This window comes from Nocardia panacis, from assembly GCF_003598715.1.
In the GTDB taxonomy this organism is placed as follows: domain Bacteria; phylum Actinomycetota; class Actinomycetes; order Mycobacteriales; family Mycobacteriaceae; genus Nocardia; species Nocardia panacis.
The window spans coordinates 452,290-509,960 of record NZ_QZFU01000019.1 but is presented as its reverse complement, the minus strand read 5'-3'; the positions used below and the strand labels follow the sequence as shown (position 1 = coordinate 509,960).

General features: G+C 66.3%; 54 protein-coding genes, 1 tRNA gene and 1 pseudogene (1 of these 56 running past the window's edge). 34 read left to right on the top strand and 22 right to left on the bottom strand.

Translation table 11 applies throughout. The annotated features are described in order from the left end of the window. A protein-coding gene (locus D5S18_RS17135) for an ESX secretion-associated protein EspG (RefSeq protein WP_120041974.1) crosses the window boundary here: on the top strand, positions 1 to 330 show its end. The gene continues 450 nt to the left of window position 1, outside the view; 330 of the gene's 780 nt are visible here — the last part of the coding sequence; the start codon falls outside the window, past its left edge; the stop codon is at positions 328 to 330. Positions 331 to 425: 95 nt separating this feature from the next. Here the strand turns inward: D5S18_RS17135 and D5S18_RS17130 are convergent, their stop codons facing one another. Beyond that, complete coding sequence (locus D5S18_RS17130) at positions 426 to 1,568, bottom strand: epoxide hydrolase family protein (protein ID WP_120042216.1); 1,143 nt, start codon at positions 1,566 to 1,568, stop codon at positions 426 to 428. Positions 1,569 to 1,696: 128 nt separating this feature from the next. Between D5S18_RS17130 and D5S18_RS17125 the strand changes: the two genes are divergently transcribed. After that, positions 1,697 to 3,547: a sensor histidine kinase gene (locus D5S18_RS17125; protein WP_158607890.1), complete on the top strand. Its 1,851-nt coding sequence runs from the start codon at positions 1,697 to 1,699 to the stop codon at positions 3,545 to 3,547. On the opposite strand, the gene D5S18_RS17120 is transcribed toward D5S18_RS17125, so the two are convergent. From D5S18_RS17120 to D5S18_RS34460, 4 genes are all read right to left on the bottom strand, one after another. After that, positions 3,517 to 4,122, bottom strand: coding sequence for a response regulator transcription factor (locus tag D5S18_RS17120; protein ID WP_120041972.1), 606 nt, complete (start codon positions 4,120 to 4,122; stop codon positions 3,517 to 3,519). The two genes, D5S18_RS17125 and D5S18_RS17120, sit on opposite strands and share 31 nt — an antisense overlap. Before the next feature lie 549 nt (positions 4,123 to 4,671). Further along, positions 4,672 to 6,015, bottom strand: coding sequence for an AAA family ATPase (locus D5S18_RS17115; RefSeq protein WP_120041971.1), 1,344 nt, complete (start codon positions 6,013 to 6,015; stop codon positions 4,672 to 4,674). A 1,073-nt stretch (positions 6,016 to 7,088) separates the two neighbouring features. Further along, positions 7,089 to 9,551 carry an ATP-binding protein gene (locus D5S18_RS17110; RefSeq protein WP_120041970.1) on the bottom strand — a complete coding sequence of 821 codons (2,463 nt, stop codon included), beginning with the start codon at positions 9,549 to 9,551 and terminating at the stop codon, positions 7,089 to 7,091. Between the two features lie 11 nt (positions 9,552 to 9,562). Further along, entirely contained in the window at positions 9,563 to 9,970 is a 408-nt protein-coding gene (locus D5S18_RS34460; RefSeq protein ID WP_147403977.1) for a Het-E N-terminal domain-containing protein, read from the bottom strand. Between the two features lie 347 nt (positions 9,971 to 10,317). Between D5S18_RS34460 and D5S18_RS34455 the strand changes: the two genes are divergently transcribed. Continuing rightward, on the top strand, positions 10,318 to 10,791 hold the full coding sequence (locus D5S18_RS34455) for a hypothetical protein (protein ID WP_147403976.1): 474 nt from the start codon (positions 10,318 to 10,320) through the stop codon (positions 10,789 to 10,791). 35 nt (positions 10,792 to 10,826) lie between these two features. On the opposite strand, the gene D5S18_RS17100 is transcribed toward D5S18_RS34455, so the two are convergent. Both D5S18_RS17100 and D5S18_RS17095 read right to left on the bottom strand, forming a co-directional pair. Further along, the gene (locus tag D5S18_RS17100; protein WP_203236772.1) at positions 10,827 to 12,347 is read right to left on the bottom strand and encodes a bifunctional ADP-dependent NAD(P)H-hydrate dehydratase/NAD(P)H-hydrate epimerase; all 1,521 of its coding nucleotides are present in this window, start codon (positions 12,345 to 12,347) and stop codon (positions 10,827 to 10,829) included. After that, positions 12,344 to 13,567 carry a helix-turn-helix domain-containing protein gene (locus D5S18_RS17095; RefSeq protein WP_158607889.1) on the bottom strand — a complete coding sequence of 408 codons (1,224 nt, stop codon included), beginning with the start codon at positions 13,565 to 13,567 and terminating at the stop codon, positions 12,344 to 12,346. Before D5S18_RS17095 ends, D5S18_RS17100 begins: the two co-directional genes overlap by 4 nt. Before the next feature lie 222 nt (positions 13,568 to 13,789). Between D5S18_RS17095 and D5S18_RS36130 the strand changes: the two genes are divergently transcribed. From D5S18_RS36130 to D5S18_RS35365, 9 genes and pseudogenes are all read left to right on the top strand, one after another. Next, positions 13,790 to 13,915 (top strand): hypothetical protein, encoded by a 126-nt coding sequence (locus D5S18_RS36130; protein ID WP_282434855.1) that lies wholly within the window; start codon positions 13,790 to 13,792, stop codon positions 13,913 to 13,915. A gap of 373 nt (positions 13,916 to 14,288) precedes the next feature. Continuing rightward, on the top strand, positions 14,289 to 15,158 hold the full coding sequence (locus D5S18_RS17090; RefSeq protein WP_120041967.1) for a nucleoside hydrolase: 870 nt from the start codon (positions 14,289 to 14,291) through the stop codon (positions 15,156 to 15,158). Then, positions 15,155 to 15,625, top strand: coding sequence for a hypothetical protein (locus D5S18_RS17085; RefSeq protein ID WP_120041966.1), 471 nt, complete (start codon positions 15,155 to 15,157; stop codon positions 15,623 to 15,625). Before D5S18_RS17090 ends, D5S18_RS17085 begins: the two co-directional genes overlap by 4 nt. 14 nt (positions 15,626 to 15,639) lie before the next feature. Continuing rightward, positions 15,640 to 16,626: a helix-turn-helix domain-containing protein gene (locus tag D5S18_RS17080; protein WP_120041965.1), complete on the top strand. Its 987-nt coding sequence runs from the start codon at positions 15,640 to 15,642 to the stop codon at positions 16,624 to 16,626. Positions 16,627 to 16,956: 330 nt separating this feature from the next. Beyond that, on the top strand, positions 16,957 to 17,499 hold the full coding sequence (locus tag D5S18_RS17075; RefSeq protein WP_120041964.1) for a hypothetical protein: 543 nt from the start codon (positions 16,957 to 16,959) through the stop codon (positions 17,497 to 17,499). A gap of 429 nt (positions 17,500 to 17,928) precedes the next feature. Continuing rightward, positions 17,929 to 18,654: a hypothetical protein gene (locus D5S18_RS17070; RefSeq protein ID WP_147403975.1), complete on the top strand. Its 726-nt coding sequence runs from the start codon at positions 17,929 to 17,931 to the stop codon at positions 18,652 to 18,654. Between the two features lie 882 nt (positions 18,655 to 19,536). Then, complete coding sequence (locus D5S18_RS17065; RefSeq protein ID WP_120041962.1) at positions 19,537 to 19,737, top strand: hypothetical protein; 201 nt, start codon at positions 19,537 to 19,539, stop codon at positions 19,735 to 19,737. 128 nt (positions 19,738 to 19,865) lie between these two features. Then, positions 19,866 to 20,551: pseudogene (locus D5S18_RS36385) on the top strand (recombinase family protein). Next, positions 20,494 to 21,144, top strand: coding sequence for a recombinase family protein (locus D5S18_RS35365; protein ID WP_203236770.1), 651 nt, complete (start codon positions 20,494 to 20,496; stop codon positions 21,142 to 21,144). Before D5S18_RS36385 ends, D5S18_RS35365 begins: the two are co-directional and overlap by 58 nt. 342 nt (positions 21,145 to 21,486) lie before the next feature. Here the strand turns inward: D5S18_RS35365 and D5S18_RS17055 are convergent. From D5S18_RS17055 to D5S18_RS17045, 3 genes are all read right to left on the bottom strand, one after another. Continuing rightward, a tRNA-Ala gene (locus tag D5S18_RS17055) sits at positions 21,487 to 21,562 on the bottom strand. 94 nt (positions 21,563 to 21,656) lie between these two features. Beyond that, complete coding sequence (locus tag D5S18_RS17050; protein ID WP_120041961.1) at positions 21,657 to 22,046, bottom strand: VOC family protein; 390 nt, start codon at positions 22,044 to 22,046, stop codon at positions 21,657 to 21,659. A gap of 17 nt (positions 22,047 to 22,063) precedes the next feature. Beyond that, entirely contained in the window at positions 22,064 to 22,798 is a 735-nt protein-coding gene (locus D5S18_RS17045) for a DsbA family protein (RefSeq protein WP_239003816.1), read from the bottom strand. A gap of 104 nt (positions 22,799 to 22,902) precedes the next feature. Here D5S18_RS17045 and D5S18_RS17040 point away from each other — a divergent pair, with 104 nt between their 5' ends. After that, on the top strand, positions 22,903 to 23,670 hold the full coding sequence (locus tag D5S18_RS17040) for a DsbA family protein (RefSeq protein WP_120041959.1): 768 nt from the start codon (positions 22,903 to 22,905) through the stop codon (positions 23,668 to 23,670). 1 nt (position 23,671) lies between these two features. On the opposite strand, the gene D5S18_RS17035 is transcribed toward D5S18_RS17040, so the two are convergent. Together D5S18_RS17035 and D5S18_RS17030 are read right to left on the bottom strand one after the other, a co-directional pair. Then, positions 23,672 to 23,887, bottom strand: coding sequence for a hypothetical protein (locus tag D5S18_RS17035; RefSeq protein ID WP_120041958.1), 216 nt, complete (start codon positions 23,885 to 23,887; stop codon positions 23,672 to 23,674). Between the two features lie 165 nt (positions 23,888 to 24,052). Beyond that, positions 24,053 to 25,348 (bottom strand): MFS transporter, encoded by a 1,296-nt coding sequence (locus tag D5S18_RS17030; RefSeq protein ID WP_120042214.1) that lies wholly within the window; start codon positions 25,346 to 25,348, stop codon positions 24,053 to 24,055. 123 nt (positions 25,349 to 25,471) lie between these two features. Between D5S18_RS17030 and D5S18_RS17025 the strand changes: the two genes are divergently transcribed. Further along, a complete protein-coding gene (locus D5S18_RS17025; RefSeq protein WP_120041957.1) occupies positions 25,472 to 26,476 on the top strand; it encodes a permease in 1,005 nt (334 codons plus the stop codon). Then, on the top strand, positions 26,473 to 27,219 hold the full coding sequence (locus D5S18_RS17020) for a TIGR03943 family putative permease subunit (protein ID WP_120041956.1): 747 nt from the start codon (positions 26,473 to 26,475) through the stop codon (positions 27,217 to 27,219). The genes D5S18_RS17025 and D5S18_RS17020 overlap by 4 nt, the downstream gene beginning before the upstream one ends. A gap of 51 nt (positions 27,220 to 27,270) precedes the next feature. On the opposite strand, the gene D5S18_RS17015 is transcribed toward D5S18_RS17020, so the two are convergent. Then, positions 27,271 to 28,479, bottom strand: coding sequence for a L,D-transpeptidase (locus tag D5S18_RS17015; RefSeq protein WP_120041955.1), 1,209 nt, complete (start codon positions 28,477 to 28,479; stop codon positions 27,271 to 27,273). A gap of 120 nt (positions 28,480 to 28,599) precedes the next feature. Beyond that, on the bottom strand, positions 28,600 to 29,361 hold the full coding sequence (locus D5S18_RS17010; RefSeq protein WP_439651148.1) for a dioxygenase family protein: 762 nt from the start codon (positions 29,359 to 29,361) through the stop codon (positions 28,600 to 28,602). Positions 29,362 to 29,458: 97 nt separating this feature from the next. On the opposite strand from D5S18_RS17010, the gene D5S18_RS17005 reads away from it, so the two are divergent. From D5S18_RS17005 to D5S18_RS16935, 15 genes are all read left to right on the top strand, one after another. Continuing rightward, positions 29,459 to 29,905, top strand: a complete 447-nt coding sequence (locus D5S18_RS17005) for a MarR family winged helix-turn-helix transcriptional regulator (protein WP_239003815.1) — start codon at positions 29,459 to 29,461, stop codon at positions 29,903 to 29,905. A gap of 85 nt (positions 29,906 to 29,990) precedes the next feature. Next, positions 29,991 to 31,247 carry an eCIS core domain-containing protein gene (locus D5S18_RS17000; RefSeq protein WP_120041953.1) on the top strand — a complete coding sequence of 419 codons (1,257 nt, stop codon included), beginning with the start codon at positions 29,991 to 29,993 and terminating at the stop codon, positions 31,245 to 31,247. Positions 31,248 to 31,303: 56 nt separating this feature from the next. Continuing rightward, positions 31,304 to 32,191 (top strand): DMT family transporter, encoded by an 888-nt coding sequence (locus tag D5S18_RS16995; RefSeq protein ID WP_203236769.1) that lies wholly within the window; start codon positions 31,304 to 31,306, stop codon positions 32,189 to 32,191. Positions 32,192 to 32,649: 458 nt separating this feature from the next. After that, positions 32,650 to 32,988 carry a transglycosylase family protein gene (locus tag D5S18_RS16990; protein ID WP_120041952.1) on the top strand — a complete coding sequence of 113 codons (339 nt, stop codon included), beginning with the start codon at positions 32,650 to 32,652 and terminating at the stop codon, positions 32,986 to 32,988. Between the two features lie 105 nt (positions 32,989 to 33,093). Then, positions 33,094 to 33,303: a hypothetical protein gene (locus D5S18_RS16985; RefSeq protein WP_147403974.1), complete on the top strand. Its 210-nt coding sequence runs from the start codon at positions 33,094 to 33,096 to the stop codon at positions 33,301 to 33,303. A gap of 231 nt (positions 33,304 to 33,534) precedes the next feature. Continuing rightward, positions 33,535 to 37,020: a carboxylic acid reductase gene (gene car, locus D5S18_RS16980; protein WP_203236768.1), complete on the top strand. Its 3,486-nt coding sequence runs from the start codon at positions 33,535 to 33,537 to the stop codon at positions 37,018 to 37,020. Between the two features lie 76 nt (positions 37,021 to 37,096). Further along, entirely contained in the window at positions 37,097 to 37,525 is a 429-nt protein-coding gene (locus tag D5S18_RS16975; protein WP_120041950.1) for a hypothetical protein, read from the top strand. A gap of 473 nt (positions 37,526 to 37,998) precedes the next feature. Then, entirely contained in the window at positions 37,999 to 39,363 is a 1,365-nt protein-coding gene (locus D5S18_RS16970; protein ID WP_120041949.1) for a glutamine synthetase family protein, read from the top strand. Next, complete coding sequence (locus D5S18_RS16965) at positions 39,344 to 40,063, top strand: gamma-glutamyl-gamma-aminobutyrate hydrolase family protein (RefSeq protein WP_239003814.1); 720 nt, start codon at positions 39,344 to 39,346, stop codon at positions 40,061 to 40,063. Before D5S18_RS16970 ends, D5S18_RS16965 begins: the two co-directional genes overlap by 20 nt. Positions 40,064 to 40,108: 45 nt before the next feature. Then, positions 40,109 to 41,467, top strand: a complete 1,359-nt coding sequence (locus tag D5S18_RS16960) for an aldehyde dehydrogenase family protein (protein ID WP_120041947.1) — start codon at positions 40,109 to 40,111, stop codon at positions 41,465 to 41,467. Between the two features lie 18 nt (positions 41,468 to 41,485). Beyond that, complete coding sequence (locus tag D5S18_RS16955) at positions 41,486 to 42,250, top strand: 3-oxoacyl-ACP reductase (protein ID WP_120041946.1); 765 nt, start codon at positions 41,486 to 41,488, stop codon at positions 42,248 to 42,250. 61 nt (positions 42,251 to 42,311) lie between these two features. After that, complete coding sequence (locus tag D5S18_RS16950) at positions 42,312 to 43,439, top strand: sensor histidine kinase (RefSeq protein WP_203236767.1); 1,128 nt, start codon at positions 42,312 to 42,314, stop codon at positions 43,437 to 43,439. Next, a complete protein-coding gene (locus D5S18_RS16945; protein WP_120041945.1) occupies positions 43,436 to 44,098 on the top strand; it encodes a response regulator in 663 nt (220 codons plus the stop codon). Before D5S18_RS16950 ends, D5S18_RS16945 begins: the two co-directional genes overlap by 4 nt. 83 nt (positions 44,099 to 44,181) lie before the next feature. Next, on the top strand, positions 44,182 to 45,594 hold the full coding sequence (locus D5S18_RS16940) for a nitrilase-related carbon-nitrogen hydrolase (protein ID WP_158607887.1): 1,413 nt from the start codon (positions 44,182 to 44,184) through the stop codon (positions 45,592 to 45,594). 71 nt (positions 45,595 to 45,665) lie between these two features. Continuing rightward, positions 45,666 to 46,103 carry a DoxX-related protein gene (locus tag D5S18_RS16935; RefSeq protein ID WP_120041943.1) on the top strand — a complete coding sequence of 146 codons (438 nt, stop codon included), beginning with the start codon at positions 45,666 to 45,668 and terminating at the stop codon, positions 46,101 to 46,103. Between the two features lie 146 nt (positions 46,104 to 46,249). On the opposite strand, the gene D5S18_RS16930 is transcribed toward D5S18_RS16935, so the two are convergent. Next, positions 46,250 to 47,395 (bottom strand): transcription termination factor Rho, short form, encoded by a 1,146-nt coding sequence (locus D5S18_RS16930; RefSeq protein ID WP_120041942.1) that lies wholly within the window; start codon positions 47,393 to 47,395, stop codon positions 46,250 to 46,252. Between the two features lie 420 nt (positions 47,396 to 47,815). Between D5S18_RS16930 and D5S18_RS16925 the strand changes: the two genes are divergently transcribed. Continuing rightward, the gene (locus tag D5S18_RS16925; protein WP_120041941.1) at positions 47,816 to 48,673 is read left to right on the top strand and encodes a cyclopropane mycolic acid synthase family methyltransferase; all 858 of its coding nucleotides are present in this window, start codon (positions 47,816 to 47,818) and stop codon (positions 48,671 to 48,673) included. A 21-nt stretch (positions 48,674 to 48,694) separates the two neighbouring features. Here the strand turns inward: D5S18_RS16925 and D5S18_RS16920 are convergent, their stop codons facing one another. The 3 genes from D5S18_RS16920 to D5S18_RS16910 all read right to left on the bottom strand — a co-directional run bounded on the left by D5S18_RS16920 (position 48,695) and on the right by D5S18_RS16910 (position 50,908). After that, a complete protein-coding gene (locus tag D5S18_RS16920) occupies positions 48,695 to 49,096 on the bottom strand; it encodes a PaaI family thioesterase (RefSeq protein ID WP_120041940.1) in 402 nt (133 codons plus the stop codon). An 81-nt stretch (positions 49,097 to 49,177) separates the two neighbouring features. Next, positions 49,178 to 49,870, bottom strand: coding sequence for a DUF8020 domain-containing protein (locus tag D5S18_RS16915; protein WP_120041939.1), 693 nt, complete (start codon positions 49,868 to 49,870; stop codon positions 49,178 to 49,180). Positions 49,871 to 50,134: 264 nt separating this feature from the next. After that, positions 50,135 to 50,908 (bottom strand): SDR family oxidoreductase, encoded by a 774-nt coding sequence (locus D5S18_RS16910; protein WP_439651134.1) that lies wholly within the window; start codon positions 50,906 to 50,908, stop codon positions 50,135 to 50,137. A 223-nt stretch (positions 50,909 to 51,131) separates the two neighbouring features. Here D5S18_RS16910 and D5S18_RS16905 point away from each other — a divergent pair, with 223 nt between their 5' ends. The 3 genes from D5S18_RS16905 (at position 51,132) to D5S18_RS16895 (ending at position 53,942) form a co-directional block, all read left to right on the top strand. Next, entirely contained in the window at positions 51,132 to 52,376 is a 1,245-nt protein-coding gene (locus tag D5S18_RS16905) for an N-acetylmuramoyl-L-alanine amidase (RefSeq protein ID WP_120041937.1), read from the top strand. Between the two features lie 144 nt (positions 52,377 to 52,520). Beyond that, positions 52,521 to 53,552, top strand: a complete 1,032-nt coding sequence (locus D5S18_RS16900) for a CobW family GTP-binding protein (protein WP_120042209.1) — start codon at positions 52,521 to 52,523, stop codon at positions 53,550 to 53,552. 198 nt (positions 53,553 to 53,750) lie between these two features. After that, a complete protein-coding gene (locus tag D5S18_RS16895) occupies positions 53,751 to 53,942 on the top strand; it encodes a hypothetical protein (protein ID WP_120041936.1) in 192 nt (63 codons plus the stop codon). On the opposite strand, the gene D5S18_RS16890 is transcribed toward D5S18_RS16895, so the two are convergent. From D5S18_RS16890 to D5S18_RS16875, 4 genes are read right to left on the bottom strand one after another with little or no spacing between them, the layout of a single operon-like run. Further along, on the bottom strand, positions 53,927 to 54,937 hold the full coding sequence (locus tag D5S18_RS16890) for an AraC family transcriptional regulator ligand-binding domain-containing protein (RefSeq protein WP_120041935.1): 1,011 nt from the start codon (positions 54,935 to 54,937) through the stop codon (positions 53,927 to 53,929). The genes D5S18_RS16895 and D5S18_RS16890 overlap by 16 nt on opposite strands. 40 nt (positions 54,938 to 54,977) lie before the next feature. Further along, positions 54,978 to 55,424, bottom strand: coding sequence for a molybdenum cofactor biosynthesis protein MoaE (locus D5S18_RS16885; RefSeq protein WP_120041934.1), 447 nt, complete (start codon positions 55,422 to 55,424; stop codon positions 54,978 to 54,980). Beyond that, entirely contained in the window at positions 55,411 to 56,397 is a 987-nt protein-coding gene (moaCB, locus tag D5S18_RS16880) for a bifunctional molybdenum cofactor biosynthesis protein MoaC/MoaB (protein ID WP_120041933.1), read from the bottom strand. Before moaCB ends, D5S18_RS16885 begins: the two co-directional genes overlap by 14 nt. Next, a complete protein-coding gene (locus D5S18_RS16875; protein ID WP_120041932.1) occupies positions 56,394 to 57,632 on the bottom strand; it encodes a molybdopterin molybdotransferase MoeA in 1,239 nt (412 codons plus the stop codon). The genes moaCB and D5S18_RS16875 overlap by 4 nt, the downstream gene beginning before the upstream one ends. Positions 57,633 to 57,671: the final 39 nt, after the last annotated feature.

The window sequence follows — 57,671 nt, the reverse complement described above, 5'->3', positions numbered from 1 at the left end:
CCGCGCGACTCGGGACTCGACTACGAGTACAGCCAATCCATGGTGTACGACAACTTCGAGGACGGAATCTCGGCCAGGGCAACGTGGTTCGACAATGCCACCGTGGAGACCGTCGGCACGATCGAACTGGCGCAGGCGTACTCCCGCTTCGGCCCGCGCGGCATCACCCGCCACACCCTGCACTGGCGTGATCTGGCCGACGACGGACGCTACGCCATCGTCGGTGACCACCCGACCGTCGCTGTCGGTGCGAATGCCAAACGAATGGTCTCCCTGATCAATTCAGGCCTGATCACGCTCGTGCGAGCTATCCGCGACGACCGCAGCTGAGCCCCGGCTGCACGCGGCACTCCTCATGTCCGCACCGCGACAGATCAGTTTCTCCCGGCCGATCTCGGCCCGGCGCGGTGATCCATGTCGAAGGCTCAGCGGCTTTCGAGTTCGGCGAAGAAGACGCGGAGATCGCCCGCCAGGAGATCCGGGCGTTCCAGGGCCGCGAAGTGGCCACCCTTTTCGAAACGGCTCCAGTGCACGATGTTCGTGTTGTCGCGTTCGGCGAAGACCCTGATCGTCTGGAAGTCGTCCTTGAACACCGCGACGCCGGTCCGGGCGGTGCTCACCTGCGGTTCGGCCTCCGCCCGCGCGTTCTCCAGATAGCTGCGGCTCATCCCGGACGCCGCGTTGGCGAACCAGTTCACGGTCACCTCGAGCAGAATCGTCTCCAGCGGCACGAGGGAGGTGCCATTGCCGAAGGAGTTGAACAGCTCGCTGTAGGCGAGCAGCCCGATCGGCGAGTCGCTGAGACCGGCGGCCACGGTCTGCGGGCGTGACGCGTTCATCGTGTTGTAGCCGCCGACCGACTGGAACCACTGCATGTGTGCGAGGCCGGCGTGGTCCGCGGGCTCCAGACGCTCGAACTCGGCCGGGTCACCGGACGGGAACGAGAACAGCTGTAGCACGTGCAGTCCGAGGAATCCGTCAGGGTTCAGCAGTCCCAGCTCCCTGGCGACCATCGCGCCGTTGTCCGAGCCGTGGATTCCGTAGCTCTCGTAGCCCAGGCCACGCATCAGGCGGTCGTACGCCGCAGCCACTCGGGTGGTCGTCCAGCCTGCCTCGGCGACCGGTTGGGAGAAGCCGTAGCCCGGCGCATCCGGGATGACGACATCGAACGCGTCCTGCGCGCGGCCGCCATGCGCGACCGGGTCGACGAGGCGGTCGATCAGATCGAGATAGTCGACCGACGAGCCGGGGTAGGTGTGCGCGAGCAGCAGGGGGGTGGCGCCGGAGTGGGCGGAGCGGACGTGGATGAAGTGGAACGTCTGGCCGTCGATCTCGGTGGTGAAGTGCGGTACGGCATTGATCCGCGCCTCGGCGGCACGCCAGTCGAAGGTGCGCCACGCTTCGAGCGCCGTGCGCAGGTAGGAGTTCGGGGTGCCCGCATCCCAGTCGTCCTCCGGGGCCGGTTGCGGCAGACGGGTGCGAGCGAGCCGGTCGTGCAGGTCAGCGAGCTCGGCGTCGGTGACGGCGAGGGCGAAAGGGGTGATGGTGAATGGCTTGATTTCGCTCATGATCACGAGCATCGTCGGCGGGAAGCGAGGCCGGTAGTACCGGTGTGCACCGGTCGGTATGTGCATTGCGTGGTGACACCTGCAAAATGCATAATCCGCAGCAGAAGATGCGTGCGGCGGAGGTTCGGGTGAGACGGTGGCCGCGCCCCCAGTGGGTGCTTGTCGGCGCGCTGCTGTTGCTGGGTGTGCTCGGTCGGGTCGCCAATCTGATGGACGCCGTCGCGAATCCCGGTCGGCCACCGTGGGTTCCGGTGCTGGGGGTGAGCGCCATCGTCTCGGCGTTCGCGGTGCTGGCGCTGATCCAGCTGCGCTGGTGGCGGCCACAGGTGCTGTTGGTTCTGCTCGCGGTCCTCGTCTACGGTCCGTACGCGATTATCGGGGAGGTCTGGGGTCCGCTGTCCGGCCTCATGGGGGCCGCCTTGCTGCTGACGCTGTCCGCGCCGGTTTCCTGGGTCCTTGCCGCCGTGGCCGTGGTGGCGGAACTCGCGTTGTACCACTGGCCAGGAACCCCGATGTTCCGGCTGCTCGGCATTGTGGCGTTCCTCGGAATCAACGTGACGATCACCCATTTCGCACCCGTGTACATGGCGCGACAACTGGATGAGATGGACCGGGAGAAGGAGTGGCTGGCGGCACATTCCGTCGCCGTCGAACGCCAGGACATGACGGCGCGGCTGAGTCGAACGCTGGGTGCCGACCTGATGTCGATCCTGCACGCGCTGCGAGAAACCCAGCAGGCCCCGACTCGAGCCGGGCTCGAGTGGATAGCGGAGCTCAGTCGCGCCGCGCTCGACCGTGCCCGATCCATCGCCGATGTGCGGCACGTCGATCCCCCACCGTTGCCCGTGAACGAGCGCACCGCGCTTTCGTCACGCCTGGCCTGGTGGTTCTTCGTCAGTGTGCTGGTTGACAATTCGATAATCGTGCTGTTCGACACGGCGACCTACAACACCGAACACTCGCCGATCTGGCTGCTGAGCATCCTGGTCGGCCTGTCCGGAGCCCTCCAGCTGTATCACGGTGCGCCCCGGCCCGACGGGTCCACGCCCCTGGCCTGGCGGTGGACATTGCCGATCCATCTGGCGCTCGGGGCGTCGCTGGCCTTCCTGCCGGTGCACCCCTCGCCGGATGTGCTCACCCCGCCCGTCGTCCTGGTACTGGGTGCGTGTGTGGTCCGGATGCGACGTGGCTGGGCCTGGGGACTTCCCGCACTGGCGACGGCATTGTTCCCCTTCTTGCTGCCCGCGGGTACTTCCCTCGCATCGATTCTGAACTGGTGTTGTCTGCCATATGCCTCGACCATCCTCGTCTACTCACTGTGCCGAATACCGCCGGTGACACGCCAACTCGCGCAGACTCGGGCTCAGGCGGCCAGGACAGCGGTGGTCACCGAGCGGTTGCGCGTGGCGCGGGATGTGCACGATCTGCTCGGGCGTGCCCTGGCAGGCATCACGCTCAAGGCCGAGCTGGCCGCCCGACTGCTCGAGCGCGACACCGCCGCCGCCCGTGCCGAAATCGCCGAGCTGGCTCCGATGGCAGACAGCGCGCTGGCCGAACTTCGCGCCATCCCCGACGGCGCCACCCGAGCGTCCTTCGCCGAGGAGCTCACCAGCGCGCGCGGCGTCCTCGAGGCCGCCGGATCCCAAGTCGCGGTGGAACATTCGCCCACCCCCGCAGGCCACGATCAGCTCCTCGCGGTGGTGTTGCGCGAGGCCGTCACCAATGTCGTGCGGCATTCGCGTGCCGAGCGAACCTCGATCCTGCTCACCACCGACGAGGACGGGACTCGACTGCACATCACCAACGACCATCCATCCCCGGTGTGCGAGGACGGTCGGACGGGAACCGGCCTGACCAACCTCACCCTGCGGCTCACCGCCGTCGGCGGCCGCCTCACCGCGGATCGTGGACCGCACACCTTCACCCTGATGGTCGCCCTGCCGGTCGATCAGAGCCAACCCGCTTCGTGCGCGATATGAATCGCGTCCATCCGGCTTCGGGCGCCCAACCTGTCCACGGCGGATGCGAGATAGTTGCGGACCGTTCCATAGGTCAGGTGTAGCGTCGCGGCGACCTCGCGGGGTGTCGCGCCGGTCGCGGTCAACCGCAGTACGTCGACCTCCCGTGTGGTCAAGGGGCAATCCGCCACGTCCAGTGCGGCGTAGGCCAGGTGAGGGTCGAGCACTCGGCCCCCCTGTGCCACCGAGCGAATCGCGCTCACCAGTTCGTCCGGCCGTGAGTCCTTGAGCATGAAACCCGCGACGCCCGCCGCGATCCCGCGTCGCAAATTCCCCGGCCGACCCATACCGGTCAGGATCAGCACCCTGCATGACGGGAGCGATTCCGCCAGCCGCGCGGCCGCTTCCAGCCCATCCCCGCCGGGCAGTTCGATATCGAGCACGGCCACATCGGGTCGATGCGCCATGGCCGCCGCCACCACCGCATCGCCGCGCTCGACCTCCGCCACGACCTCGATATCGGCTTCCAGTTCCAGCAATCGGACCAGCGCCGCCCGCAACATCCGGACGTCCTCCGCCACCAACACGCGCACCACGCGTTCACCGTACCGACGTTGCGCCGCGCTGCCGCGATCACTTCCCGAGCCGCCTATTGCCCTGTCCTGCGGGGGGTGCAGCCGGAGACAACAGTTTCCGGTAGGAAAGGTGCCCTACGCGAACAAGGGCCAGAATCGGCCGGGTGACCCCACACAAACGGGGGCGGGCTGCGGTACTGGCAAGTCTGGGCGGCATTGGAACACGGGCAAAGCTCGGAAACGCGCCAACTAACGCGCAGGAGATTTGGGCAGCATGAGCTCTACCAGCTTCCACACGCCCGTCGACGGGTTGGTGCGATGCTCCTCGCCATCGTCCACGTTCCGCGACCTCGCTCGACGGAGGGCTTGCTCGACGCCATCGACGTAATCGGCAAAACGGACGGCAGACTTGTGGTAGCCGGGAAGGTAGTTTTTGAGCCGCTTCTCGACGTCTCGAAAACCTGTCAGCGCAGCACCGCAAAGTACATGGGCTCGGTCACTTCGCCGCCGCATACGATCAGAATCAGCGTCACCGGCTCACGGAACGGTGGCCGTCGACGGCGCGAGTTCTCACGTCGAGTCGGCATGCCGCAAGACCTCTGCGAGTCGATGGAAGTCGACCTTGGGAATCGCGCCGAAACTTCCTCCGAGATAACGACGTTCGAGATTGTGTTCGTTGCGCGGCTTGTAGTCGGTCAACGGATACAGTGAACTGGCCCCGTGAGCGTCTTTCTCGATAAACCACACCTGATCGCGGTGCAGCAACCCATCGGGACGAACGACAGTACCAAGGAGGGAGGAGTCATGCGTAGTCAGAATCAGTTGCGCACCATGAGGATTCGTCTCATCTGACTGAAACAGTTCGATAAGCGACGCGGTGAGCAGCGGATGAAGACTCGTATCGATCTCATCGATGGCCAACACTCGCCCGTGATCGAGCGCGTCGAGAACTCCTGGCAGGATATCGAGCCATGCGATGGTGCCCGCCGACTCTTGCTCCAGTGCCAGCGCGGTCCCCTCACTCCCGTAATGAACGAATACGAGCGGCGGCAATCCATGACCGGCTCTATCTCCTGGCATCACGGGACTCTGCTCCTTCGAGTCATCGGCAAGCACTTCATTTCCCAGCGCCAACTCCTCGAGCATCCTCATACCTGTAGCGTCGAGCCGTTGCCCACGCGGGATAGAACCAAGCAGAACGTCGGGCACTGCGGGTGTATCGATGGCAGCGATTCCGAAATCGGCCTCTTGCACCAACTCCACCAGACGTGCGCCCGCCGCGGCCGATCCACGAAGAAGGAATCTACGCAGGCGCCGCGCAATCGCACCGGTCGAAGCACGTCGCCCGTCGGACAGAATCAGCGTTTCACGGAACCAAAGATGAACCGGCTGGAACATGTCCGGCCTCGCCTGGGCAATAGCACTCAGGAACAGGGCATTCGGTCGGGTGAGATCCTGGATCATTTTTAGCTGAGCCCGATGCTCAGCCATCGCCGACCCGGAACTGTACTGGTCGCCGGTCCGCTGGAACAGGACCCGTTTACGCTTCGCCGGATAGCTGAAAAGCCACTCCTCGAGAACCCGCTCATTGTCGACTGTGAAGCCATACGTCCACGGGATCCCGTCGGCCACGATCTCGACCACATAGGTCGATGCGACCGTGAGCATGTGACTCGTCCGAAAGCTGTAAGGATCACGCGGCACCCCCGCGAAGGGCTCCCACTGGGAAAACGACTGGGTCACCGCCCGCTGCATGAACCGCAGCCCATCCAACAGATTCGACTTTCCCGAGGCGTTCGCTCCATACACCGCGGCGACCGGAACAGCAGGCCGATCGTCGTCGACAGGGATCAGCAGCAACTCGTGTTCGTCCGCGAAAGAACGATGGTTGCCAACCCTGAAGCTGCGAAGCATCTACCACCTCCAGAAGGCGAGTTGAAGTGCCCTTCTGACAGCATACCTGCAGGATCCGCCTTGAAAAGCCTCAGAAGCCACAGCCTCAGAGGCTTGGGCACCGCCCGGCATAGAACGAGGAACCGGCCATGCGGCCGGGCTCTTCGGACCGCCGCGTCGGCCATGTTCGGCAAGGCGCAGGACGCCGTGTGAGGCGATTCGAGAATTGATGCTTTCCAGCCCGCCGGCAAGATGGCCGGAAACGGAAAAGGCCCGAACCGAATTGATATCGGCCCTGACCTGTGTCCAATCGAGTGGGCCTGATGTACAAGCATACGAACCGGGCAGTGCTGGTCGACGGGCCGGACATCACGATCCGAGCGGTGGGTTCCCGGCAGCCGGTCGGCGATGATGCCCAAGGAACGGCCACTACAACAAGTGCTGCGGGGTAACCGTGGCATGGCCGCGAGAGCCCGAGTCGGACTCCTCCACCGCCGAGCGAGGCAATACAGCAGCGAACACCCCGGGTCGACAGCGTCGCTGCTTTCGACATCGAGGCAACCCACCGGCGAACCTGCATCCCCTGGGATGATCTGCGAAACCAGTTGAAGGACGGCTCATTTCCGCCCGTTGCCGGTGCGGGAGCGCAGGACTAGCACACCAGGCGGCAGCGAGAAGATTCGGAATCCCCGCGTGGAGATATGCACGCCTAGTCCGGCGAGCAGACCCGCAGAAATGGGGGGTGGCGGCACCGACAACCACGCTGCGGGGTGAGCACGAAACACGGGGCGATTCATGATGGCGCACCGGTCGAGGATCTCTGCCTCCCCACCGTTGCTGTCCAGATCCACAATCCGCGACCTGATTCGAATTGTGCAAGAAATATGGGGTGCCACAAGAAGTTCGAGGTCCCTGAGTCCTTCGGGCAATCCGGGCGACGTCCGGATACTATTGCGACGACGACGAATCGTGCCGTCAAGGATCATGCGATGACCAGATGACAAGGTCCGGCACAGCGATCCGATCAGACCGCCTGTGGTTGTGGGGCATCGGATACGGGAATTGTGCCTTCGGCTTCGGCCGTGACGCGCGCGTCAGCTGGATTCGAGCATGGCGAGGTAGGCTGCGGCAGAATCCGTTTCGACCACCCCGATGCGACGATAGATCCCGAGGGCGGCCCGCAGGTGGGCAAGGGCAGCGTCGCTATCGCCAAGCGCGATGTGGCAGTGGGCGGCACCTTCCAGAGCATGCGCCTGTTCGTGTTGACTGTCGATGTCGTTGGCAAGCTCGAGTGCGCTTGTGAAGGTTCTCAACGCGTCATGGGGCGCACCGATCGCCAACGACAACTTTCCGATTTCGTTGAGCTGTTCAACTTCCCCACGACGGTTACCGATCTGCCGGTACATCACCAACGCCTGCTGAATCAGGTCGCCTGCCTCACCGAACTCCCCGAGGTGACGCAATACAACACCAAGATTGCCGAGGGAGCTCGCTTCCCCCCGGCGACTACCGATCTCGCGGTGGATCGCCAAACCCTGCCGATGAAGGTCAGCGGCCTTGCCGAACTCGCCCACATGCCGTAGTACAACACCGAGGTTGTCGAGGTCATGAGCTTCTCCGCGACGATTACCGATCTCGCGGTCGATCGCAAGCGCTTGCTGAATCAGGCCAGCAGCCTCACTGAAGTCCCCGATGTGCCGACGTGCAAGCCCGAGGTTATAGAGGGCGCTCGCTTCCCCGCGGCGGTTGCCGATCTCGCGGTGGATCACCAAACCCTGCCGATGAAGGTCAGCGGCCTCACCGAACTCGCCAAATTCCTGGCGGGCGAGGCCGAGATTGTTGAGGGCGCTCGCTTCCCCGCGGCGGTTGCCGATCTCGCGGTGGATCGCCAAACCCCGCTGATGCAGGTCAGCGGCCTCGCTGCCGTCACCTGTGTGCTGGCGTACGACACCGAGGTTGTTGAGGGCATTGGCCTCCCCGAGACGGTTGCCGATCTCGCGGTAGATGGTCAGCGCCCGCTCATGTAGGTCGGCGGCCTCACTGAACTCCGCAGTGTGCCGGCATACAAGGCCAAGATTGCTGAGGGTGTTGGCATAGCCAAGGCGGTCTCCGAGGAGTTCGGCAGCCTCGGCCGCGCGGCAGTACAACTTGCGCGCCTGTGGCCACGGCCCATCCCGCTCCAGCAACCCGGTCAGCAACCCGGTCAGCGTAACCATCCGTGGCAGCCGGTGCGCTGCCGTGTATTCAAGGCAGGCCAGCAGGTTCTCTCTCTCCCGGCGCATCCACTCCAACGCCCGCATGTAGTCATCGAGGTTCTGGACTGACATGCCCGGCATCGGAGCAGCGGCGTCAGAGTACGTAGGGTTGGTTCGAGTTGCCAGCCATCGATCTGCTGCGGTGGCGATGTTTTGGTAGTAGTCAAGCAACCGGTCGTGCGCCTGCTCGTTCTCGTGGTCAGGGTCTTTGGCGGTGAGCGCGCGAGCGTAAGTGCGTAGTAGGTCGTGCAGTCGGAAACGACCTGAGTCTGTCTCGTCGACCAGATGAGCAGTGTAGAGCACCTCCAACTCCCGCCGCACCGCATCTATCGGCCAGCCGACCAGCGCGGCGGTGGCATACGTATCGGTGTCGAGACCTGGGTGAAGGCCTAGTCGACGGAACACGAGTTGCTGGCGCGCAGTCAGGTCCTGATAGGACAAAGTGAAAGCAGCCTGCACCGCACGATCACCGGCATCTAGCTCGGCCAGCCAGTCAGCTGCGGCCGCGAACTCGGCTACCGAACCAGTCAAGCTCCAAGTGGGATGATGCGCGAGGCGCCCGGCCAGCAGGACGATCGCCAACGGCAAGAACCCGCACAACCGCACAATCTGCGCGACCGCAGCTCGGTCAGTATCACTAGCGGGCGTGCGGTAAGCCAAGGTGGCGAACAGTTCGGCGGCGGGACTGGGGGCCAGAACCTCCAGCGTCAGCGGTTGCGCGTCGTCCAATGCGACCAAGCGACGGTGACTGGTCACCAGTGTCACGCAACCGCCTCCACCGGGAAGGAGCGGTTCGATTTGGACATGGTCGCGGGCATCGTCCAATACCAGCAATACTCGCTTGTCAGCGATCCGATCGCGCCACATGTCCTGACGCTCGGCCAGCGAATCAGGCAAGTGGCGGGGATCGACACCGAGCCCGGTCAGCAACCCTGCCAGCACCTGCAATGGATCCGCAGGGGCCTGGCCGGGGGTGTGGGCGTGTAGTTGCACGAAGTACTGCCCGTCGGGGAACCGGTCCTTCAATGCGTGGGCGGCACGGACCGCGAGAGCGGTTTTGCCGACTCCAGGCATACCGTCGATCGTGTGGAGCGAAACTGCCTGCCCCGGTTGGGCCGCCGCTACTATCCGCTCCAATTCCTGGTTGCGGCCAAGGAATGTACGCACGTCACGACGCAGCGTGTGAGTCACCACCGGCCGCGGCGGGGAAACTTGGTACACAGGCACCACATTGACAATGCCAGTGTTGTCGCCAGCAACGTTTATCTGCTGGGCACCGTCATGGGCGTAGTAGTCAGGCATCAAACCACCGGTCAAGCAAGGTTGATGGTTCCGGTGTTGTTTCCGTTTATATTGACCTGCTGAGCCCCATCGAACGCGACCTGTACGCGCCGAGCATGATGTAGATCGATGCTGCTGCGAGCGTGATCGACTTGGTCCGATGGCAACAAAGATAACAACGTTTTCGCAGCGGCACGTAACTCCCCCTCATCGACCCCACGATGATGTTCTACGGCGGCCTCTAGTTCACCGACGTTGCTGCCCGGTACCGCCTCGTTCGTCTCGATGACTGCCACAGCATCGTAGTTACTGGCACGATCAGCACCAAGACGATCACGCAACGTCGAATACGCATCACGAACAGCCGCCGATGCGGCGTCTCGACCACCAGCCGCAGCGCCAGCAATCAACGCCGTGACGATGATGCTCAACGGATCCACACACGCTCCCTCCCACAGACGCTGTTGGCAAGGTACCACAAAAATACGTACACAGACTACCAACGCGAGCTAATTATGTTGCCGAACAACGCAATTCAGATTCATCTAAACTACGGCAGCCGAGGTCACTACCGGGACCGAGGGCTTCTCAGTTGTGCCGCGCTGTGATCAGCAAACCTTTGGCGGACAGACATCTAGGTAGGTGACCGTGACCTGCAGCGCCGCCGACTCGATCGCCTAGATGATCTTCCGATGCCTATGCCAGCTAAACCTGATTGTCGGCTCACGATGCCGTCCTAGCCGTTTTCCAGTGCGCGGAGGCAGCCGTCGAGCCCCGGTAGGACCTCATGGTGGAGGGTCTCCTGCTCGCGTCCCTCTCCGGTCACGGCAATCAGCGCGGCCAGCGATTGCAACTCGACCGGACCACGATCGGCCATTTTCGCCGCCAACGCACGGCCGAGGGCCATCGCTTCGGTAGTTTGCTCACGATACGGGCCAGCGGCCCAGAATTCGACGTTCATGCCGACGGGATGAACGTAACGGCCAACGCGTTCGACCAAGTTCGCGATGATGCCGATGCCATCGGCATCGAGGTCGCACCAGGCGGTGAGCGGGACACCATCGAGCCTGGCCAGCAACGCGATCAATCCATTGCTGGGATATCCGAGAGATTCATCGACGCCGCACGTGACGAACTCGAATTGAAACCTATCCCGGTGAAATATCTCGTCCCTGCCCGTCAGGTTCCCGCGCTGGCTCCGGAACAGATCCCGAGGAGACCGATCGCGCACCCGGATCCTTCTGTCCCGGATGGCGGCTGACGAGAGCACACTCTGTGCGAGTGCCTGAGCACGGTTCATGTGCTGACGGATCGCCGAAAGCGGGCAGCCCCCAATACCTTTCCGATGGTGGCCGGAACTGCGGCTGCTACTTCGCTGGCGGTGATCGGACCGTTGTCGTTGTCGATGTGGGCGCGCATCGCTGCTCGGCCATGGACGAATGCCGCGACCTCGCCCGCGTCCAGGGCTTCGAGCCCGGATGCCATCAATGCCCCGGCGATTCCGGCGAGAACGTCTCCCGCACCGGCTGTGGCCAGCCAGGGAGGTGCTTCGGCTTGGCTGGCGATCACTCCCTCGGGGCCGACGATGATGGTGGTCGGTCCTTTGACGAGTACCGTCGCATCGAGTTCTCGCGCGACGATCCTTCCGTAGTACATCGGGCGTGATTCGATATCGGACCTGTCGACCCGTTGACCCATCCAGCCCAATATCCGTGCGAGTTCCCCAGCGTGTGGGGTCAACAGGATCTTCCCTGCGTCCGCGGCTCGTTCTCCATCGAGGCGCCTTCGTACACAAGCCTTCAACGCGCCGGCGTCGACCGCACAAGGCAATCCCGACCGGAGAGCGGTATCGATCGCCTTGTCCTGGTCCTCGTCGTTGTCGACGCCGGACCCCAGGAGCCAGGCCTGCACCTGCCCGATTCCCGGCACCGCTTCGGGCACGGCGGAAAGCACCTGCGCGGTAACGGCTTCGGGTCCGATGTATCGCGTGATGCCCGCGGCACCGGATTTGACCGCGCCCAGCATCGCCAGGACGGCGGCACCGGGGTATCGATCGGCCCCGGCCACCACACCGAGCACTCCGCGAAGATACTTGTGGGCGGTCCGCTCGGGAATCGGCCAGAGCGCGGCGACATCCCGGTCACCGAGCCGCCGAACTCTCGGTGTCCCTGAAACTGTCGGCAGTCCTTCGTCGACCAACCTCAGGTCCCCGGCGGCGTGACAACCGGGCGGCAGGAGCAGACAGGGCTTCGGCGCGGCGAAAGTCACTGTCAGGGACGCGCGAACGTGGATCCCGCGAATCTCGCCGCTGTCGGGTTCGACACCGCTGGGCAGGTCGACCGCGACGACCGGAACCTCGGGAGGTATCGCCGAAACCAGCTCCGCCGTACGACCGCGTAGGCCGCCTCGACCGTTCTCGCCGACGATTCCGTCGACCACGAGATCCGCACGCGACAATGATTCGAGGGCTTCGGCCGTATCTGCCGAGATGATCTGTCCGCCAGCCGCTTCGAGTCGGGAAACACCTGGCTCATAGGCAGTGCTGGCGGTAAGTACGGCATCGACCTTGATCCCTCTGCGGCGCAGTTGGATCCCCGCGAGCAAGGCGTCCGCGCCGTTGTGTCCGGAGCCGACCAGCAGGGTGACGTGTCGACCGTAGGCGGAGCCGCAGTGGTCCACCAAGTAGTCGGCCAGGATGAAAGCCAGTCCCCCGGCTGCTTTGCGCAGCAGTCGATCTCGTCTTCCGCCGCGATCGAGTTCTTCGGCGACAGCGGCGAGCACGTCGGCACTCGAGTGTGCGTGCAGTGTTCGGGTCACGAGGCGAATATCCCGCAGCGCTGGGCGAGGCCCCGGACGTGTGATCGCGACCGTGCCCTGTCTCGATGCACCATCGTGCGAAGCATTTCGTGGACGAGGCCGGAGTGGTGGACCTCATCGGCGCTGATCTTCTCGGCGTCGATCAGAACGAGCGCCGCCGCTTCATCGTCACCGCGGCTGGCAAACCCACGGGCGGTATCGATCAGCGCGCGTGTGCGCCGTTCCACCGAGGGCACGGCGTCGATGTTCAGCCGCCGTGAGTACTCGATGACCGCGTCGGATCGGCCGAGTTCCGCCTGGAGAGCGAGACCGTGAATGTCGACATTGCCGCGACCGAACGCGGTCCAAGCTTGATACCGCGCACCCAGGGCTCGGGCGGTGTCCTCGGCCACACGATGCAGTGCCCAGGCTCGACCGTCTTCGTCGGATTGTGCCGCACTGATCGAAGCGGCCAAATGCAGCATTCCGTAGTCGGCCAACAGGTCATGGTCAGGGTTGGCCCCGTCGATGCGTCCCTTGAGTTCGTCGGCTGCGGACAGGCACAACCGTGTCGCTTCATCCTGTTGTCCGGCTCGACGGTAGCTTGCCGACAGCGCCCAGGCTCCCAGCGCGATGAGATGCGGGTCTTCTGCCTCGCGGGCGGCCGACATGGCGCGTTCGGCTGCGACCCATGCCAATTCGCCTTCCGGAATGTGGTGCAGCCATTGTCGTGTGACCTGCCAGGCACCTGCCAAGGTTCGCGCAGCTTGGCGGCGATCATCAGCACCTCGGTAGGCTGCCATGACATCGGTGATCAGTGCGGGCAGGATCCCACCGAGAACACGATGGGCCGTCGGCGAGCTATGCCAAACCGTCCATGCCTCGGCGACGCGTGAGCCGACTTCGGCCAGTTCGGGCGCGGTTCCGCTCGCGGTCACCACCGGAGTACGCTTGATTGCCTCGCGCACCGCACCGACCGCTTCGACTTTCGGCTTCACTCCAGGCGCGAGCGCGTCGATGGGGCGGCCGAGCAAGTCGTCCAGACGGCAGTCGAGAACATTCGCGATATTGATGAGATCGGTGAGCCTGTCGGCGTATAGCCGTCCCTGCTCGACACCTCGCAGCCACTGCACGCTCTTGTTGATCCGCGCGGCTAGGTCGGGTTGGGAGAGGTTCGCGGCGTTCCGGAACGCCGCAATGTTGTTGCCTATGCCCTGCACGAGGGGCGAGTCGGGCGTCATAGCGATCAGGGTACACGCGCAAAGTGCTAATATTTTAGCACTTTGCGGGTTGGCTAGCGCGTACGTTCCTCGCATGGGGAAACTACCCGCCAAACCGCAGGTTGCCGCCCAATTCGCCAGCTACGCAACAAATCCCGCCCGGCTGGGTCCAAGAGCCGAGGCGAGTAACCCTTGCCACCGCTCGGCACCGAGTCAATCCGCCCAGGGCCTGGAGAGCCTCGGATGTCCACAGATCTGAGCTGCGTGTGGATCGTGCTCGCCTGCGCGGGATTCGACGGTCTCACCGGTCTCGTCATGCCGTGGCTTCTCAGCCCCGGCGGTGGTCGTCACGGTGAGGTTCGGCGATGAACACATTGCCAACCGCGGCCGAGCATCACGCCTGGACTGCTCAGCGGTGCGGCGACACACGGATCAGCGGCCTCGACCATGCCCGCCTGGTGTTGACAGTGCACAGCGGCCACCGCGGCTGCGCCGCCTACCTGGCTGCTCTTGGGCGCGCATCGTCGGTTTGCCGATGAACTGAATTGACGACCACTGCACCGAACCGCTTCCCGTGGGTCCGCTCTCGGCGCGGGTTGCCAGGGTTCTCCGTATCCACCGCGCCTGTGATCCGCCACGCCCCGCGTCGGGTCTCGGCCGCCCTACACACCTCGCCGGCATAGCCCAAAAGCACGTATCCCGTTCGCGTCCGCCCCAAATCTACTGTGAGTAAAGGGGTTTCATGAATTACCCGTTTGTCGATCCGGCCGCGCCCGTGATCATGGACACCGATATCGGTTATGACCCGGATGACGCGGTCGCTCTGGTGGTCGCGGCGCGGCTGGTGGAGGAGCTGATCGTCGTGACCTCCGACGAGGTGCACGGTCGCCGCGCCCGCTACGCCAGGGCCTTGCTCGATGCTCTCGACCGCCCCGAGGTGCCGGTGTTCGCGGGGATCGATCTGGCGTCTGATCGTTTCGTCGTGTCCGATGACGAGATCCGTTCCGTTCCTGATCAATCTACCGAGTTCGTCGATGCTGTCGGACGCGCGTGCGAGTCCGCGTCGAGTCTGGTGAAGTGGGTCGGGCAGGGGCCGTGGAGCAACCTCGTCCAGGTGCTCGCGGAACGACCGCATGTGGCCGATCTGCTCGAGGTGACCTGGCAGGGCGGATGGCTTGACTCCTATCACGGCGGCAAGCACAAGACCAGCCACAACCTCCGCACCGATGTCCGTGCCGCCGGGATCGGACTGCGAGTCCTGCACCGCCCCAAGCTGGTTCTGTCCGAGCACACCACGCACCCCGACATCCGCGTCGCCCACGGGTGCGGGCTCGCCGAGCGCCTGGCCGCTCGTGACGAGCGGTGGCTGCGTTTGCTCGCCGCCAATTTCGATGGTTGGTTCGATCGGGGCAGGTCCGGGACGTGGATGCACGACCCGCTCACCCTGTCCGCCGCACTGGGCGAGGGCTTCGTCCGGTTCGGCATCGAGGACATCGAACTCGACGCCGAGGCGTTCCTGCACCGGCGGCCCGGTGGGCGTCGGATGTTGGTGTCGGTCGGCGTCGATTATGCCGGGTTCAACGACTGGCTGGACAAGGCGATCAACCAGTGACCATCGCCAACACGCCAACGCTGCCCCGGCACACGCCTGGGACGACTCCCGTCCCGGCGGCGCTTCGACCGATCGCACCGGCCGGCGACCTCGATCTCATCGGCCGGGTATTGATCGGCCTCATGGCGACGCCGACCGATCCTCCGCACGCTGAAAACCACTGGCCCGATAACCAATCGGAAGAAGAGGAAAGATTCGTGCACGATGCCGCGAGCCTGGGGGAAGAAGTAATGCGCCTGCTCGCGCCCGCCGAGCCCGGCAATGCCGAGGCCGACGCGTGGAACGTCGTGACCTTGACTCGGCCGCGTGGCAGCACTGTGCCGGTGTGGAAGCCCTTCGCCGCGTATGGTCCGATGCCCTTGGAGAAGGCGCACGAATTCCTTGCCGCGCTCGGAGATCCCATCGGCGTCGCGGGTCGCGCGGACTTCCCGATCCTCGACCGCCTTCCACGCGCCGCGATGTCCTGAACCCTGCTCCGGGTATGGGTCGATCGTCTTCGGTGATCGGCCGAGGCGCGACAACTGACCCGCCCGGGTATATCCGAATCCACCAGGGAGGTTGTATGCACGAACACTGTCAACTCGCTCGCCGACTCGGTGACATCCTGCGCGATCACCGCGAGAACACACGCTGGACTCTTCAACGCGCGGCACGGAAGTCGCACATATCGGCCTCCGCGATCCAACGAATCGAAGCAGGCAAGGTGACCCCCAGGTGGGAGAGAGTGCGGGCGATCTGCGACGCCTACGGGGTCGACCCCACCGAGACCGAACGACTCGTCGACCTCGCCATCAAAATCCGTGAACAACCCGACGTGCGGTTCGGGGGCGTGCACGGCACCGACTTCGACATCTACCCCTACATGGAAGCAGCCGCCGAACAGGTCACCGCCTACCAGCACCTCGTGCCCGATCTCTTGCAGACCCCCACCTACGCGCAAGCACTCCACGGCCCCCGACCCGGTATCGAAGTCCGACTGGCGCGGCAATCGCTTCTCGCGTCGCGACCGGACCCGCTGAGACTCGCCGTCCTTCTCGACGAGTCGATGCTCCACCGGGTCGTGGGAAGCGACAGGACAATGGCCGAACAGCTACACAAGCTGGCCACCGACAGCGAGCGCCCGAACATCACCCTGCGGATCCTCCCGTTCACCGCCACCCCGGCCGAACCGCCTCCCAGCCCCTTCGCAGTCATCGACATCCCGTTCGAGCCGCCTGCGGCCTACCTCCACGGAGGCGCCTGCGGAGACCTCGTCCTCGACACCACAGAACACGTCACCCGATTCCGTACGGCGATCGAAACATTGGAACAGACCGCGCTCGACGAAGAATCGACCCGAGACATACTGCGACGCACGGCAACCGACTACGAACACGGCGACCGACCCCGACCGGGACACCTCCACCTCGTCGAACCACCACCGTCCACCGATTCCCAACACCCGCCGATAGAACAGATATCGCGTTGATCGGCGGACGCGTGGCCGATCCTCCGAGAATCGACCACACCGCCGCCACCACCGCAACTTTGGCCGAGAGGAACCCGAATGCTGGTCAACCCGGAACTCCTGCGCCCCTGGGAGAGCGCGGCCGGATTCCGGTTTTGAATCGGGCGGCGGCGGGCTCGGTGCTACCGCCCTTCGGCGGAGACAAGGTCGACTCGGATAGGTTCCGATCCGAATTCGCCCCGGCCGCTTCCGAACGCGACGGACCCCTCAAGCGCGGAGCAATCCGGGTGCCCGAACCTCATGGGCGATACTGACCTGTCCGATACCCCGACACGAATACGGAGGCAGCGGGTGAGCGACGAGCAAATCGGTTTCGATATCGATGTTGAGCAGACCGTTTGGGGCAAGTGGGTCGATCCGGCCCGGCGGGCCGCGCAGGTGCGGCGATTCCTGGATCGGATCGGGCTGTCGGCGCTGCCGCCGAAGGTGTGGGAGTTCGAGTCGCCGGAAGCCTCGCGGATCGGTGGAGTCATCGCGGACCTGTTCCCGGACACCGAAACGGCTGTGGCACCGGAGAACTCGGATGTCGCTGATCAGTTCGTGTGTTTCGTCGGTGAGTGTTTCATCCGCTACGCGGGCGCGCGATGGTACGACCACGCGCGGTACGGCCGGACGAGCGAGGACAGCGATATCGAGCCGGTCGAGTTGTATCAGGGGATCGAGCCCGGCGTCGTGTTCGATCCCGACAGTGGCAGCCGCAGCTACACAGCCGGATATCTCGTGGGATACACGGTGCGATACGGATTCGGCGGTTTCAACGGGACTGCGGGATTGATCCTGGCGGGCGCGATGCTGCACGAAGGGCGATCGAGCCACGCCGAAGACAGCGAATAGCTTCCAGCCCGCGAGGCGGGCGTTGTGGGGGTGGTCATGTCCGAGGAAGACAGGCGGCGCGCGGAAGCACGGGAGAGGATGCGTCGCGCCGACGAGGCCGCGAAACAGAGAGGACGCGAGAACAACGCGCGCGGCGAGTACTTTCATCGAGGTATGGCGCGGATCCGGGGTGAGACCCGTGAGAACGGGTGGGAACGCGAGTATGTCGAGCCCTCCAACGGACAACGCATCGACCAGGCCCGCGTCTACGTCAACAAGGACCAACGCGCGATGCGCGAGTACAAGTCCGGCCGGATCGATGAACGCTCCCTAAATCAACTCCGCGGACACAAGGAGTTGCTGGAGAAGGGCATCTTCCGTTCCGGCGAATGGGTGACGACCACTCCGCTCGCGCAAGCACCTCCCGAGTTCCGCGAGCTGGCTCGACAGATGGAACGCGACCCGAATCTGAATTTCCGGTACGTCGTCGTCTCCCGCGAACTCGCCGACCGCGCGATCGAACTCGGGCAGCAACTGGCACCCGGCGTACGACAACTCGAACTGGTTTCCAGCTACGCCCTCGACCGCGCCGACCGCGCCCGCAGACGACTCGAACACATCCGGGAGATCGCGAAGGCACGAGAACGCGCCGCGCTCTTCCGGAAGACCGGACAGCTCCGGGACGGTGTCGAACGCGGACGCGCCGAAGCACCCCGAGTGATCGAACAGGAACGACAAGCCAGGGTCGAGGCCGAGCGAGCACGAGAGGCGGAGCGGGCGCGGGACATGCAGAACCCCGTGAGAAGGGTCCAGATCGAGACCGCCGACCGCGTCGCACGAGAGTTCCTGGCCGCACGCGGGCTCCTCCGCGACGACAAGCGCGGGAAAGACTCCGCGCGACAGGCCGATTCGATCGCGGCCCTCGAACGCGAAACAGCGGAGAAGGAACGGGCCGACCGCGCGGCGCGAGAGAAAGCCGAGCGGGAAGCACGGGAAGCGTACGCCAGACACCTTGAAAGGCAAGGAATTCGGAAGGACATCGTGGAACTGATCAGACACCAGGAGGCCCCTGTCACAGCCCATGAACGAGACCGCGGGCTCGGCGACGACGCGCCTCGGGTTCAAGGACGTAGCCGAGACACAGGCGGCCGAGGGATCGAACGCACACGGGATTGACGCCGCTCCGGATCGGTGCGGCACCGAAGCATTCGCGCACCGGAATCTGCGGTGCCCAACGCGCACCGCGACAACCTCGGCCAGCTGAGCGAGCTGCCGTTCCGGGCAAGAAGGTGAGCTCGAACGGCGATAATCGGCGGCGGACTTTTCGACCCCTTTTCTCTCCGAGACCGAGTTCCGCAGCGACTCTACTCAATTCGACCACATCCCCATGTCGGCTAACATGATTTTCACTCTATTTCCGCATGTCAACAACACAATTCGACAAATCAAACACGAACAACCCAGCCGACTGGACGCGACACCTCGAAATTATCACGACAACAAAGACTCCGGCCGCACGAAGATACATAGACCACCGACACACGACACATCGAATATCCAAAAAGCGCCGAAGACTCGGCCGGATCCACCCGACCACCGCCACCCCATGTCCATCACCCCCTACCAAGGTAGGACCCTGGGCAACGAAATGCGCGAGAAAGTGCCCCGGAACAGGCAGTACAGTCGCCCAGCATGTGGCGGCTTGATCGCCACACCGAACCACACACCGACAACGACACCGAGAAACACACGCAACACCACACCGCCACGACCGTACGTCGACACGCCACGGCGGGACCACTCCAGTTCGGAATTATTTCCACTGAAGAGACTCCGAAGCGAATGGAAAATGCTATATCCCAAATTCGTCCGACAGAGACAAGTCTCCGCAGCATGTATCCCCTACGGCGGCGAGGCAAACTGTCGAGGCCCAACCTCTAGCGGGAAATGCATTCCCGCAGCAGATTCATGATGCGAGAGTGTCGAAATCAGTGAGTGTCTCCAGCAGTACAGAGGTATTCGAAAGTTCGCACCTCGAACGCTCCGGGAGACCCGACCGTGAACACACCCGAACCGCAAGACCCGCCCGCTCCGAATATTGACCGTGCCGGTCGACGCTGGCACATCGACCGGATCGACACCGAACCACTCTCCGAGGTCCAGCACCAGCACGCCGTCGCCATCCTCGCCGACCTCATCACAACATGGGTTCTGAACCGGTTCGATAGTCCCGGCTACCACACCCGAAATGCCGCATGAATCAATCGGACGGAAAATTTCAGTGTGCCGCCAATCGCAATCGATGCCAAATCGAGAAATAATGGATAATGGATAAATCCGTCGACCCACTACCGACTCCGGGCGCGTGCGCGTAGTCGATTTGCGAAATGACGTTCCGGGAGCATCGAAGGGAATCCGATACGACACGTTCCAAAGCCTCTGCCGGTCGAACCCCCGCCGAAGTCGTTGTCGGTTTCGGGGCGGAGCTGCGGGTGGGGACCTACACTCGTCGTTCCACCGACGACGAGCATCAGCCGTATTCCATCGGCGCTCAGGAGACACGCTTGAGCGCCTACATCGATTCCCAGCCCGGCTGGCGCCACAGCATGTCCTTCACCGACGACGCCTCCGGCGCGACCACCGAACGCGACGGGCTCGGCCGCGCCCTGGCCGCGGCTCGCGCCGGGCCATCGATGTCCTGCTCGTCTACCGAGTCGACAGGTTCTCCCGCAGCCTGCGCGATCTGGTCACCCTGCTCGACGAACTCGACCGGGCCGGAGTCGTATTCCGTTCCGCGACAGAACCGTTCGACACCTCCACCCCGATGGGCCGCATGCTGGTACAGATGCTGGGGATGTTCGCCCAATTCGAACGCGACACCATCATCGACCGCGTCATCGCCGGAATGGAACGCAAAGCAGCGGAAAGGACTCTGGAAAGGCGGCTCACGCCCCTACGGCTACACCGTGGACAAAACCCACCCAAACCCTCGTCGTCGACGAAGCCGAAGCGGTCGTGGTCCGCGCGATCTTCGACACCTACACCCACCGCCGCCTCGGCTCCAAAACCGTAGCCGCCGAACTGAACCGACGCGGACACCGCATCCGCTCCGGACGCCCCTGGTCCGCTCACCAAGTCCTGCGCGTCATCACCAACCGGGTCTACCTCGGCGAGTTGACCTTCCGAGGCAACACCGTCACCGACACCCACACCCCGATCATCGACACCACCACCTTCGACCACGCCGCCACAATCCTCGAAGCACGCGGCGAATCCCACGCCCACCGCGCCGCGAACTCCTCCGACTACCTGCTCACCGGACGCCTGCGCTGCCCACGCTGCGGCCACGCCATGCTCGGCACCCGCGCCACCGGCCGAAACCGCACCTACCGCTACTACACATGCTTCACCCGCGCCCGCCACGGCACCACCCACTGCGACTTCGACCGCCTCGACGCCGACTCCGTCGACACCACCGTCATGGCATCACTCGCCGAGTTCAACCGCACCCGCCACGACCTCACCGACCAAGCCATCAACGCCCACAACGCCACCACGACACCAGCAGCGACAAGCGCAGCGAACTCGCCACCATCACCACCGACCTCACCAAAACCCAACAAGCGATCGACCGCTACCTCACCGCATTCGAGACCGGCACCCTGAACCCCGAACTCCTCGCCACACGCCTCACCGAACTGCACACCAAAACGAACCAACTCACCACCCGCCGCGACGAACTCACCAACACCCCGAACAACGCCCCCACCACACCCGAACCCGACCAGCTGACCGATATCGCAGACCACATCACCCACGTGATCACCAGCGGCAGCCCCACCCACACCAAAGGGCTGATCGAAACACTGGTCGCCCACGTCGCGATCATCGAACCCGACCGGCTTCAACCCACCTTCCGAATCCCCCAACCCGGAAACGACAGCGGGGCCGATACCGCAGAATCTGCGGCATCGGCCCCGACGGGGTCGGTTCGCACAATGACCCCTCTGGTGGAGCTAAGGGGACTCGAACCCCTGACCCCCACACTGCCAGTGTGGTGCGCTACCAGCTGCGCCATAGCCCCTGGTGGGTTGCGTTTCGGGTGTTTCCCTTGCGCTTGAATGAAGTTACACCACGGGGATCTCGGCAGCCAAATCGCCTGGATTCGGTGGGTTTGGTCAGGGTTTGGGCTGGGCGATTTGGATGAGGTTGCCGCAGGTGTCGTCGAGGATGGCGGTGGTGACGGCGCCGTGGTCGATCGGGGGTTGGGTGAAGGTGACGCCGAGGTCGAGCAGGCGTTGGTATTCGGCTTCGATGTCGTCGACGGTGAAGGAGGTGTAGGGGATGCCGTCGGTGAAGAGGGCCTGTTTGAAGGGGCGGGCGGCGGGGTGACCTGCGGGTTCGAGTAGGAGTTCGACGCCGTCGGGGTTGTCGGGGGAGACGACGGTGAGCCAGCGGTCCTGGCCGACGGGGACGTCGGTTTTCTTCACGAAGCCGAGTGCTTTGGTGTAGAAGCGCAGGGCTTTGGCTTGGTCGTCGACGAGCACTGAGGTGACGGTGATGCGCATTGGCTGCTCCTCGGTGGTTAGCGGGTGAGCAAGTTCACCCACTCCGAATCCTGCCAGTCGACCTTGTTTCCGGCATCCAGGATGGTGGGGGTGCCGGCGTTGGGGCCGATGACGCCCTGCAGGGCGGTCAGTGCTGTGTCGGCGTCGGTCTTGGCGGCCGCGACTTTCGCGCCGGAGGCGACGCAGTGCACGACGGGTTCGGGTGCGCCCGCGTCGCGGGCGATATCGGCGATTTGGGCATTGTTCAGGTCGGCGCCGCCTTCTTTGGGCTGCTTCCCGGTGAACATCTGCTGATGGAATTTGGAGTAGACCGGACCCGAGCCGCCTTCGGCGACGCATTCGTTGGCGGCGATGGCCCTGGTCGAGTAGTCCTTGCTGCTCGAGCGTTTGTCGAGGAAATTCAGCAGATGGTAGCGCACGGCGAGTTTGCCCTCATCCATCTTCTGGGCGATCTCTTGGCCGTGGATGCGTTCGAGGGTGCCGCATGCGGGGCACAGCGGGTCCTCGTAGATGTCGATGGTTTTGCCCGCGTTGTCGCGTCCGAGTTGGATCACCCCGTCGCGCAGCGACGAGTGCACGCTCAGTTCGCGGACGGGTCCGTAGCCGTCGTCGCGGATGGAGGGTTCGTCGCGGCCCCAGCGCAGGGCCACGATCACGATCAGCGCGATGAGGGCGACCGCGACGCCGCCGAGGGCGTAGGTGGTTTTGCTCGACATCGGACGCGGGGTGTATTTCGGACGCTGTTCGCTCACCCGGACCACTCTGCCGCAACCAGGGGCGCGCCTGCGGAGGCGGGCGACGCCGCTCGGCATTTTCTAAGGTTGGGCCGCCATGATGGCGACGGACAGGAAGGCGGGTGAGTCCCGAGGTGAGCAAGAGCAATGTTGTCGCGGCGACCAGAAGGTCCGATCGCAGGCGCAATGTCATCGTTCAGGTCGCGGTGGCGGGGGTGCTGATCGCCCTGGTGGCGGGGATCGGGATCAGTCTGGCGGTGCGTAAATCGCATTCGAACAGCGCGGGTCCGACTCCGGTGGTGACCGGGGTGTCGGCCGATGGTGTGGCCGCTTCGCTCACCGATACCGGAGCCATCCGTCTCGGCAAACCGGACGCCAAGGTGACGGTGCGCATCGTCTCCGATCTGCAATGCCCGGTCTGTAAGAGCTTCGAGGCCGCCAATGCGCAGACGCTCGCCGATGAGGTGGCCAATGGTTCCACCGCGGTCGAATACAACGTCGTCTCGTTCCTCGACAATGCTTCCTCCGGCACCAGGTATGCCTCGCGCGCGGCCAACGCGGCTTTCGTCGTGGCCGCCGCCGATCCGGCGAAGTTCCAGTCGTGGTTCACGGCCATGTATGCCGCGCAGCCTCCGGAGGGCGGCAAGGGTCTTCCCGATGATCGGTTGATCGAGTTGGCCGCGCAGGCCGGCTACACCGATCCCGCTGTCGCGCAGGCGATTTCCGAGGACAAGTACGACGGCTACGTCCAGCGGATCAGCCGCGAGGTGGCCGGTAGCGGGATTACCGGCACGCCAACGGTTTTCGTCAATGGCAAACAGGTTCCGCAACAGTCGCTGTTCGTGGGCGACGGTCTGCGTCGCACGATCGACGCTGCCAAACAGGTTTGAACTATTCGTGCTGCTGCTGGAATCCGGTGACCATCGCCCGTAGCCCGGTCTCGAACCATTCGTCGTAGTAGGCGGGCGCCGGGTCTGGGGCCGCCTGCTCCACCCCCGGCGGCGTCCCGACCTGCGCGAGTGAGTGTCCCAAGACGAAGACGCCCACCGATTGCAGGATCATCAGCCCCCGATCCCGCGGGATTCCGGCGGCTTCGAATTGCTCCAATACTCCCGCCAGTAACGGCACCGCCGCCTCGGTGTCGACGGATGGGTGGCCGGCAGCGGTACCGCATGCGGGTGGGCGAGCAGCATGCGCCGATCGCGCCCGCGATGGCCGGCGGGGACGGGTAAACGTAGCTTGCGTTGTACTCAAACTGGCTCGCAACCCGATTCAGGAGATGTTCCGCAAATCCCGCTTCCTGGTCTCCCCGGCCCACAGGAACGCGCCCGCGGTGCACACGAGGGTCGCGCAGAGCAGCAGTGTGATCGGCTCGGTGGACGGATACCGGTGCAGCAGTGCGGTTCCGATGATCGGTATCAGCGCGCCACCGACGACCGTCGCCAACTGATAACCCAGCGACGCGCCGGTGTAGCGCACCTCGCTGGGGAACAGTTCGGCGAAGAAGGGCGCCTGCGCACCGGTCAACAACCCGTGCAGGGTCAGTCCCACGGTGATCACCAGCGTGATCCGCGGTGTGGTCCCGGTGTCGACCATGGGCAGCCCGATGATCGCCCACGCCCCGATGAGCACGGCGAGCAGCACGCTGGTCGGCTGCCGTCCGTATCGATCGCCGAGCCATCCGCCGCCGACGATGGCCACCGCCTGGAAGCCGGAGGCGATGGTGATGGCCGTGAGCGCGGTCGACTTGGGCGCGTGCACGATCTGGGTGAGATAGGCCAGCAGGAAGATGCTGAAGGTGTAGTAGGTAGCCTTCTCCCCGACATCGGCCAGCGCCGCGAGCAGCACCTGTTTCGGGAAGCGGCGCAGTACGATCCACACCGGCGCGCCCTCGGGGACGCGCGTCGCCCGGAACAGCGGCGACTCCTCGACCGCGTGCCGCAACCACAGGCCGATGGCCACCAGCACGACCGACAGCAGGAACGGGATCCGCCAACCCCACTGCTGGAATTGGGAATTGGTGATGCCGAGCCCCAGCAGCGCGAGTACGCCGGTGGCCAGCAAATTCCCGATCGGTCCGCCCGTCTGCGGCCAACTGGTCCAGAAGCCGCGGTGTTTGGCCGAACCGTGTTCGGCGACAAGCAGAATCGCCCCACCCCACTCGCCGCCCAGCGCGAGGCCCTGGATCAGGCGCAGCGCGAGCAACAGGATCGGCGCGGCCACACCGATACTCGCGTAGGAGGGAATCAAGCCGATGGCGACCGTGGCCGCGCCCATCAGCATCAGCGTGAACGACAGGGTCCGGCGGCGGCCCATCCGGTCGCCGAGATGGCCGAACAGCACCCCGCCGAGCGGACGCGCCAGAAAGCCGACGCCGTAGGTGATCAGCGAGAGCAGCACGCCGGTCAGCGGATCGTCGGTGGGGAAGAAGACCTTGTTGAAGACGAGCGCGGCCGCCAGTCCGTAGAGGAAGAAATCGTAGAACTCGATGGTGGTGCCCGCCACGCTCGCGGCGACGATCCTGGCGAATCGCGCGCCGGACGGGAGGCTCTGGTCGGTCACTGACATATTCGTCATCCTCCGGCCCGCGCGCGAAACCCGCGCGCGGATGGGAGTATTCGCGCGGGTCCAAGACGTCGATCGACTAGTTTGTAACCGTTGTCATTGTCATCAACCTCGGTCGGAGGGCGCATGTCGGATTCGGGTGTCGTCGCGGCACGGCGGGTGCCGGTGACGTCCACGCATATCTTCGTGGTGCTCGCGTGGCTCGGCATCCTATTTCGTGCCCCGCTCGTCGACTGGGTCGGCCGCACTCCCGAACTACAAACGGCCACAACCATATTCGTGGGCGTCTTCGTTCAGGCGCTGCCATTCCTGGTGTTGGGCGTCGTGATGAGCGGCGCCATCGCGGCCTTCGTCTCCCCGGCGGTGCTGCGTCGCGTCCTGCCGCGCAATGAGACCGCGGCGGTCGGTGTGGCAGGTCTGGCCGGAATGGCGCTGCCCGGCTGCGAATGCGGTGTGGTCCCGGTATCCAAGCGGCTGATCGATCAGGGCGCGCCGAGCGGTGCCGCCTTCGCCTTCCTTTTATCCGCTCCCGCGGTGAATCCCGTGGTGCTCGTGGCGACGGCGGTGGCGTTTCCGGGAGAGCCCGGTATGGTCGGTGCGCGATTCGCGGGATCGCTGGCGACGGCGCTGATCATGGGCTGGCTGTGGACGCGGCTGGGTCGTCCGGAGTGGTTGCGGCCCAAGGGCGGAGCACACGATCACTGCGGGACGGACGGGCGACGCCGGGTGGTGTTCGCCGAGGCCGCCCGGCACGACTTCCTGCAGGCCGCGGCCTTCCTGGTGATCGGCGCGGCCGCCGCGGCCGCGCTGCATGTGCTGGTCCCACCGCAGTGGTATCGCCACCTCGCCGGCCAGATGCTGGTGTCGATCGTGGTGTTGGCCCTGCTCGCGGTGGTGCTCGCATTGTGTTCGGAGGCCGACGCTTTCGTCGCCTCCAGCATGTCGAGTCTGCCGCTGCTGCCGAGGTTGGTCTTCCTCGTGGTCGGTCCCGCGGTGGATGTGAAGTTGTTCGCCATGCAGGCGGGCACGTTCGGCCGTCGGTTCGCGCTGCGTTTCGCACCGCTGACCTTCGCGGTGGCCACCGTCTGCGGTGCGGTCGCGGGCTATCTATTCCTCGGAGGCGCTCGATGAATCGCGTGACCCAGAATCTGCTGCTGCTCCTGATCGGCGGCGCGACGCTGAAGATCACCCTGGACGGCACCTACCTGCGCTACGTCAAACCCGGTTTGTATCCGTATCTGCTGATCAGCGGGGTGGTGGTGCTCGCACTGGCCGCCGTGGCGATCGGGCGCGATATCCGCCGGGGCCGTGCGCAACCCCAACACGATCGCGGCACGCCGCAGTGGCTGCTGCTCGCTCCGGTGGCGGGGCTGCTGCTCATCGTCCCACCCGCGCTCGGCGCGGCCGCGGTGCAATCGGGCACCACACCGCAGGCCGGTTCGATCGGCGCGGGCACCGGGATCAAGACCCCGCACAAGATCACCTTCGGAGCCCTGCCACCGGGTGACGCGCCGACCATGCGCATGTACGACCTGATCGACCGCGCCTCCTACGACAACAGCGGCGAACTCGACCGCCGCGAGATCACCGTCGTCGGCTTCCTGGTCCGCACCGACGACGGCGGCGATATCCGCACCGATGGCTCACAGCAGGGCTGGGATCTGGCCCGAGTCGTCATCACCTGCTGTGTGGCCGACGCCCAGACCCTGCGCATCCACTTGAACGGCGACCTGGGCCGACCGGAGGACGGGGCCTGGATCTCGGTGCGCGGCAAGGTGGTCCACGATTCCGCCCGCCCCGAGAACTATATGACCCCGACGCTGACCGTCACCGAACTCCATCCGGTGCAGGCACCGAGCCAAAGCTACGGATAGCGCACCTCCGCCTTCGCCCCGGCCGTGCGCGGGTCTATCGCCGGCAGCGCCCTAATGCAGCGCGCTGCCCTGCACCCACTGATCCCACGGCATCGTCCAGTCGCCGTTCTGCCAGATCTCGAGCGGCGACCCACCGGTATTGCGCACCTCGACCACATCGCCGGGCACCGCGAAATCGAAGAACCAGCGCGCGTTCTCACTGCTCAGATTGAGGCAGCCGTGCGAGACATTGGTGCTGCCCTGCGCCCAGATCGTCGAGTCGAGCGCGTGCAGGTAGATGCCGTCGGTGCTGATGCGGGTGGCCCAGCCGATGGCCTCCTTGTAGCCCAGCTTGGAGTTGACCGGCAGCCCGTAGGTGGAGGAGTCCATGATCACCGGGTTGGCCTTGTCCATCACCGTGTAGGTGCCGGGCATGGTCCAGAAGGTGATGACCTTGTTGCCGACGTTCTCGCTGCCGCCGCGTCCCATCGAGGTGGGCAGGGTGCGAATGAGCTGACCGTTCTCGAAAACCTGCACCTGGTGGGTGTTGTCGTCGGCGATCGAGACGTGCGAGGCGCCGATGGTGAAGGAGGTCTTGCTGTCCTCCTGGCCGTAGATGCCTTGACCCAGCTGTGCGCCATAGATATTGGCGGTGACGGTGACCTTCGTGCCCGACGCGTAGTACTGCTGCGGCCGCCAGTGCGCGTTGCGCTCGTCGACCCAGTACCAGGAACCCTGCACCGGCGGCTGCGTGGTAACGGTGAGCCGCTTTTCGGCGGCGGCATGGTCGGGGATGTCCTCGTCGAAGTGCGCGACCACGACCGTGCCGACCCCGTAGGTGCCGCCGTCATTGAGCGACTGACCGCCCGTGGTGTTCAGGTACACCTTCGTCTGGTTGCGCGGTTTCAAGGTGGCGAAGGACGCGCTCATCGGCCCAAGTTTGCCGGTGATGGTGACGCCCTCGGCGTTGACGGTGTAGGTGTGGCCGTAGCCGAGCGGGCCGGTGGGCTTCCACGCCGTCATATCGGGGGTGAAGATGCCCTCGACCGGTTTGCCGTCCTCGTTGGTCATGTTCACCGCGGTGAGCATGCCGTCGGTCGCGCTGATCCGGATGGGCGCGAGTGGATCGATATCCGAACCACCCGCCGGATCGATGCTGATCTTGGGCGCGGGCGGCGTTGGACTGTTCGCCGCGTTCGGCGTGCCGGAGCACGCGGCGAGCACCAGTGCCACGAACAGGACCAAACCTGTTGCGGCAGAGGATCTATAGCGGCGGGACATGCACGCGCCTCTCTGAATCAGTCGGGCCCCCTGGCCGACTTGCTGTGACCTGTTATACCTGCGCGGGTAGTCTACTGGACCGCTCGGACGTGTCCGTTTTGGCGGGATTGCTCGGGCGGATCAGCCGAGTTGGACGGAGCGCCGGGCCATGCCCTGCCAGTAGCCGTCGATGACGGTGCGCTGGGTGCGCAGATCGTCCTCGCCCGCGCCGAGGCTGACGAACAGCGGCGCGAAATGCTCGGTGCGCGGATGCGCCAGTTCGGGGGTGGGCGCGCGATGGGCGAAGTCGAGCAGTGCGTCGATATCGTTGGCGGCCAGCGCTTCTCGACCCCATTCGTCGAATTCCGCAGTGAACGGATAGACCAGTGCGTCATCGCCGGTGAGCGCGTCGAGATTGTGGGTGAAGAAGCCGCTGCCCACGATGAGCACGCCCATATCGCGCAGTGGGGTCAGCTTGCGGCCCAGGGCCATGAGTTCGACCGGGTTCAGGGTGGGCATGGACAGTTGCAGCACCGGGATGTCGGCCTCGGGATACATCTCCTTCAGCGGGACGTAGGCGCCGTGGTCGAGTCCGCGTTCGGGCACGTCCACCACGCCGGCGCCGGGTCCGCTCAGCAGTTTGCGGACCTGCTCGGCCAGGTCCGGTGCGCCCGGCGCCGGGTAGGTGACCTGGTAGTACCGCTGCGGGAAACCCCAGAAGTCGTAGGTGAGCGGGACGGTGGTGGTCGCGCCGAGCGCGATGGGGGCGGCCTCCCAGTGCGCGGAGATCATCAGGATGGCGCGCGGGCGGGGTAGGTCGCCCGCCCAGGCGGCGAGTTCGGCGGGCCAGCGCGGATGGTCGGCCAGCGGCGGTGCGCCGTGCGACAGGTACAGGACGGGCATGCGGGTCATCCGGCGGTCTCCTCGCTTCGAGTTGGTTCAAATTTGAACTCAACGGTACCTCTTTGTTCAAATTTGAACAAGGCGATAGGGTGCGTGGGTGACCGAATGGCTCGATACGCAGGAAATGCGGATGTGGCATGCCTTCCTGGCCGCTGGCGCGCTGGTGGGTCGCGAGATCGATCAGCAACTCAAGGGGGAGGGCCTGTCGCACACCCAGTACGAAGTGCTCGTCCGGCTCGCCGACAGCGTGGCGGGCCGCCTGCGCATGTCCGAACTCGCCGACGCGCTCTACACCTCCAAGAGCGGCCTCAGCTACCAGGTGACCCAGTTGGAGAAGGCCGGATTGGTCCGGCGCGAGACCTGCCCGACCGATGTGCGGGGGATCGTCGCGGTGCTCACCGAACAGGGGCGGACCAGATTGCGGGAGGTCGCGCCCGGACATGTCGCGACGGTGCGACGGGCGCTCATCGACGTGCTCACACCCGCGCAGTCGCGGGCCATCGCCGAGGGGCTCGGTGAAGTAGGGCGACGGCTGGCCGGGTAGCGGTTCGTTCACCGGTCCGAACAGGCCGAGCCGGGCACGCCCTCGACTATCCTGGAGAAAACGTCTGTCCACTCGGGGGTGCGTGATGTTCGCACGTGTCAGCAAAGAGTCGGCGCAGCAGCTTCCCACCGGCAAGACCACGCGTCCGATAAACCAGGGCAAAGCGCCGATAGTCGGTCTGGCGCAAGAAGAGTCCGGCCACCCGCTACCCACGGCGACACGCGCCGACTTCGAATCCCGTTTCGGTGTCGACTTCTCCGACATCCGCGTCCACTCGGATCCGGCGGCGGCCCGATCCGCGCAGGAGTTGAACGCCTCGGCGTACACCATCGGCAGGCACATAGTCTTCGGTGCGGGTCGCTATCGACCGGAGTCGGTCGGTGGCCGCATGCTGCTCGCCCACGAACTCGGCCATGCCGTCCAGCAGCGCGATGCCGTGCCCACCGAGGCGATCCGGCGCAGCACCGCAGGCGAGGAGCACGAAGCGCGGCGAGCGGCCGTTGGAGCACTGGCGGGCCTGGCGCCAACGCCGGTATCCGGCTCCCAACTCGCCATCGCGTGCGCGCCGACCAACGAGGACCCGGCCGCCGCCGACCTGCACGATACGGAGCAATTCGGCGACGCCGCAAGGGATTTCGAGAAAAGCAACGGCGGCCTCGGTGCCGATGTGGTCGCGAGGATCCGTTCCGGAATCATCAAATTGGCCCTCGAGTCCAAGACCTACGAGGTCGCGTTCGCCTTCTTCAAGTTCTATTCGGGCTTCTTCAACAGCATCAAGAAGATGTCGCCGGACGAGGAGGCGCGAGCGCGCCGGGCGGACCGCTTGGCCGAGACCGACACCACCCTCGGCTTCACCTCGACGACCTTGCGATCGGACGTACTGACCTGGGACGACAAGCGTTTGGCCGTGCTGCTGCTGCACGAGTTCTCCCATACCGGGCACGTAGCGGCGGTGTCCTCCGCCGTCGGTGGCGGTAGCTATCAAGAAGGGCAGTCCTACGGAATCGAGTACTTCTACGCCGAGGTCGCGGGCGATACGGCCCGCATGACGAAGATCCAAGGGATCGTCGGAGCGGGCGAAGTGCTCGGCTATATGAAGGCCGCCGATCTCGGCCGATTCCAAGAGGATTTCAAGGTGACCTACGCCCTGCTGACGGCGCTGCGCGAGGTGGTCACCAAGGGCTCCTCGGCGCGCCTCCCCTTCCCCGAGATCACCTCGGCGAAGGCGCAATTGCTCGAAGCCGAGATCGTGCGCAGTTTCCAGAACCCGAGCGCCGACCTGGCCAGATACATCGCCTACGCCAAGGCGCATCTCGGGACGTTCCGGCTGCCGCCGATCTGACGGCCAGGGCGAAAACTCGCTGGTACAAATGCGATCCGTGATCTAGCGTTGCGACCGTGGTGCAACTGGACCGGACCGTCGACCGTGGGGCGCTCGGTGCGGCCGCTGTCACCGTAGTGCTGTGGGCCTCGGCCTTCGTCGTCATTCGCACTGCGGGGCACCATTTCTCACCGGGGGCCATGGCGCTGGGCCGGTTGCTGGCCGGTTCGGTGACGCTCGGCGTCATCATGATCGTCACGGGGGAGCGGATCCCGCCGCGCGCGGCTTGGCGCGGCATCCTCATCTCGGGCGTGCTGTGGTTCGCCTGCTATATGGTCGCGCTGAACTGGGCCGAGCAGATGATCGATGCGGGCACCGCGGCCATGGTGATCAATATCGGGCCGATCCTCATCGCGCTGCTCGGCGGCATGTTCCTCGGGGAGGGGTTCGCGCCGCGCCTGTTCGCCGGTATGGCGGTGTCCTTCGGCGGCGCGGTGGTCGTCGGCCTGTCCACCTCGCACGGCGGTGGGGCGGCGCTGCTCGGGGTGGTGCTGTGTCTGCTGTCCGCGGCGGCCTGGGCGGTGTCGGTCGTCGCCCAGAAGCCCGCGCTGCGCCATGCCTCGCCGCTCCAGGTGACGACCTTCGGCTGCACCGTCGGCGCGATCTGCTGCCTGCCCTTCGCGGGTCAGTTGGTCGACGATGTCGCCGCCGCGCCGCTGTCGGCCACGCTGGGCGTCGTCTACACCGGTGTCCTCCCGACCGCCGTGGCCTTCACCGCGTGGGCGTACGCGCTCTCGCGCACCTCCGCCGGGAAGTTGGGCGTCACCACCTACGCGGTGCCCGCGCTGGTCGTCTTCCTCTCCTGGGCCGTGCTGGGCGAGGTTCCCGGCCCGCTGACCATTCTCGGCGGTGCGCTGTGTTTGGCCGGTGTGGCGGTCAGCCGCTCCAAGCCGCGCGGCGTCTGAACATTTCCCATCCGGTCGACCGTCCAGGTCGGCCGAGATCTTTCCGTGATCCGCGTCGCACCGTCGGTATGCCGCTTCCGGTAAAAATATCCCCGCTGGTGGCCGGGTTTCACAGTGGTCCGGATCGCATTTCGAGCATTGTTACGGCCAGGTTTCGGTGATCCGCGCCACATTGCGCCCATGTTAATCCCATTCCTGTAATTCAAGTTGAAGGCACTTTGAGCTGGGTCATTGTCCAGAAGTCTTGAGTAACGGTTGAGCAACGGTCACTGTTATCGCAACGTGATCTGCCGCGAATTCTCCGCTACCGTCGTCGGCGGCCCGGAACACCGCCGGGTCCGACTCGAATCGCTGAACGCCGTAACCCCGCCCCGCGATTCGCTGGTCCCCGACATACCTGAGGGGCAGGGACCCGGTTGACCTCACGCCGGAGTAGGTGGGCGCAGGCAGGAAATCATATGTCGCTCATCCGCAAGAACCGCAAGCTCAGCACCCGCGTCGCCGGTCTCGCCGTCGCGGTCGGCGCGTTCGCCGCCGTCCCCTTCGCCCTGTCCACCGCCACCGCCTCGGCGCACAACTGGGACGCCGTCGCGTCCTGCGAGAGCAGTGGCAACTGGGGTATCGACAACGGCAACGGCTTCTCCGGCGGCCTGCAGTTCACCCAGAGCACCTGGGAGGCCAATGGCGGCTCGGGTCGTCCGAGCTCGGCCAGCCGAGAGGAGCAGATCCGCGTGGCCGAGAACGTGCTCGCCACCCAGGGCGTCGGCGCGTGGCCGGTCTGCGGCGCCTACCTCTGAGCCTTCGCCGGTTCTGACCTTCGAAACACCCATCGCGAAATGCGATGGGTGTTTTCTTTTGTCTCGAATGGTTCCGGGTGCGCGCGGCAGTCGACCGCGGTCGTTGTGCGCAAATTGGTGGCAAGCATTTCGGATTGGCTCGGTGGCCACTTCGGCGCAATCAAGATCATCTATTGGGCCGCTGAGCGGGTGATCAGGTTCGTGGCTGCGGGGTGTCGGTTATTGCCGACCGGCATCGAAGCGGTCTCGGTGTTCCGGCGGGTTGACCGCGAGCTCGGCGGCTCCCGCGTCTCCGGTCCGGTTTATCCGGAATAGGCTGCGGCCGTGTGGGATTCACCGCCATATCGTGCCGGGGAAGCATCCTTGTCCACGCGCGCGGAATAGGGCGATCCCGCCGCTCTGTAAAGGCATAGACGCAAGCACTTCTGTGTTGATACTCACAGGGGGCTGCGGCGCCCTATGCCCTGGCTCGAAATAGTTAGTCACGCTAACGTGTTTCTTTGATAGAGGGGATCTCTCAATCCAGTCAGCGAAGGAGGCCGGCTCATGGCGGATACGCGGGAAGATCGACTCGCGCGCCGGATCGCCGAGTTGTACGCCGAGGATGAACAGGTACGCGCCGCCGCGCCCGACGCGGCGATCGCCGCGCGCGTCCGCGAGCCCGGAATAGGGTTGCCGCGAATCGTCACGACGATATTGCAGGGGTACGCCGATCGGCCCGCGATCGGGCAGCGGGCCACCGAGATCACGGTCGAGGACACCGGTCGAAAGACCGTGCGCCGCCTGCCGAGATTCGACACCGTGACCTACGGCGAACTGGCCGAGCGCGTCGCGGCCGTGGCCGCGGCCTGGGCGGGTGAGGAAGACAACCCGCTGCGCCAGGGGGATTTCGTCGCCACACTCGGCTTCATCAGCGGTGACTACGCCGCGATCGACCTGGCCTGCCTCCGGACGGGCGCGGTGGCCGTCCCGCTGCAGGCGGGCGCCACCCGCGCCCAGCAGGGCGCGATCCTGGCCGAGACGGAACCGCTGCTGTTCGCGAGCAGCGCCGAATTGCTCGACACCGCTGTCGAATTGGTGCTCGCCGCCCCGGTCACGCCGCATCACCTCGTGGTCTTCGACTACCACCCCGGCGACGACAAGCACCGTGCCGCACTGGAATCCGCGCGGGAACGGCTGGCGGGTCGCGTCGTGGTCGAACCGCTGACCGAGGTGCTCGACCGCGGCCGCACCCTGCCGCCCGCCCCGGAACTCAGCGGTGACGACGACGCGCTGGCCCTGCTCATCTACACCTCGGGCAGCACCGGGGCGCCCAAGGGCGCGATGTACACCCAGCGCCACGTAGCGCGCATCTGGCTCGGTATGCGCCAACTGCCGGTGATCAATTTCAACTTCATGCCGCTGGGCCACGTGGCCGGGCGCATATCGCTGTATGCCACGCTGGCGCGCGGCGGCACCGCCTATTTCGCCGCCGAGAGCGATATGTCCACGCTGTTCGAGGATCTCGCGCTCATCCATCCCACCGAACTGTTCTTCGTGCCGCGCGTCTGCGACATGGTGTTCCAGCGCTATCAGAGCGAGGTCGATCGCCGCACCACCGCGGGCGCCGATCCCGCCGTCCTGGACCGCGAGGTGAAAGACGAACTGCGGCACGAGATTCTGGGCGACCGCCTGATCTACGCCCTGGTGGGCAGCGCCCCGCTCGCACCGGAGATGCGCGCGTTCACCCGGTCGCTGCTCGGCATCCCGCTGCATGACGGATACGGTTCCACCGAGGCGGGCGGCGGCGTCCTGCTCGACAACCGGATCCAGCGCGACAGCGTGCTGGACTACAAGCTGATCGATGTGCCGGAACTGGGCTATTTCGCCACCGACAAACCGTATCCGCGCGGCGAATTGCTGCTCAAGACCAACACCATGATCCCTGGCTACTATCGCAGGCCCGAGGTCACCGCCGAGATCTTCGACGCCGACGGGTTCTACAAAACCGGCGACATCATGGCCGAGACCGGGCCGGACGAGCTGATCTATGTGGACCGTCGCAACAATGTGCTCAAGCTGTCGCAGGGCGAATTCGTCGCGGTCGCCCACCTCGAGTCGGTATACGCGAGCAGCCCGCTGGTCCGGCAGATCTTCCTCTACGGCAGCAGCGAACGCTCCTACCTGCTCGCGGTGATCGTCCCGACCGCAGACGCGCTTGCCGCGCACGGTGACTCGATCAAATCCGCGCTCGGCGACTCGTTGCAGCGCATCGGCAAGGACGCGCAGTTGCAGTCCTATGAGATCCCGCGCGACTTCCTGATCGAGACCGAACCCTTCAGCGAGGAGAACGGCCTGCTCTCGGGTATCGGAAAGATCCTGCGCCCCAAGCTGCGGGATCACTACGGCCCCCGGTTGCAACAGCTCTATGCCGACCTCGCGGCGGAGCAGACGAACGAACTACTCGAATTGCGCCGCACGGCCGCCGGATTGCCCGTGCTGGAGGTCGTCGGTCGCGCCGCGGGCGCGCTGCTCGGCTGCGCGGGCGCCGATCTGCGGCCCGACGCGCACTTCACCGATCTGGGCGGCGATTCGCTCTCGGCGCTGTCGTACTCCACTCTGCTGCGCGACATCCTCGGCGTCGAGGTGCCGGTCGGGGTGATCGTCAGCCCCGCCAACGATCTGACCAGTCTCGCGAAATATATCGAGGCGGAACGGGATTCGAGCGCGGGCCGACCCACCGCGGCCTCCGTGCACGCGAGCGCGACCGAGATCAGGGCCGCTGAGCTGACCCTGGACAAGTTCCTCGACGAGCGCACCCTCGCCGCCGCGTCGACCCTCCCGGCGGCCACCGGCACGCCGAGAACCGTGTTGCTGACCGGAGCCAACGGCTACCTCGGCCGGTTCCTGTGCCTGGAATGGCTGCAGCGGTTGGCACCGGTCGGCGGCAAACTGGTCTGCGTCATCCGGGGTAGCGATCCGGCCGCCGCGCGCGCCCGGCTCGACGCCGCTTTCGACAGCGGCGATCCCGAACTGCTCCGGCATTACACCGAACTGGCGCGGGACACGCTGGAGGTGCTGCCCGGCGATATCGGTGACCCGGATCTCGGCCTGGACCAGGCGAATTGGCGGCGGCTCGCCGAGACGGTCGACCTGATCGTGCATCCGGCCGCACTGGTCAACCACGTGCTGCCCTACGGACAGTTGTTCGGCCCCAATGTGGTCGGCACCGCCGAGGTCATCCGGCTCGCGATCACCGCGCGGCGCAAGCCCGTCACCTATCTGTCGACGGTCGGCGTCGCGTCCGGTATGGCGCCGGGAGAGTTCGACGAGGACGGCGATATTCGCCGGACGAGCCCGCAGCGTCGCATCGACGACGGGTACGCCAACGGCTACGGCAACAGCAAGTGGGCAGGCGAGGTGCTGCTGCGCGAGGCGCACGACCGGTGCGGGCTGCCGGTGGCGGTATTCCGCTCGGATATGATCCTCGCCCACAGCCGCTACGCCGGTCAGCTCAATCTGCCGGATATGTTCACCCGGTTGATCCTGAGCCTGTTGACCACGGGAGTAGCGCCCTACTCCTTCTACCGCACCGATGCGGCGGGGGAGCGCGAGCGCGGCCACTATGACGGTCTCCCAGCCGATTTCACCGCGGCGGCGATCACCGAACTCGGGGTGCGGGTCACCGACGGGTACCGGACCTACGATGTGTTCAACCCGCACGACGACGGTGTGTCCCTGGATCTGTTCGTGGACTGGCTGATCGAGGCGGGCCACCCGATCCGACGCCTGGACGACTACGGGCAGTGGTTCGCGCGCTTCGAGACCTCGCTGCGCGCGCTGCCGGACAAACAGCGGCAGGCCTCGGTGCTGCCGCTGCTGCACGCCTACCGCGAACCCGAACCGGCGGTGCGCGGGTCCGCCTTCCCGACCGAGCGCTTCCACGAGGCGGTTCGGGAGGCGAAAATCGGCCCGGACCACGATATTCCGCATCTGTCGCGCGCGCTGATCGACAAGTACGTCAGCGATCTGCGGCTGCGCGGCCTGCTCTGAAGCCGCGGTTTCGATTCGCCGTATCCCACCTCCCCGCGCATGCCAGACTGAAGGCGAGCAGAGGGAGGTGGGCCGGATGGCTCGCGCTGTCGCGCCCGTGGTTCGCACCGACGGAACCGCCGCGCCGGGGGATTCCTACCAGGAACGGTTGGCCAAGTACTTTCCGATCGAGACGAGCGGACCGTACCTGGCCGCCTCGGCGGCCGTCACCGGAATGACCGAGCAGCACACCACCTCTCGCCTGCTGTGGTTGCTGGTGGTGTTCGTCCTGTTCGGTATCGGCACCGTTCCGCTGCTGATGAAGCAGTATCCGGCGCAGCGCTATCGAAATCGCTGGCTGCCCATAGGTTTCGGTACCGGCGCCTTCGTGATCTGGGCCTATTCCCTCGGCGCCCTGCCGGAGGAGTTGCACTGCTACAGCCCGATCGCGGCGGTGGTGCTCCCCATCGTCTACGGCTTCGGCGCGAACTTCAGCCCCGCCCCGGCGGCGCAACCCGCGACCTGAGGAATATGTGGTTCACGTGACAAAACGGCGGTGAACTCTCTCACAGGAGCGGGTTGTAACGGGCGCGGAATAGGTTGTGTAGACGGCGTTTTCGGTTCCCATGGCTGGGAGATCTCCGATCGAGCGGGTCCGCTCGCGACCCGGCGTGGTTACCGTGGAGGTGATTTGCGTATTCCATCTACCGGAGGAAGATCGTGCAGCTTCTCGATTTCGGTTCGGCCGCGCTGAACCTGGCCAATGCCGTAACCAATCTCGCCGCCAACATCACCTATCTGTTGCAGGCTTGGCACCTCATGCCGGTGTAAGTCCGGCACACAGTGCGGTCCCGCGCCCGGCGCGGGGCCGCACTGTCGTCTCCGCGCACCGTGCTTGCCCCGCAGCGCCCGATTCGCCGGATCCTTTGTGAGTCTCAGCACATAAGCGCGCAGTTTGCTCTAGCGTGGGCACGGTTGGTGCCGAGAGGGGTGTCGCGAATGAGTACGGGGATGCTGAGCCTGACCGAGTTGCGGGCGCGGGTCGAGTTGGGGGAGATCGACACGGTCCTGGTCGCCATGACGGATATGCAGGGCCGACTGCAGGGAAAGCGTTGTTCGGCAAGGTTTTTCCTGGAGGAGGTGGCCGGGCACGCCACCGAGGCCTGCGACTATCTGCTCGCCGTCGACGTGGAGATGAATACGGTCGGCGGCTACGCGCTGTCCTCCTGGGAGACGGGCTACGGCGATGTGGTGCTGCGGCCGGATCTGTCCACGCTGCGGATGATTCCGTGGCATCCGGCCACCGCGCTGGTGCTGTGCGATGTGCTGCACGTACGCCCGGAGGGCGTACGTGTCGCGGCTTCTCCGCGTCAGGTGCTGCGCGCCCAACTCGATCGCCTCGCCGAACACGGACTGCGCGCCTACGTCGGCACCGAACTGGAATTCCTGATCTTCGACGACAGCTACGAGCAGGCGTGGCGTACGGGCTACCGCGAGTTGACCCCGGCGAATCAGTACAACGTCGACTATTCGCTGCTCGGCACCGCCCGTGTGGAACCGCTGCTGCGCCGCATCCGCAATGAGATGGCGGGTGCGGGAATGTATGTCGAGTCCGCTAAGGGCGAGTGCAATCCGGGGCAGCACGAGATCGCGTTCCGCTACGACGAGGCGCTGCGCACCTGCGACAACCACGGCATCTACAAGACCGGCGCCAAGGAGATCGCCGCGCAGGAGCGGCGCAGCCTCACCTTCATGGCGAAATATAATGAGCGCGAGGGCAATTCCTGCCATATCCATATCAGCCTGCGCGACGGGTCCGGCGCGCCGGTCTTCGCGGGCGACGGCCCGCACGGCACCTCTGAGTTGATGCGCCACTTCCTGGCGGGCCAGTTGGACTGTCAGCGCGAGTTCACCTATCTCATGGCACCGAATATCAACTCCTACAAACGTTTCCAGCCGGGGAGCTTCGCGCCGACGGCGGTGGCCTGGGGTGTGGACAATCGCACCTGCGCGCTGCGCGTGGTGGGCGCGGGCGCCGGATTGCGGGTGGAGAACCGGGTGCCCGGCGGCGATGTCAATCCCTATCTGGCCGTCGCCGCCACCATCGCCGCGGGTCTGTACGGCATCGAACACCGGTTACCGCTGGAACCGGAATTCCACGGCAATGCCTACACCTCACAGCGACCGCGGGTGCCGGGCACGCTGCGCGAGGCGGCGCGACTATTCGGGGACAGCGCGGTGGCCAGGGCCGCCTTCGGCGATGATGTGGTGGCGCACTACCGCAATGCCGCACAGGTCGAACTGGACGCCTTCGACACCGCCGTCACCGATTGGGAGCGAACCCGTGGCTTCGAACGACTCTGACCCCCGCCCGGTCATCGGACTGCCGACCTATCTGGAACATGCCACCTTCGGCGCGTGGTCGACCGAGAGCGCCCTGCTGCAGAGCACCTATGTGCAGTCGGTGGTGCGTTCCGGCGGCATCCCGGTGCTGCTACCGCCGGACGCCGCCCGGCCGGAGGTGATCGACCGCCTCGACGGCCTGGTGCTGACCGGCGGCGCGGATGTGGATCCGGCCCGCTACGGCGCCGCCCCCGCGCCCCGGCTCGGCGAATTGCGTCCGGACCGCGACGAATCCGAATTCCACCTGTTCGCCATGGCCCGCGCCGCCGGACTGCCGGTGCTGGCCATCTGCCGGGGACTGCAGGTGGTCAATGCCGCCATGGGCGGCACCCTGTTCCAGCATCTGCCGGAGGTGGTCGGCCACGAGGAGCATTCGGGCGGCCCCGGCTCCTACACGGTCACCACGGTGCAGGTCGATCCCGATTCCAGGGTGTCGGGCATCGTCGGTGTCGAGGTCAAGGCGAACTGCCACCACCATCAGGCCATCGATCGGTTGGCCGAGGGTTTGGTCGCGGTGGGTCGGGCCGCCGACGGCACCATCGAGGCGGCCGAATCGCCCACCGAACCGTTCCTGGTCGGCGTGCAGTGGCATCCGGAATCCGATGCGAGCGACGACCGCCTGATGCGGGCACTGGTCGCGGCCGCCGCGCACACGCGCTGAGACAGCCGATCCGAGAAGACAATTCCGGCAGAAGGGAGCGCCGCGGTGACGGCGAGCCAGGTGATCAATCCGGCGACCGAACAGGTGATCGCGACGGTCGAGCCGACCGGTGCGGCCGCGGTCGACGCGGCCATCGAGCGGGCGCACCGGGCCGCGGCGGGCTGGCGGGAGGTGGCCCCCGGCGACCGAGCGCGCCTGCTGCGCCGCTTCGCCGACGCGGTCGACGCCGATCTCGAGCGGCTGGCCGCGCTCGAGGTGGCCAATTCCGGTCATACGCTCGGCAATGCCCGCTGGGAGGCCGGGAATGTGCGCGATCTGCTGCACTTCGCGGCGGGTATGCCCGAACGGCTGCTGGGACACCAGATTCCGGTGGCGGGCGGAGTGGACATCACCTTCCACGAGCCGCTGGGCGTGGTCGGGGTGATCGTGCCGTGGAATTTCCCGATGCCCATCGCGGGCTGGGGTTTCGCCCCCGCCCTCGCCGCGGGCAATACGGTGGTGCTCAAACCCGCCGAACTCACCCCGCTCACGGCGCTGCGGCTGGCCGAATTGGCGCTGGAGGCGGGTCTGCCCGCAGACGTCTTGCAGGTGCTGCCCGGCAGTGGCGCGGTGATCGGAGCGCGGTTCGTCACCCATCCGGCGGTGCGCAAGGTGGTCTTCACCGGTTCCACCGAGGTGGGCAAACAGGTGATGGCCGGCTGCGCCGCGCAGGTCAAGCGGGTCACCCTCGAATTGGGCGGCAAGAGCGCCAATATCGTCTTCGCCGACTCCGATCTGGAGCGGGCCGCCGCCACCGCGCCCTATGGCGTCTTCGACAACGCGGGTCAGGATTGTTGCGCGCGTTCGCGGATCCTGGTGCAGCGCAGCGTTTTCGACCGCTTCCTCGAACTGATGGAACCGGCGGTGCGCGGACTGCGGGTCGGCGATCCGGCGGCCGAGGAGACGGAGATGGGTCCGCTCATCTCCGCCGCCCACCGGGCCAAAGTCGCGGGCTACATCGAGCCGGCCACGAAGGTCGCCTTCACCGGCGCCTGCCCGGAAGGCCCCGGCTTCTGGTATCCGCCCACCGTCGTGCTGCCCGACGGCCCGCAGGACAGGTTGGTTCGGGAGGAGATCTTCGGCCCGGTGGTCGCGGTGCTGCCCTTCGAGGACGAGGCCGAGGCCATCGCCATGGCCAACGACACCGAATACGGCCTGTCCGGTTCGATCTGGACGGGCGACGTCGGCCGCGCCCTGCGGGTGTCGCGGGCGGTGGAATCGGGCAACCTGTCGGTGAATTCGCATTCCTCCGTGCGGTATTGGACGCCGTTCGGCGGATTCAAACAGTCCGGCCTCGGCCGCGAACTCGGCCCGGACGCCGCGCTCGCCTTCACCGAGACCAAGAACGTCTTCCTCGCCAGCTGAAACCGACAGTCAGGAGATATGGTGCAGCGCTTACAGGATCGGGTCGCCGTGGTCACCGGCGGCGGCAGCGGGATCGGGCTGGCCACGGTGCGCCGCTTCGCCGCCGAGGGGGCGAAGGTGGTGGTCGCCGATATCGACACTGCCGCCACCGAGGTGGCCGCAGAGGTGGGCGGGCTCTATGTGAAGGTGGACGTCACCGACGAGGAGCAGGTGCGCGCCCTGTTCCAAACCGCCGTCGACACCTACGGCGGCTTGGATATCGCCTTCAACAACGCGGGCATCTCCCCACCCGAGGACGACTCGATCCTGACCACCGGACTCGAGGCGTGGCGTCGAGTGCAGGAGGTCAACCTCACCTCGGTCTACCTGTGCAGCAAATACGCCATCGAGCACATGCTCGAGCGGGGCAAGGGTTCGGTGATCAATACCGCCTCCTTCGTCGCGGTCATGGGCGCGGCCACCTCTCAGATCTCCTACACCGCCTCCAAGGGCGGTGTGCTGTCGATGAGCCGGGAACTGGGGGTGCAGTTCGCCCGCAAGGGAATCCGGGTCAACGCGCTGTGCCCCGGCCCCGTGAACACCCCACTGCTGCGGGAACTGTTCGCCAAGGATCCCGAGCGCGCGGCCCGCCGACTGGTGCACGTCCCGGTGGGCCGCTTCGCCGAACCGGAGGAGATCGCGGCGGCCGTCGCCTTCCTGGCCAGCGATGACGCCTCGTTCATCACGGCATCGCAGTTCATGGTGGACGGCGGTATCGCGGGCGCGTATGTGACTCCGCTCTGAATCGGGACCACCCGCTATCGGGAAACCGGCCGGGTTTGACAGGGTGCGAGACTGACTGGCTGTGAGTATCAGCGAACGGACCCGGCGCGCGGCGGCGCTGTTGGCCGCGGTGTCGGAGCGGGCCGTCGACATCCTGGTCACGTTCGCGGTCACGGCGGCGACGCTGGGATCGCTCCTGGTCGAGCGGCACCCGTGGTGGGTGCTGCTCCCGGCGCTGCTGGCCTCGGCGCCGGTGCTGTGGCGACGCCGCGCGCCGCTGGGCACCCTGGCGGTGGTCGGTCCGGCCATGATCGCGCTGGCCTGCGTCGATGCCATGCCGCCGCTGCCGTACGGCACCATGGTGTGCGCGTACACCATCGCCGCGTACTGTTCGCCGGGTCGGCGGCTGTTCGCGGTGATCGCGGGGGTGGCGGGCATCCTGGTCTCGCTGATCGCGCCGAACGAACGTCCCGAGTCCTACGGGTACGCGGTCATGTCCTTTGTCACCGCCTGGGCGCTCGGTACGGGCGTACGCGCCAGGCACGCGCAGATCGCCATGCTCCAGGAGCGGGCGAAACGGTTGGAGGAGGAACAGATCGCCGCGGTCGCCAATGAGCGGGTGCGCATCGCCCGCGATGTGCACGATATCGTCACCCACGCGGTGGGCCTGATGATCGTGCAGGCCGAGACGGGGCCGCTGCTGACCCGCGCCGATCCGGACCGCGCCGATACCGTCTTCGGCGGCATCGCCGACACCGGCCGCGACGCCATCCGCGAACTGCGCTCCAGTATCGCCGCGCTGCGCGGTGACGCCGATCCGCGCCATCAACCCGGTATCGCCACCATCGCGGAGCTGGTCGAATTGACCCGGCCCACCGGACTCGTCGCCACCTTCAACGAGTACGGCACGCGCCGACCGGTCGCCGCCGATGTCGAGGTCACCGCCTACCGGGTGGTTCAGGAGGCGCTGACCAACACCGTCAAACACGCGGGCGCGACCACCGTGCGGGTGGTGCTGCGCTGGTCGGACCAGTGGTTGACCGTGCGCGTCAGCGATGACGGCGAGACCGCCGCCACCGGCGCGACCACGCCCGGCTACGGCCTGCTCGGCATGCGAGAGCGGGTCGAGGCGTGCGGCGGGTTGCTGCGTGAGAGCCATTCCGATTACGGGTTCACCGTGTTCGCCGAACTGCCGATCGCCGCGCGGTGAGCGTGCGCGTACTCGTCGTCGACGATCAGGAGCTGTTCCGGGCCGGATTCGCGCTGATCCTCGACTCCGAACCCGATATCAGCGTGGTCGGCACGGCCGCCGACGGGTTCGACGCGGTGGCACAGGCTCACGCTCTCGCCCCCGATGTGGTGGTGATGGATGTGCGGATGCCGCGCCTCGACGGTGTCGCCGCCACCCGGCGCATCTGCGCGGAAACCGCGGCGAAGGTGCTCGTGCTCACCATGTTCGACACCGATGACACCGTGTACGCGGCGCTGCGGGCAGGCGCGAGCGGATTCCTGCTCAAGGATATGCAGCGGGCGGAGTTGATCGCGGCGGTGCGGGTGATCGCGGCGGGGGAGGCGCTGCTTGCACCCTCCGTCACCCGCCGTCTGATCGCGACACTGAGCGAGCGCGGCGGCCCGCGCCCCGAACTGGCCCGACGACTCGACGGACTGACCGAGCGCGAACTCGACACCCTGCGTCAACTGGCTCGCGGCCGCTCCAATGTCGAGATCGCCGCCGCGTTGACCGTCACCGAGCACACCGTGAAAACCCATGTGAGCGCCGTACTTTCGAAACTCGGCCTGCGCGATCGAGTGCAGGCCGTGGTGTTCGCCTACGAGGCCGGATTGGTCGTGCCGGGGGCCGGAGACTAGGGCTGTTCCCACTCGCGCGAGGGAGGTCGGGTTCATTCCGTTCGGCGATGTGTCCGCATCGGGCGACGACCAGCATTGATGGGGTGAAGCGATTCTTGATCGCCGTCGCGGCCACTGTCGTCTCGGCGCTGCTCTGGTATGTCGGCATGGGCCTGCGGCCCGTGCCGGGCATCGCGTTCCTCGCACCGCTACCGGTGCTGCTACTCGCGCCTCGGGTCGCGGCGAGCACAGCCTTCCTCACCGGATTCCTGTCCTGGCTCGGCGGCGTGAGTCAGTTCTGGCCGTACTTCACCGGGACGCTGCAGCAGCCGCCCGCCATGTCGGTGATCCTGCTCGCCGGGACCGCGCTGGTCTACGGTCTGGTGGTCCTGCTGACCCGCGCATTGCTGCTGCGCGGGCGGCCCGGACTCGCCGCGCTCGCGCTGCCCGCCGGATGGGTGACGCTGGAATACCTGATGTGCGTCGCGGGTCCGTTCGGAGCGTGGTGGAGTCTGGCCTACACACAGACCGATGTGCTGCCCGTCCTCCAGACGGCCGCGCTGACCGGGACGTTCGGACTCACCTTCCTGATCCTGCTGCCCGCCGCCGCGCTCGCCGCCCTCCTCGCGCCGAATGTGACTCGGACCCAACGACTCCGGGTGGGCGGCGCGACGGCCGTCGTGCTGGTGTCCGCACTGGCCTTCGGCTTCGTCCGACTCGCGCAGCCCGCCGACCGCGACGCGGCGCCGGTCGGACTCGTCGCGGTGTCCCAGCCGGATGACTATGTGCGCGTGGACGGTCCGGACGGTCGCGACACCATCGCCCGCGCCGTCACCGAGATCGACCGGCTCGCCGACCAGGGCGCGCGGGCCGTCGTCCTGCCCGAGAAGACCTGGCGCGCGGACGAATCCACCCTCCCGCTGCTGTCCGAGCCGCTGACCGAGGTCGCCGCCCGGCGCGGTATCACCGTCGTCGCCGGAGTCGCGCTGACCAGGACGGACGGCGCCATCAACGCCGCCATCGCCTACCCGTCCGGCGTCGTCTACGCCAAGCACTACCTGGTTCCCGGTCTGGAGGAGGAATTCCGCGCGGGCACCCAATGGCAGGACGTGCCGAGCACCCAGTGGGCACTGGCCGTCTGCTACGACCTCGACCGACCGAATCTGGTGCGCACCAATAAGAATCGCGGCGCCACCCTGCTGCTCGTGCCCGCCCTCGATTTCACCGTCGACCACTGGTTGCACAGCCGCATGGCGGTCACGCGCGGCGTGGAGTCCGGGATCGCGATCGCGCGCCCCGCGCAACTGGGTGAGTTGGTGCTCAGCGATCCCACCGGGCACGTTCTCACTTCGCCGCGCGCCGGTATCGACCACACCGCGACGGCCTTCGCCGCCGTCTCAACCACCACCTCTCGAACCGTGTACGCCCGCTTCGGTGATTGGTTCTCCTGGCTGGCGGTCGCGGCGACCCTGCTGTGCGTCGTCGGGTTGTTCGGCGGAAAACGGCGCCGACCATAATCTTTCCATTGACAAGTTCGCGGACCGCCCTCTAATCTGACCACTGTCAAGATTAGTGAGGGAGGTTCGCGATGGCACCGCTGCTCGTACTCGCCGTGATCACCGGATCGGCCCGCCTCATCGGCAGGCTGGGCCAATTCGGTTGGCTCGATTCCTGGCCCCACTCCGCCCGCCTCGGCCTGGCCGCCATGTTCCTGCTCACCGCGACCGCGCACTTCACCCAACCCCGCCGCGCGGCGCTAATCGCCATGGTGCCGCCGCGCCTGCCGAATCCGGCGGCACTGGTCACCCTGACCGGTGTTTTGGAACTGGCGGGCGCGCTCGGCCTATTACTGCCGCCGTTCGCGCCCGCCGCGGGTCTCGGCCTGTTCGTCCTGCTCCTGGTGATGTTCCCGGCGAACATCCGCGCCGCCAGAGCGGGCACCGGCATGAAGACGATGCCCCTCCCGCCGCGGACCGTCGTCCAGGTGGTCTTCCTCGCGGCCTGCCTACTCGCGGCCCTCGGCTGACCGCGCCCGGACAGACAATTGCCCGACCGGCCCTGTACCCCCCTCCTGGTACAGGCCCGATCGAGCTGTACCAAGAATGCGGCTCGGGACTAGTCGGCGACTTAACGACGGCTTAATGCCTCATCTCGCCGAGGAACTCGCCAGGGTCATCTTGCCGAGGAACTCGCCTGCGTCATCTTGCCGAGGAACTCGGCGTTGGTCCGACTCTGCCGCAGCCCGTCGAGCAGCATATCGAGGCCGCGCTGCCCATCGAGTCCGGCCAGCGTGTGGCGCAACAGTCGGGTCGCCGCCAATTCCGGCGCGGTGAGCAGCAATTCGTCGTGCCGGGTACTGGACTGGGCGATATCTACCGCGGGGAACACCCGCCGATTGGCACTGGTGCGATCGAGTTTGAGATCGGCATTGCCGGTGCCCTTGTACTCCTCGAAGACCAAGGTGTCGGCGGTCGAGCCGGTTTCCACCAGCGTGCTGGCGATGATGGTCAAAGAGCCCCCGCCCTCGATATTGCGGGCCGCCCCGAGGAACTTCTTGGGTGGAGCCAAGGCGGCGGAATCCACACCGCCCGCCAGCACGCGGCCGGACGGCGGTGTGGCGAGGTTGTAGGCGCGCGCCAGCCTGGTCAGCGAGTCGAGCAGGACCACGATGTCGCGGCCCTGTTCGACGAGCCGTTTGGCGCGTTCGATGGCGAGTTCGGCGACCGCGATCTGGGTGCGCGGCGCGGCGTCGAAGGTCGCGGCGGCGATATCGGCGGGTACGGCGCGCGCCAGATCGGTGACCTCCTCCGGTCGCTCGCCCACCAGGACCAGCAGCATCTCGCATTCCGGGTGGTTCTTGGCGATGCCGTGCGAAATGGCCTGCAGCACCGAGGTTTTCCCGGCCTTGGGCGGTGCGACGATCAAGGCCCGCTGCCCTTTGCCGATCGGCATGACCAGATCGGTGACGCGCGTGGTCAGTTCGTGCGGTTCGGTCTCCAGGCGCAGCCGCTGATTCGGATAGATCGGGGTCAGGTCCCCGAAATGCGGACGGGGTGTCTTCGGTGCGAGTCCGTTGACGCTGGTGAGGGCGGTTAGCGGGTCGAGTTGTTCGGCGCGCAGGGCGGGTCGGGCGGTACCGACGAGGTAATCGCCTCGGCGCAAACCGTTTTCGCGCACGAACCGGGCCGCTACGTTGACGTCGCCGGGGCCGGGCAGATATCCGCCGACGCGGATTATGCCGCGATTGTCGGTGAGGTCGAGAATCCCGGCGACCTCGCGGTCTCCGCCGGTGTTCTGTTGAGAGGTGTTGTCTTTCATAGTCTTTCCTTCGATTGTGTGGGAAAAGAGTCGAGTTGCCGGGCGAATTGGCCGATGGGCCGAGAAGGGGCGTCGAGCTCGAGCCTGCGGGGAATTGTTCGCGGACCGAACGGGTGGGCGGACCAGAAATGGTCAACCGTCTGAGTCACTCGACTGAAATGCGCCCGAGTCGTAAGGTGGTCGGCACGCGTCGTTCAATCGGGTCGGCCGCCGAAACGCCCAAATAAGGCAAATCTCTTACCGGGAAATCTGCCTTGGGGAAACCCTGTACCAGACACGCCGTATCGGGAGGCCCCGCCTACATCCATCGGCGAACTATGTCGCCTACCATACCGACCCGGCACCCGCTGGACAACGGCTGAACTTCGCGGGGCCAGCACCCGTATCCGTGAGCAGACGATCCGTACAGGGAGTTCCGCCATGGCCGAACTGAAGCCGTTCTACCAGGATGTGCAGGCGCACTACGATCTCTCCGACGAGTTCTACCGCCTGTTTCTCGACCCGTCCATGACCTATAGCTGCGGTTATTTCGAACGCCCCGAGCTGACCCTGGAGCAGGCGCAGCTCGCCAAGATCGACCTCGCCCTGGGCAAACTCGACCTGAAACCCGGAATGCTGCTACTCGATATCGGCTGCGGCTGGGGAGCGACGATGTTCCGCGCCGCCGAGCGCTACGGCGCGCGGGTGGTCGGACTGACGCTCAGTCGCAACCAGTACGAGCATGTGGCCGCCGCGATCGAGCGGTCCGGACTGCCGAATATGGATGTCCGGCTGCAAGGTTGGGAGGAATTCGACGGGGAGGTGGATCGGATCGTCAGCATCGGCGCGTTCGAACATTTCCGGCGCGCCCGCTACCGCGAATTCTTCGATACCTGTCTGGCGGCGCTTCCGACCGACGGCCGGATGCTGCTGCACACCATCATCGGTCATACCCTCAACGACCTGCGGCGCATGAATATTCCCGTGACCCGCGACAATGCCCTGTTCCACATCTTCATCAAGCGGGAGATCTTCCCCGGCGGCCAGTTGCCGACGCCCGCCGAGGTGACGCGGGTGGCCGGGCAGGCGGGTTTCGGCACCGAATATATTCAGCCGCTGCAACCGCACTACGCCAAGACGCTGGACCTGTGGGCGGCGGCGCTGGTCGCCAATCGGGAGCAGGCGGTGGCGCTGACCTCGACCGAGGTCTATGAGCGCTACCTGAAGTACCTGACCGGATGCGCCAAGCACTTCCGGTCCGGCCATATCGATGTCATGCAGTTCACGCTCGTGAAATAGGCTGCGGTGCGGGGTGATCCATCACAAGACCGCCTGTGTTTGGGTCACCTTGCCCGCGAGTTTGCCCGCGTCGTCGCGGATCTCGGTCTCCACGACGATGAAGGTGCGACCCGCGTGCAGCGGGGTCGCGGTGGCGGTGGCGTAGCCGGAGCGAATCGCCCTGAGGAAGTTGGTCTTCGATTCGACCGTCGTCGTACCCTGTTTGCCCTCGGGCAGATTCAGGTACGCGCACATCGCTCCGGTGGCGTCCGCCAGGGAGATGAGCACCCCGCCGTGCAGCACGCCCCCGAGCGTGCACAGTGTTGGGTCCCAGGCGATTCGGCTGCGCACCCGCTCGCGACCGTGCTCGAGCACCTCGATACCGAGTCGCTCGGTGAAAGGCATCGTCTTGTGGAACAGTTCCGTGCCCGCTTCGTCGATCATGATCCGATCCTGCCGTACGCGAGCCGCGAACGCCCGCTGCCCGGCACGCGAGCGCGTACCGGGCAGCGGGGAAGTACGGGACTACTGGCCGTAGACCGCGTTGTAGAACTGGATGGCGGCGGCGATGCCGACCGGTACGCCGATCAGGATCATGCCCGCGGCCGCGCCGAGCGCGATACCCGTGGCCGCGCCCGCCAGGCACAGACCGATCGGACCGGCGAAGAAGGTCGGCACCACCAGCGGCGCGCCGATGATCGCGCCCGCCACGCAGCCGAGCACACCGCCGATGATGGTGCCAACCAGGGTGCCGATACCGGTGGCCAGGCCGAATTCGGTGCCCGCGTTGCTGAGGGCGGTATTGAAGTCGGTGCCGCCGACCGGCTTGGCATCGACCGGTTTCAGCATCTCGGCCGGGTGGGCCTGCGCCGGATCGGTGCTCGGGGTGAGAGTGGCGGTATTGCCATCGATCTTGGCGGCGATCGGCCATTCCTGGCCGTCCTTGAGGTAGGTCAGCGGCATGCCCGCGATCAGGCGACCCTGGCCGTCGAGCACCTGGAACTGGCTGCCCTGCGTGGTGAGCGACCCCGCGTCGGTCTTCAGGACGACGGACTTGTCGACGACACTGGCGTTCCAGTGCACGCCGGGCAGGACATCGGTCTGCAGCGAGGTGCCGGGGGCCGGTGTGGGCGCGGGCTCGGCGTAAGCGGTGCCGCTACTGATTCCGACGGCCGCGATGACGAGCATCGAGGCCGCGGCGAACTTCTTGATCTGCATCTACCTGGAACTTCCTCATCTACGGGAGTGCCTGCGGAACCCCTGAACCGACGGCACTCAGCTCATAAACATGAGCCCTTCAGAAGGCTCGTCGAAGTTCATTACGAAGATGTAACGAAGTATGTAAATAGCGCGTCAAATACAACTCGAATATGTTAAAGATCCGTCAATCCGCGCCCCGAGGTCAACATTCCGGTTGGAAATTGTGTCGCGGGCCACTCGGCGGCCTAATGCGGTGGCCTGCGCGGATCCCGAAATGGCCGATCAGCCCAAACGGCTGACCAGTGAATCCGGCAAATAGGGCAGCACGATGTCGATCAGCCGCCACGGCCAGGTCGGAACGCAGGCCCGCGCCCGCTCCCTCTCGATGGCGTCCACTATTGCCGCGACCCCTTTGCCCAAAGGGGCGACCATGCGCGAATCGCCCGCATTCGCGGCCATATCGGTGGCGATGAAACCCGGCAGCAGGGTGGTGACCGCGATCGGCGAATGTGCCAATTCGGTGGAAAGTCCGCGCCCGAGGGCCGCCAATCCGGCCTTGCTCGCCGAATAGGCCGTCTTCTTGCCCGGCAGTCCGCGCACCGCGCTCATCGAGGACACCAGCACCAAATGTCCGGACCGCTGGGCCAGGAAGATCTCCATGGCCGCCTCGATCTGTGCCAGCGCGCCGACGAAATTGGTATTGGCGGTGGCGAGATTGGCCGGGGCGCGACCGCTGCCGATCCGCGCGCCCTTACCCAGTCCGGCATTGACGATCACCCGGTCCAGGCCGCCGAGTTCCGCGTGCAGTTCGGCGAAGACGCGCGGCACCGCGGCGTGGTCGTCCACATCGAGTCGGCGCACCGCGATGGTGCGATCCGGGTGCGCGGCAAGCAATTCGGCGCGCAGCGATTCGAGTGTGTCCAACCTGCGCGCGCACAGCGCCAAGTCGCGGCCCTTGGCGGCGAAATCGCGCGCCATAGCCGCGCCGAGGCCCGAACTCGCCCCGGTGATCAGAATCTTGCTCCGCGGCACGGGGCGAACATCTTCGCGTGTCATGGAGGCGACCTTAGTCGCGCACGTCCCCCGCTCAGCCGCCGAATGATCCCGTGCGCGGGGGTGGTGGCGATACTCGATCCGGGCCGAGCGGGCGGCCGAATCGGTAACGGTTCAGTAACTGGCCTTGCCATGTCGATGCGCATGGGACCAGAGTTGTCCACTGGGTTTGATGTGACTAATGGGAAGGGAGGGGCGCTCCAATCCCCGAGCGCCGAACCAAAACATGAAAGCTCGCATCAGCAAGGCCGGAATGGGTGTCGCCGCCGTGGCGGCGCTGGCAGTCGCCGGGCCGCTCCCGGCCACCGCGTTCGGCGCGCCCGCCGCGCCGGAGGTCGCCACCAAGTTGGCGGGCAAGACCGTCTTCCTCGATCCCGGCCACCAGGGATCCAACCATTCGGAGAACCTGTCCAGGCAGGTCAGCGATGGTCGCGGCGGCACCAAGGCCTGTCAGACCACGGGTATGACCACGGTCAACGGGGTGCCCGAGCACACCGTCAACTGGAACGTCTCCCAACTGGTCAAGGCGGCTTTGGAGAGCCTCGGCGCGAAGGTGGTGCTCAGCCGCGCCGACGACGCGGGCTGGGGCGGCTGCGTCGACGAGCGGGCGCAGGCCGCCAACCGGTCCGGCGCGGCCGTCGCGGTGAGCATTCACGCCGACAGCGCTCCCGCCGAATACCGCGGCTTCCACATCATCGTGCCGCAGTTGCCCATCCCCGACGCCAAGGCCAACGAGGTGCAGTCCGGGCCGGGCCGGGCCGCCGCCACCTCGGTGCGCGACGCCTACCTGCAGGCAGGCTTCCCGTCGGCCCCCTACGCGGGCGTGCGCGACGGCTTGCAGACCCGCGCCGACGTCGCCGGACCCGCGCTGACCACGGTGCCCGATGTCTTCATCGAGATGGGCAATGGCGCCAATCGCGAAGACGCGGCGCAGTTGGAGAGCCAGGAAGGTCAGCTCAAGCACGCCGTAGCCATCACCACCGGGTTGGCCGGCTATTTGCTCGGCGCACCGATCGCGGCCCCCGCGCCCAGCGGCTCGGCCGCCGATCGCCCCGTGGTCGCCGAACAACCGGGCGCGGCGCCCCAGACCGCACTGGGCAACCAGACCGCACCGCAGGCACAGAACATGCCGGGGACCAAGGCGGCACCGCAGGCCCAGATTCCGCCCGCCGCGCCACAGGCCCAGAATCTGCCGGGCACGCCTGCCACACCGCAGGCGCAGAACATGCCGGGCACCCAAGCCGCACCCGGTTCCTCCGGTTCCACGCCGGGCAACTCCTTGCTCGGGTCACCGACTCTGCCGGGTCAATCGAAGTCCTCGGATCTCGGCGGCTTGGTCGGCACCGTCATGAATATGCTGCTGCCGCTGGCTCATTCCCTCGGCATCGACAATACGATGATCACTTCACAACTGCTCAATGTCGCCTACACACTGGCGGCGACGCTGCTCAGCCCAACGATGCACGCCTAGGGTCCTGCCGGCGAAGCCGTCCGCGGACCTGCGCATGGCCGCAGCGAAGGCACAGGCACGTCTGGCCCACACCGATCGACGCGAACCGCGGTGCCGCCACGCACCGCGGTTCGCGGCATATCCCCGCCCACTATCCTGGCCCGCATGGCGCAGCGGATACCGGTGATCATCGTTGGCGGCTTCCTCGGGTCCGGGAAGACGACGCTGCTCAACCATTTGCTCCGCGACAATCGCGGCACCCGGATCGGGGTGGTGGTCAATGACTTCGGCGCCATCAATATCGATGCGATGCTGGTGGCGGGCCAGGTCGATGCCATGGTCAGTCTCGGCAACGGCTGCGTGTGCTGCGCGGTGGACGCCGGGGAGCTCGACGATCTGTTCACCGCGCTGTCCCAGCCGCGCGCCGGTATCGATGTGATCGTGGTGGAGGCCAGCGGTCTGGCCGAACCGCGCAATCTGATTCGCATGGTGGTCGGCAGCGACAATCCGCGCATCCGCTACGGCGGTTTGGTGGAGGTCGTCGATGCCGAACAATTCCCCGAAACCAGTGCGCGCCATCCCGAACTGGTGACACACCTGCGGTTGGCGGATCTGGTGGTGGTGAACAAAGCCGATCGTGTTCCGCCGCGGGCGCTGGCCGAGTTGCGCCGGGAGATCGCCGAATCCGTGGGCGCAGTCCCGGTTTACGCCACCACGCACGGGCGACTCGATCCCGGACTGCTTTTCGATCGGCGCGCCAGGGAAAAGCCCACGATCGCCGAGCAATTGAGTTTCGACGAACTACTCGACGACCACGATCACGACCACCACGACCATCGGCACCTGCACGACGACTACACGAGCGTGTCGTTCACCAGCGAGCGCGAATTGGATCCGCGCCTGCTCATCGACTTCCTGGAGGATCCACCCGCCGGCCTGTTCCGCGCCAAGGGTTTCGCGGCCTTCGGTGTCGCGGCCGAGCGCCGAAAGTTCGTGCTGCACATGGTGGGTCGGCATATCGCCTTCGAACCGGCCGGTTGGCGGCGCGGTGAGCGCAGGGCCAGCCAATTGGTGCTGATCGGCGCCGGACTGGACACGGGGGCCGCCCTCGATAGACTGCACGCGACGGCGCATACATCGGATGATCCGCTCGATGACGGGGCGATGTTGCCGGTCTGGCGCTACACACCGCACTGAATCCGGCCCGCCGCCCCGTTTTTGGCGCGTTCGCCCCGATCTTGGCGCATTCGGCACTGTTGTCGCCCCGTGTTTGCTGACGAAACTGACACTCTGTCCCGACTCGCCGGACGACACGCCGCAATGGCATTCGGTGAGTTGGGGTTCGGCTACCGGTGATTGTCGAGCGCATCTGTCCTGCGACCGTTGGGAGAGTTCGTGTACGAGACCTGTGAGAGCGCCACCGAATACGTGATCGCCGCGTTGGAGGGCAAAGGCAGTGCGAGCCGCGAGGACTTCGATGTCGCCGCGATCGTGGCCGCGTCCAGAGTCGTGGCGCAGAGCTGGGATTTCGACTCGATCGCGCCGGAGACCTTCTGGCGCATCGCCGCCGCCTACCTCAAGGTGTGATCGGTCGCGGGAAACCGTCGGCCCGTACCGATTTCGGCGATGCGTCGGGCCGCGCGGCGCATTGATCCGGCGTCGGCGTAGCCGAGCAGTTCGGCTTGGCGGACGCGGCTGAGCGGACCGTTCGCCTCGGCCAGCCGAATCTTGCGCGCTCGATCCAGTTCCCGCCGCCAGGTGGTGCCCGCCTCCATGAGGCGACGCTGCAGGGTGCGCGGGCTGGTGGCCAACCTGCGGGCCACCCGCTCCAGCGAGACCTCGCCCGCATCGAAGGCCGCGTGCAATGCGGCGGCCACCCGCTCCGGCCACGCGGCGGCCAGCAGCGGTGGCGGCGGCAGCGCCTCGGCCAGCGGGCGCAGCACCCCGGCCAGTATCGGATCGACGGTGGTCAGCGGCCGGTCCATCTCGGCGGCGCGGAAGGTCATGGAATCGGTCTCCGCCCCGAATTCGAGTGCGGTGGTGCCGAATACGTCCACGAAGGGTCTCGAGTCGCGCGGCGGCGCCTGGCGCAGTGTGACACGCACAGTGTTGAGCTCGCCGCGCACGGCTCTGCGGGCGCGGCTGAGCACTGCCGCCAAGCCCCACAGCTGGGTCAGGTCCGCACCCAGACCCTCGCCCTCGACAATGTCGAGCGACAGTGTGACCGTGTCGTTTTCGGCTCGCAGATCGAAGCGGTGATTGGTGGACACGGCCGTCACGTAGGGTCCGCAGGTGGCCAGGCCCGCGCCGAGCGTGGGCGCGGTGGAGAACAGATAGTCGTAGAGACCCAGGCAATGCAGGGTGAAGCGGCTGGCCACGGGCAGTGCCACCTGCGGATCGTCCAGCCCGTGCGCACCCAATTCCCAAAGGCGGGCGAAGGTTCGGCTCGGCAGGTGCACATCGGCCCCCTCGAGCGTCCACTCCGGCACACCCGTCTCCCGGATCAGACGATCCCGGTCGAGCCCCTGCGCGGTCAACTGGCCGATGACGAAGCGGTGCAGCAGAACTTGGTCGGTGCCCATCCGGATCTCCTCCTCGCTGCGCCAAACGTTAGGCCCCCGTTCAGCCGCAGGCGTTGACCCACTCCGACACGCCGTCCGCGAAATGCTGCCGCTTCCAGATCGGCACCTCGTGTTTGATCCGATCCACCAGCTCCGCGCAGGCCCGGAACGCCTCGGCCCGATGCGGGGACGCGACCGCGACGGCGATGGCGATCTCGCCGATGGCGAGCGCGCCCACCCGGTGCAGGGCGGCGACCGGCAGGCCCGTCGCGGCCGCCGCGTCGGCACAGCAGCGGCGCAGGAATCGCTCGGCCTCCGGGTGGGCCGAATACTCCAGGGCCGAAACCGATTGGCCGCCATCGTGATCGCGCACTTTGCCGGTGAAGACCACGACGGCCCCGTGCTGCGGGCCGCTGACCGCCGCCTCGACCTCGGCCGGATCGATCACCGCCGCATTCAGTCTGGCCAGGCACACCGATCCGGTGGTGCGATGTTCACTCGTTGTCATGGGCGCCGCCTCCGGCTACTTGCGCGAGCAAATGATCCAGCAGCGGTTCCAGCACTGCCATACCGTCTTTCACACCGCCCGGCGAGCCGGGCAGATTCACGATGACCGACCGTCCGGCCAGTCCGGCCACGCCGCGACTGAGCGCCGCCAGCGGGAATTTCGCCGTCCCCCTTTGCCGAATGGCCTCGGCGACCCCCGGCAGCACCCGATCCAATACCGCCAGTGTCGCCTCCGGTGTGGCATCCGTGGGCGAAGCGCCGGTGCCGCCGGTGCTGATCACCAGCGCGGGGGCGGACCCGAGCGCGTCGGCCAATCCGGCGGCGATCCGCGCGTCCGGATAGACCAGCGGACCGCGCACCGAGAAACCCAGTCCGGTAAGCCATTGCGCGAGCACCGGCCCGGTGGTGTCGACCCGTGTACCCGCCGCGACTCCGGTGGAGGCCACCAGCACCACCGCCGTCCCCGCGGAAATATCCTGCGGTGCGGCGGCATTCGACACCGCGTCGTCCCGCTCCCAATGCCCGTGTTTGCCACCGTCTTTGGTGAGCAGCCGCACATCGTTGAGCGTGGCGGCCGGATCGACGGCCTTGACCATGTCGTGCAGGGTGAGTCCGGCGACGGCGACGGCGGTGAGCGCCTCCATCTCGACTCCGGTCGGCCCCTTGGTCTTCGCGGTGGCGCGAATGGTGATCGAGGTGTCGGTGAAGTCGAATTCGACCTTGACCGAGGACAGTGCCAGTTGATGGCACAGCGGAATCAATTCCGAGGTCTTCTTCGCCCCCGCGATACCCGCCAGCCGGGCGGTGCTGAGCACATCGGCCTTGGGCATCCCGTCGGCGCGGACCAGCCGGATGACCGCGGCGGTGGTGCGCAATTCGCCCCCGGCCACCGCGACGCGGGCGGTGTCGGCTTTGGCGCTCACATCGACCATGCGGGCGCGACCCTCGCGGTCGACATGGGACAGTTCGCTCATAGCAACCAGATTCGCACAGGCGCGCCTTCGGGCAGCGCGGTGACCTCGGCGGGCACATCGATCAGGGCGTCGGCGGCGGCCATCCCCGCGATGAGATGCGAACCCGCGCCGGAGATCACCTCGACCGCCACGGGGGCGGGGGTGGACAGCGCGGAATCCGGCGTGGTGGACCGCAGCACCCGCCCGCGCAGGAACTGCCGCCGCCCCGCCGGGGAGCGAATCGCGTCACCCAGCGGCACCACATGACTCTCCACCGGCGACAGCCCGGCCAACTCCCGCAGCGCGGGCCGCGCGAAGATCTCGAACGACACCATGGTGCTCACCGGATTACCGGGAAAGCTCAACACCGGAATACCGTGCACCACCGACCACCCCTGCGGCCCGCCCGGTTGCACCGCGACCGAGCCGAACTCCCCGCCCAGCGGTGCGAGCACCTCCCTGACCACCTCGAAATCGCCCTTGGACACCCCGCCGGAGGTGAAGACCACATCGGCGGCCTCGGTCGCGGCCCGGAGCAGTCGGCGGAATTCGTCGGGGGAGTCGGTGCTGTGCGCGACCGAGACGACGCGCACCCCGTTCGCGGTGAGCGCCGCGGCCAGCGCCACGCCATTGGAGTCGTAGATCTGACCGGGAGCCAAAGTCGAGGCGGCCGGGACCAATTCGTCGCCGGTGGTGATGACGGCCGCCCTGATCTCGCGCAGTACGCCCACCTCGGCCAGGCCGACAGCGGCGAGCGCGGCGATATGCCTGGGCCGCAACAGGGTTCCGGCTCCGATCAGCGCAGCACCCGCCCGGACATCGGTTCCCGCCTCGCGCACGAATTCGCCTGCGGCGCGCCCCCTCTCGACGATGATGGCAGCGCCGTCGACCCGGACGTCCTCCACCGGGACCACACAGTCCGCACCGGGTGGGATCGGCGCTCCGGTCATTACTTTCAGCGCGGCGCCCGGCGGCAGCGGATCGCCCCCGGCCGCTCCGGCGGCGACAACCCCGGCCACCGGCAACCGCACCGGGGCCACGAGCACCTCCGCCGCGCGCACCGCGTATCCGTCCATCGCCGAATTGCGGAAAACCGGGAGGTCGATGGGCGAGCGCACCTCGGCGGCCAGCCTGCGGCCCAGCGCGGCGGGCACCGCCACCTGTTCGGCCGGGCGCGCGGCCAGCGGGCGCAACATCTCGGTGACACGTTCGCGATGCGCGTCGACTGTGCGGGCCGAGGTGGTCGCAAAGCTCATGCCGCAAGCCTAGGCCCTGGCTCGGTGTCCCCATCCGGG

Bases quoted from the DNA above. Each gene is read 5' to 3' on its own strand.
- D5S18_RS17115 (WP_120041971.1), bottom strand. From the start codon at position 6,015: ATGCTTCGCAGCTTCAGGGTTGGCAACCATCGTTCTTTCGCGGACGAA.
- D5S18_RS16935 (WP_120041943.1), top strand. From the start codon at position 45,666: ATGGCACCGCTGCTCGTACTCGCCGTGATCACCGGATCGGCCCGCCTC.
- D5S18_RS17010 (WP_439651148.1), bottom strand. From the start codon at position 29,361: ATGCCCGTCCTGTACCTGTCGCACGGCGCACCGCCGCTGGCCGACCAT.
- D5S18_RS16875 (WP_120041932.1), bottom strand. From the start codon at position 57,632: ATGAGCTTTGCGACCACCTCGGCCCGCACAGTCGACGCGCATCGCGAA.
- D5S18_RS17090 (WP_120041967.1), top strand. From the start codon at position 14,289: ATGAATTACCCGTTTGTCGATCCGGCCGCGCCCGTGATCATGGACACC.
- D5S18_RS17080 (WP_120041965.1), top strand. From the start codon at position 15,640: ATGGGTCGATCGTCTTCGGTGATCGGCCGAGGCGCGACAACTGACCCG.
- D5S18_RS16925 (WP_120041941.1), top strand. From the start codon at position 47,816: ATGGCCGAACTGAAGCCGTTCTACCAGGATGTGCAGGCGCACTACGAT.
- D5S18_RS17070 (WP_147403975.1), top strand. From the start codon at position 17,929: ATGGAACGCGACCCGAATCTGAATTTCCGGTACGTCGTCGTCTCCCGC.
- D5S18_RS16910 (WP_439651134.1), bottom strand. From the start codon at position 50,908: ATGACACGCGAAGATGTTCGCCCCGTGCCGCGGAGCAAGATTCTGATC.
- D5S18_RS16970 (WP_120041949.1), top strand. From the start codon at position 37,999: ATGAGTACGGGGATGCTGAGCCTGACCGAGTTGCGGGCGCGGGTCGAG.
- D5S18_RS36130 (WP_282434855.1), top strand. From the start codon at position 13,790: ATGTCCACAGATCTGAGCTGCGTGTGGATCGTGCTCGCCTGCGCGGGA.
- D5S18_RS16920 (WP_120041940.1), bottom strand. From the start codon at position 49,096: ATGATCGACGAAGCGGGCACGGAACTGTTCCACAAGACGATGCCTTTC.
- D5S18_RS34455 (WP_147403976.1), top strand. From the start codon at position 10,318: ATGGTGGAGGGTCTCCTGCTCGCGTCCCTCTCCGGTCACGGCAATCAG.
- D5S18_RS16915 (WP_120041939.1), bottom strand. From the start codon at position 49,870: ATGCAGATCAAGAAGTTCGCCGCGGCCTCGATGCTCGTCATCGCGGCC.
- D5S18_RS17050 (WP_120041961.1), bottom strand. From the start codon at position 22,046: ATGCGCATCACCGTCACCTCAGTGCTCGTCGACGACCAAGCCAAAGCC.
- D5S18_RS17110 (WP_120041970.1), bottom strand. From the start codon at position 9,551: ATGCCTGACTACTACGCCCATGACGGTGCCCAGCAGATAAACGTTGCT.
- car (WP_203236768.1), top strand. From the start codon at position 33,535: ATGGCGGATACGCGGGAAGATCGACTCGCGCGCCGGATCGCCGAGTTG.
- D5S18_RS16955 (WP_120041946.1), top strand. From the start codon at position 41,486: ATGGTGCAGCGCTTACAGGATCGGGTCGCCGTGGTCACCGGCGGCGGC.
- D5S18_RS16990 (WP_120041952.1), top strand. From the start codon at position 32,650: ATGTCGCTCATCCGCAAGAACCGCAAGCTCAGCACCCGCGTCGCCGGT.
- D5S18_RS17095 (WP_158607889.1), bottom strand. From the start codon at position 13,567: ATGACGCCCGACTCGCCCCTCGTGCAGGGCATAGGCAACAACATTGCG.
- D5S18_RS17030 (WP_120042214.1), bottom strand. From the start codon at position 25,348: ATGTCAGTGACCGACCAGAGCCTCCCGTCCGGCGCGCGATTCGCCAGG.
- D5S18_RS16890 (WP_120041935.1), bottom strand. From the start codon at position 54,937: ATGGGCACCGACCAAGTTCTGCTGCACCGCTTCGTCATCGGCCAGTTG.
- D5S18_RS17020 (WP_120041956.1), top strand. From the start codon at position 26,473: ATGAATCGCGTGACCCAGAATCTGCTGCTGCTCCTGATCGGCGGCGCG.
- D5S18_RS16905 (WP_120041937.1), top strand. From the start codon at position 51,132: ATGAAAGCTCGCATCAGCAAGGCCGGAATGGGTGTCGCCGCCGTGGCG.
- D5S18_RS16885 (WP_120041934.1), bottom strand. From the start codon at position 55,424: ATGACAACGAGTGAACATCGCACCACCGGATCGGTGTGCCTGGCCAGA.
- D5S18_RS16930 (WP_120041942.1), bottom strand. From the start codon at position 47,395: ATGAAAGACAACACCTCTCAACAGAACACCGGCGGAGACCGCGAGGTC.
- D5S18_RS16900 (WP_120042209.1), top strand. From the start codon at position 52,521: ATGGCGCAGCGGATACCGGTGATCATCGTTGGCGGCTTCCTCGGGTCC.
- D5S18_RS17130 (WP_120042216.1), bottom strand. From the start codon at position 1,568: ATGAGCGAAATCAAGCCATTCACCATCACCCCTTTCGCCCTCGCCGTC.
- moaCB (WP_120041933.1), bottom strand. From the start codon at position 56,397: ATGAGCGAACTGTCCCATGTCGACCGCGAGGGTCGCGCCCGCATGGTC.
- D5S18_RS17015 (WP_120041955.1), bottom strand. From the start codon at position 28,479: ATGTCCCGCCGCTATAGATCCTCTGCCGCAACAGGTTTGGTCCTGTTC.
- D5S18_RS17000 (WP_120041953.1), top strand. From the start codon at position 29,991: ATGTTCGCACGTGTCAGCAAAGAGTCGGCGCAGCAGCTTCCCACCGGC.
- D5S18_RS17025 (WP_120041957.1), top strand. From the start codon at position 25,472: ATGTCGGATTCGGGTGTCGTCGCGGCACGGCGGGTGCCGGTGACGTCC.
- D5S18_RS16975 (WP_120041950.1), top strand. From the start codon at position 37,097: ATGGCTCGCGCTGTCGCGCCCGTGGTTCGCACCGACGGAACCGCCGCG.